At 54.9% G+C, this 56,934-nt stretch carries 55 protein-coding genes and 1 riboswitch (2 of these 56 only partly in view); of the genes, 21 read left to right on the plus strand and 34 right to left on the minus strand.

Annotated features, from left to right (window positions below; genetic code table 11):
- The 14 genes from PCH01S_RS22990 to PCH01S_RS23050 all read right to left on the minus strand — a co-directional run.
- Positions 1-1,023: the 5' portion of a cobyrinate a,c-diamide synthase gene (locus PCH01S_RS22990; protein ID WP_042233512.1), read on the minus strand. Its footprint begins 558 nt before the window's first position; 1,023 of the gene's 1,581 nt are visible here — the first part of the coding sequence; its start codon is at positions 1,021-1,023; the stop codon falls past the left edge of the window.
- Between the two features lie 30 nt (positions 1,024-1,053).
- Positions 1,054-2,295 (minus strand): cobalt-precorrin 5A hydrolase, encoded by a 1,242-nt coding sequence (locus tag PCH01S_RS22995; protein ID WP_042233514.1) that lies wholly within the window; start codon positions 2,293-2,295, stop codon positions 1,054-1,056.
- Positions 2,292-3,068 carry a precorrin-4 C(11)-methyltransferase gene (cobM, locus tag PCH01S_RS23000; RefSeq protein WP_009673080.1) on the minus strand — a complete coding sequence of 259 codons (777 nt, stop codon included), beginning with the start codon at positions 3,066-3,068 and terminating at the stop codon, positions 2,292-2,294. Before cobM ends, PCH01S_RS22995 begins: the two co-directional genes overlap by 4 nt.
- Positions 3,065-3,841: a precorrin-2 C(20)-methyltransferase gene (cobI, locus tag PCH01S_RS23005; protein ID WP_042233516.1), complete on the minus strand. Its 777-nt coding sequence runs from the start codon at positions 3,839-3,841 to the stop codon at positions 3,065-3,067. Before cobI ends, cobM begins: the two co-directional genes overlap by 4 nt.
- Entirely contained in the window at positions 3,838-5,094 is a 1,257-nt protein-coding gene (locus PCH01S_RS23010; RefSeq protein ID WP_042233519.1) for a bifunctional cobalt-precorrin-7 (C(5))-methyltransferase/cobalt-precorrin-6B (C(15))-methyltransferase, read from the minus strand. Before PCH01S_RS23010 ends, cobI begins: the two co-directional genes overlap by 4 nt.
- On the minus strand, positions 5,091-6,227 hold the full coding sequence (locus tag PCH01S_RS23015; RefSeq protein ID WP_042233521.1) for a cobalt-precorrin-5B (C(1))-methyltransferase: 1,137 nt from the start codon (positions 6,225-6,227) through the stop codon (positions 5,091-5,093). The genes PCH01S_RS23010 and PCH01S_RS23015 overlap by 4 nt, the downstream gene beginning before the upstream one ends.
- Positions 6,228-6,237: 10 nt before the next feature.
- Positions 6,238-6,888, minus strand: coding sequence for a precorrin-8X methylmutase (locus PCH01S_RS23020; RefSeq protein WP_042233523.1), 651 nt, complete (start codon positions 6,886-6,888; stop codon positions 6,238-6,240).
- On the minus strand, positions 6,888-7,667 hold the full coding sequence (cobK, locus tag PCH01S_RS23025) for a precorrin-6A reductase (protein WP_042233526.1): 780 nt from the start codon (positions 7,665-7,667) through the stop codon (positions 6,888-6,890). Before cobK ends, PCH01S_RS23020 begins: the two co-directional genes overlap by 1 nt.
- On the minus strand, positions 7,664-8,860 hold the full coding sequence (locus PCH01S_RS23030) for a sirohydrochlorin chelatase (protein ID WP_042233528.1): 1,197 nt from the start codon (positions 8,858-8,860) through the stop codon (positions 7,664-7,666). The genes cobK and PCH01S_RS23030 overlap by 4 nt, the downstream gene beginning before the upstream one ends.
- 73 nt (positions 8,861-8,933) lie before the next feature.
- Positions 8,934-10,850: a precorrin-3B C(17)-methyltransferase gene (cobJ, locus tag PCH01S_RS23035; RefSeq protein WP_042233676.1), complete on the minus strand. Its 1,917-nt coding sequence runs from the start codon at positions 10,848-10,850 to the stop codon at positions 8,934-8,936.
- A gap of 343 nt (positions 10,851-11,193) precedes the next feature.
- A riboswitch (cobalamin riboswitch) is annotated at positions 11,194-11,382 on the minus strand.
- Between the two features lie 106 nt (positions 11,383-11,488).
- On the minus strand, positions 11,489-13,177 hold the full coding sequence (locus PCH01S_RS23040; RefSeq protein WP_042233531.1) for a glycoside hydrolase family 13 protein: 1,689 nt from the start codon (positions 13,175-13,177) through the stop codon (positions 11,489-11,491).
- Between the two features lie 19 nt (positions 13,178-13,196).
- Entirely contained in the window at positions 13,197-13,982 is a 786-nt protein-coding gene (locus PCH01S_RS23045) for a glucose-1-dehydrogenase (RefSeq protein WP_042233533.1), read from the minus strand.
- 174 nt (positions 13,983-14,156) lie between these two features.
- Entirely contained in the window at positions 14,157-14,312 is a 156-nt protein-coding gene (locus PCH01S_RS31060; protein WP_164977156.1) for a hypothetical protein, read from the minus strand.
- Between the two features lie 138 nt (positions 14,313-14,450).
- Positions 14,451-15,314: a metallophosphoesterase gene (locus PCH01S_RS23050; RefSeq protein WP_042233535.1), complete on the minus strand. Its 864-nt coding sequence runs from the start codon at positions 15,312-15,314 to the stop codon at positions 14,451-14,453.
- Between the two features lie 253 nt (positions 15,315-15,567).
- Here PCH01S_RS23050 and PCH01S_RS23055 point away from each other — a divergent pair, with 253 nt between their 5' ends.
- From PCH01S_RS23055 to PCH01S_RS23065, 3 genes are read left to right on the plus strand one after another with little or no spacing between them, the layout of a single operon-like run.
- Positions 15,568-15,945, plus strand: a complete 378-nt coding sequence (locus PCH01S_RS23055; RefSeq protein WP_042233538.1) for a GntR family transcriptional regulator — start codon at positions 15,568-15,570, stop codon at positions 15,943-15,945.
- A gap of 13 nt (positions 15,946-15,958) precedes the next feature.
- Positions 15,959-16,849 carry an ABC transporter ATP-binding protein gene (locus PCH01S_RS23060; RefSeq protein WP_042233539.1) on the plus strand — a complete coding sequence of 297 codons (891 nt, stop codon included), beginning with the start codon at positions 15,959-15,961 and terminating at the stop codon, positions 16,847-16,849.
- Entirely contained in the window at positions 16,809-17,873 is a 1,065-nt protein-coding gene (locus tag PCH01S_RS23065; RefSeq protein ID WP_241688737.1) for a hypothetical protein, read from the plus strand. The genes PCH01S_RS23060 and PCH01S_RS23065 overlap by 41 nt, the downstream gene beginning before the upstream one ends.
- A 678-nt stretch (positions 17,874-18,551) precedes the next feature.
- On the opposite strand, the gene PCH01S_RS23070 is transcribed toward PCH01S_RS23065, so the two are convergent.
- Positions 18,552-19,586, minus strand: a complete 1,035-nt coding sequence (locus PCH01S_RS23070) for an AI-2E family transporter (protein ID WP_042233543.1) — start codon at positions 19,584-19,586, stop codon at positions 18,552-18,554.
- 602 nt (positions 19,587-20,188) lie between these two features.
- On the opposite strand from PCH01S_RS23070, the gene PCH01S_RS23075 reads away from it, so the two are divergent.
- On the plus strand, positions 20,189-20,608 hold the full coding sequence (locus PCH01S_RS23075) for a hypothetical protein (protein ID WP_042233545.1): 420 nt from the start codon (positions 20,189-20,191) through the stop codon (positions 20,606-20,608).
- A 91-nt stretch (positions 20,609-20,699) separates the two neighbouring features.
- On the opposite strand, the gene PCH01S_RS23080 is transcribed toward PCH01S_RS23075, so the two are convergent.
- From PCH01S_RS23080 to rnhA, 4 genes are all read right to left on the minus strand, one after another.
- Positions 20,700-21,686 carry an ABC transporter permease gene (locus PCH01S_RS23080; RefSeq protein ID WP_042233549.1) on the minus strand — a complete coding sequence of 329 codons (987 nt, stop codon included), beginning with the start codon at positions 21,684-21,686 and terminating at the stop codon, positions 20,700-20,702.
- Positions 21,676-23,196, minus strand: a complete 1,521-nt coding sequence (locus tag PCH01S_RS23085) for a sugar ABC transporter ATP-binding protein (RefSeq protein ID WP_042233550.1) — start codon at positions 23,194-23,196, stop codon at positions 21,676-21,678. The genes PCH01S_RS23080 and PCH01S_RS23085 overlap by 11 nt, the downstream gene beginning before the upstream one ends.
- Positions 23,197-23,268: 72 nt before the next feature.
- Positions 23,269-24,381: a sugar ABC transporter substrate-binding protein gene (locus tag PCH01S_RS23090; protein ID WP_042233552.1), complete on the minus strand. Its 1,113-nt coding sequence runs from the start codon at positions 24,379-24,381 to the stop codon at positions 23,269-23,271.
- 206 nt (positions 24,382-24,587) lie between these two features.
- On the minus strand, positions 24,588-25,229 hold the full coding sequence (rnhA, locus tag PCH01S_RS23095) for a ribonuclease H (RefSeq protein WP_042233554.1): 642 nt from the start codon (positions 25,227-25,229) through the stop codon (positions 24,588-24,590).
- A 292-nt stretch (positions 25,230-25,521) separates the two neighbouring features.
- On the opposite strand from rnhA, the gene PCH01S_RS23100 reads away from it, so the two are divergent.
- Positions 25,522-25,749, plus strand: a complete 228-nt coding sequence (locus tag PCH01S_RS23100) for an alpha/beta-type small acid-soluble spore protein (RefSeq protein ID WP_009673104.1) — start codon at positions 25,522-25,524, stop codon at positions 25,747-25,749.
- A 78-nt stretch (positions 25,750-25,827) separates the two neighbouring features.
- On the opposite strand, the gene PCH01S_RS23105 is transcribed toward PCH01S_RS23100, so the two are convergent.
- Complete coding sequence (locus PCH01S_RS23105; protein ID WP_042233556.1) at positions 25,828-26,190, minus strand: hypothetical protein; 363 nt, start codon at positions 26,188-26,190, stop codon at positions 25,828-25,830.
- Between the two features lie 351 nt (positions 26,191-26,541).
- Here PCH01S_RS23105 and PCH01S_RS23110 point away from each other — a divergent pair, with 351 nt between their 5' ends.
- Positions 26,542-27,801 carry a methyl-accepting chemotaxis protein gene (locus PCH01S_RS23110; RefSeq protein ID WP_042233559.1) on the plus strand — a complete coding sequence of 420 codons (1,260 nt, stop codon included), beginning with the start codon at positions 26,542-26,544 and terminating at the stop codon, positions 27,799-27,801.
- A gap of 96 nt (positions 27,802-27,897) precedes the next feature.
- On the opposite strand, the gene PCH01S_RS23115 is transcribed toward PCH01S_RS23110, so the two are convergent.
- Positions 27,898-29,700, minus strand: coding sequence for a M3 family oligoendopeptidase (locus PCH01S_RS23115; protein WP_042233561.1), 1,803 nt, complete (start codon positions 29,698-29,700; stop codon positions 27,898-27,900).
- Between the two features lie 228 nt (positions 29,701-29,928).
- On the opposite strand from PCH01S_RS23115, the gene PCH01S_RS29960 reads away from it, so the two are divergent.
- Genes PCH01S_RS29960 through PCH01S_RS23125 form a run of 3 tightly spaced genes read left to right on the plus strand, consistent with a single transcriptional unit; the run spans position 29,929 to position 31,500 of the window.
- Positions 29,929-30,105 carry a YycC family protein gene (locus PCH01S_RS29960; RefSeq protein WP_084706668.1) on the plus strand — a complete coding sequence of 59 codons (177 nt, stop codon included), beginning with the start codon at positions 29,929-29,931 and terminating at the stop codon, positions 30,103-30,105.
- A gap of 4 nt (positions 30,106-30,109) precedes the next feature.
- Positions 30,110-30,346, plus strand: a complete 237-nt coding sequence (locus PCH01S_RS31495) for a hypothetical protein (protein WP_231392066.1) — start codon at positions 30,110-30,112, stop codon at positions 30,344-30,346.
- Positions 30,347-30,384: 38 nt separating this feature from the next.
- On the plus strand, positions 30,385-31,500 hold the full coding sequence (locus tag PCH01S_RS23125) for a GGDEF domain-containing protein (protein WP_042233563.1): 1,116 nt from the start codon (positions 30,385-30,387) through the stop codon (positions 31,498-31,500).
- Positions 31,501-31,592: 92 nt separating this feature from the next.
- Here the strand turns inward: PCH01S_RS23125 and PCH01S_RS23130 are convergent, their stop codons facing one another.
- Positions 31,593-31,979, minus strand: coding sequence for a globin domain-containing protein (locus PCH01S_RS23130; protein ID WP_042233566.1), 387 nt, complete (start codon positions 31,977-31,979; stop codon positions 31,593-31,595).
- Between the two features lie 343 nt (positions 31,980-32,322).
- On the opposite strand from PCH01S_RS23130, the gene ylbJ reads away from it, so the two are divergent.
- The 5 genes from ylbJ (at position 32,323) to PCH01S_RS23165 (ending at position 37,422) form a co-directional block, all read left to right on the plus strand.
- On the plus strand, positions 32,323-33,549 hold the full coding sequence (gene ylbJ, locus PCH01S_RS23135; RefSeq protein WP_042233568.1) for a sporulation integral membrane protein YlbJ: 1,227 nt from the start codon (positions 32,323-32,325) through the stop codon (positions 33,547-33,549).
- Between the two features lie 288 nt (positions 33,550-33,837).
- Positions 33,838-34,515 (plus strand): PilZ domain-containing protein, encoded by a 678-nt coding sequence (locus tag PCH01S_RS23145; protein ID WP_255246863.1) that lies wholly within the window; start codon positions 33,838-33,840, stop codon positions 34,513-34,515.
- 11 nt (positions 34,516-34,526) lie between these two features.
- Positions 34,527-35,339 (plus strand): NAD kinase, encoded by an 813-nt coding sequence (locus tag PCH01S_RS23150; protein WP_042233573.1) that lies wholly within the window; start codon positions 34,527-34,529, stop codon positions 35,337-35,339.
- A 511-nt stretch (positions 35,340-35,850) separates the two neighbouring features.
- Positions 35,851-36,714 (plus strand): type II CAAX endopeptidase family protein, encoded by an 864-nt coding sequence (locus tag PCH01S_RS23155; protein WP_042233575.1) that lies wholly within the window; start codon positions 35,851-35,853, stop codon positions 36,712-36,714.
- Between the two features lie 354 nt (positions 36,715-37,068).
- The gene (locus PCH01S_RS23165; RefSeq protein WP_042233579.1) at positions 37,069-37,422 is read left to right on the plus strand and encodes a DUF3243 domain-containing protein; all 354 of its coding nucleotides are present in this window, start codon (positions 37,069-37,071) and stop codon (positions 37,420-37,422) included.
- Between the two features lie 110 nt (positions 37,423-37,532).
- Here PCH01S_RS23165 and PCH01S_RS23170 read toward each other — a convergent pair whose 3' ends face one another.
- Together PCH01S_RS23170 and lipA are read right to left on the minus strand one after the other, a co-directional pair.
- Positions 37,533-38,264: a YutD family protein gene (locus tag PCH01S_RS23170; RefSeq protein ID WP_042233582.1), complete on the minus strand. Its 732-nt coding sequence runs from the start codon at positions 38,262-38,264 to the stop codon at positions 37,533-37,535.
- Between the two features lie 32 nt (positions 38,265-38,296).
- Positions 38,297-39,415: a lipoyl synthase gene (gene lipA, locus PCH01S_RS23175; RefSeq protein WP_255246864.1), complete on the minus strand. Its 1,119-nt coding sequence runs from the start codon at positions 39,413-39,415 to the stop codon at positions 38,297-38,299.
- A 23-nt stretch (positions 39,416-39,438) separates the two neighbouring features.
- Here lipA and PCH01S_RS23180 point away from each other — a divergent pair, with 23 nt between their 5' ends.
- On the plus strand, positions 39,439-40,476 hold the full coding sequence (locus PCH01S_RS23180) for a M23 family metallopeptidase (RefSeq protein WP_042233586.1): 1,038 nt from the start codon (positions 39,439-39,441) through the stop codon (positions 40,474-40,476).
- Between the two features lie 149 nt (positions 40,477-40,625).
- Here the strand turns inward: PCH01S_RS23180 and yunB are convergent, their stop codons facing one another.
- On the minus strand, positions 40,626-41,438 hold the full coding sequence (gene yunB / locus PCH01S_RS23185; protein ID WP_042233588.1) for a sporulation protein YunB: 813 nt from the start codon (positions 41,436-41,438) through the stop codon (positions 40,626-40,628).
- A gap of 145 nt (positions 41,439-41,583) precedes the next feature.
- On the opposite strand from yunB, the gene PCH01S_RS23190 reads away from it, so the two are divergent.
- Positions 41,584-42,072 (plus strand): hypothetical protein, encoded by a 489-nt coding sequence (locus tag PCH01S_RS23190; RefSeq protein ID WP_042233590.1) that lies wholly within the window; start codon positions 41,584-41,586, stop codon positions 42,070-42,072.
- Positions 42,073-42,261: 189 nt separating this feature from the next.
- On the opposite strand, the gene PCH01S_RS23195 is transcribed toward PCH01S_RS23190, so the two are convergent.
- Together PCH01S_RS23195 and PCH01S_RS23200 are read right to left on the minus strand one after the other, a co-directional pair.
- Entirely contained in the window at positions 42,262-43,083 is an 822-nt protein-coding gene (locus PCH01S_RS23195) for a TrmH family RNA methyltransferase (RefSeq protein WP_042233592.1), read from the minus strand.
- Between the two features lie 7 nt (positions 43,084-43,090).
- A complete protein-coding gene (locus PCH01S_RS23200; RefSeq protein WP_042233594.1) occupies positions 43,091-43,750 on the minus strand; it encodes a potassium channel family protein in 660 nt (219 codons plus the stop codon).
- Positions 43,751-43,864: 114 nt separating this feature from the next.
- On the opposite strand from PCH01S_RS23200, the gene sspI reads away from it, so the two are divergent.
- Entirely contained in the window at positions 43,865-44,068 is a 204-nt protein-coding gene (sspI, locus tag PCH01S_RS23205; protein WP_042233596.1) for a small acid-soluble spore protein SspI, read from the plus strand.
- Positions 44,069-44,180: 112 nt separating this feature from the next.
- Here sspI and PCH01S_RS23210 read toward each other — a convergent pair whose 3' ends face one another.
- On the minus strand, positions 44,181-44,903 hold the full coding sequence (locus PCH01S_RS23210) for an MtnX-like HAD-IB family phosphatase (protein WP_042233598.1): 723 nt from the start codon (positions 44,901-44,903) through the stop codon (positions 44,181-44,183).
- A gap of 221 nt (positions 44,904-45,124) precedes the next feature.
- The gene (locus PCH01S_RS23215; protein WP_042233600.1) at positions 45,125-46,168 is read right to left on the minus strand and encodes a LacI family DNA-binding transcriptional regulator; all 1,044 of its coding nucleotides are present in this window, start codon (positions 46,166-46,168) and stop codon (positions 45,125-45,127) included.
- 360 nt (positions 46,169-46,528) lie between these two features.
- Here PCH01S_RS23215 and PCH01S_RS23220 point away from each other — a divergent pair, with 360 nt between their 5' ends.
- Together PCH01S_RS23220 and PCH01S_RS23225 are read left to right on the plus strand one after the other, a co-directional pair.
- Positions 46,529-47,254, plus strand: coding sequence for a response regulator transcription factor (locus tag PCH01S_RS23220; RefSeq protein ID WP_042233603.1), 726 nt, complete (start codon positions 46,529-46,531; stop codon positions 47,252-47,254).
- 1 nt (position 47,255) lies between these two features.
- Positions 47,256-48,752, plus strand: coding sequence for a sensor histidine kinase (locus PCH01S_RS23225; protein ID WP_042233605.1), 1,497 nt, complete (start codon positions 47,256-47,258; stop codon positions 48,750-48,752).
- Between the two features lie 113 nt (positions 48,753-48,865).
- On the opposite strand, the gene PCH01S_RS23230 is transcribed toward PCH01S_RS23225, so the two are convergent.
- Positions 48,866-49,615, minus strand: coding sequence for a YheC/YheD family protein (locus PCH01S_RS23230; RefSeq protein ID WP_042233607.1), 750 nt, complete (start codon positions 49,613-49,615; stop codon positions 48,866-48,868).
- A 174-nt stretch (positions 49,616-49,789) separates the two neighbouring features.
- Here PCH01S_RS23230 and PCH01S_RS23235 point away from each other — a divergent pair, with 174 nt between their 5' ends.
- The gene (locus PCH01S_RS23235) at positions 49,790-50,494 is read left to right on the plus strand and encodes a hypothetical protein (RefSeq protein WP_042233609.1); all 705 of its coding nucleotides are present in this window, start codon (positions 49,790-49,792) and stop codon (positions 50,492-50,494) included.
- Positions 50,495-50,583: 89 nt separating this feature from the next.
- On the opposite strand, the gene PCH01S_RS23240 is transcribed toward PCH01S_RS23235, so the two are convergent.
- Both PCH01S_RS23240 and PCH01S_RS23245 read right to left on the minus strand, forming a co-directional pair.
- Entirely contained in the window at positions 50,584-52,173 is a 1,590-nt protein-coding gene (locus PCH01S_RS23240; protein ID WP_042233611.1) for a peptide chain release factor 3, read from the minus strand.
- A 67-nt stretch (positions 52,174-52,240) separates the two neighbouring features.
- The gene (locus PCH01S_RS23245) at positions 52,241-53,323 is read right to left on the minus strand and encodes a metallophosphoesterase family protein (RefSeq protein ID WP_042233613.1); all 1,083 of its coding nucleotides are present in this window, start codon (positions 53,321-53,323) and stop codon (positions 52,241-52,243) included.
- Between the two features lie 192 nt (positions 53,324-53,515).
- On the opposite strand from PCH01S_RS23245, the gene PCH01S_RS23250 reads away from it, so the two are divergent.
- On the plus strand, positions 53,516-54,982 hold the full coding sequence (locus PCH01S_RS23250; RefSeq protein WP_042233617.1) for a methyl-accepting chemotaxis protein: 1,467 nt from the start codon (positions 53,516-53,518) through the stop codon (positions 54,980-54,982).
- Between the two features lie 45 nt (positions 54,983-55,027).
- Here the strand turns inward: PCH01S_RS23250 and PCH01S_RS23255 are convergent, their stop codons facing one another.
- Together PCH01S_RS23255 and PCH01S_RS23260 are read right to left on the minus strand one after the other, a co-directional pair.
- Positions 55,028-55,591 (minus strand): GNAT family N-acetyltransferase, encoded by a 564-nt coding sequence (locus tag PCH01S_RS23255; RefSeq protein ID WP_042233620.1) that lies wholly within the window; start codon positions 55,589-55,591, stop codon positions 55,028-55,030.
- A gap of 173 nt (positions 55,592-55,764) precedes the next feature.
- Positions 55,765-56,934, minus strand: partial view of an ABC transporter permease gene (locus PCH01S_RS23260; RefSeq protein WP_042233622.1) — the 3' portion only. It continues 768 nt past the right edge of the window; only the last 1,170 of its 1,938 coding nucleotides appear in the window; the start codon falls outside the window, past its right edge — the gene reads right to left on this strand; the stop codon is at positions 55,765-55,767.

Below are 56,934 nucleotides of genomic sequence, written 5' to 3' on the forward strand. Positions count from 1 at the left end.
ATAAACGAGCTCCGCCCCGTAAGCTTGAAGCAGCTCCAAATTTTCCGGGTAATAGAAATGAAAAGCCGCGTCCTTGGCGACCGCGATACGCACCCGGGGTTCCGGCGGGCGGACCTTCTCGTGAGCCGCATCCGCGTTCGCGTGCGCGCCTATCAGCGGGCTGCGAGGCGCCTCCGGCGCTGTGCCGCCTCCATCCGCTTCCAGCGGCCGGAAGATCCGGGCAGACGCTTCCAGCGGCTCCGTATCGGCAGCCTGCAAGAGCCGCTCCAAATCCGTGTGAGCGGAAATACGCTCCGCCAGCTGCGAGAAGAAAGGCGACAGCTCGCCCCGCCCGATGGACGGGACCAGCCCCAGATGACGCTCCGGCATCGCCAAATTCTCGTCCCGCAGCATGTAGCCGATTACCGGGACCCCGCACTCCTGCTCGATAGCGTCCCGCACGATCCGGTAATGCCCCTCGCTGCCGACCAGATTGGCGAAAACCCCGGCGATCCTGACGCGCGGGTCCAGAAGCTGGAAGCCTTTCACGATGGCGGCCGCGCTGCGGGCCATGCTTTTGCAGTTCACGACCAGAATGACCGGGCATTGAAGCAGCAGGCTGATTTCGGCCGAGCTGCCTTCGTTCGTTTTCGGGTTTTTGCCGTCATAAAAACCCATGACGCCTTCGATGACGGCGATGTCGGCGTCCCGGGACGCCCGGCAGTAAATCTCGCGTACGGTGTCCGCCGGAAGCATCCAGCTGTCCAGATTGCGGGACAGGCGGCCCGTAACCGCGGTGTGATAGGTCGGATCGATATAATCCGGACCGCACTTGAAGCCTTGTACGGACAAACCTCTCGCTTTCAAAGCGGCCATAACGCCAATCGTGACCGTTGTCTTGCCGACGCCGCTGCCCGTTCCCGCGATGAGGAGCCGCTTAGCCCGGCTGACGATCGGACCGCCCGCTTCCGGGACAAAATCTGCGGCAGACGTTTCCGCCGTTCCGGAAAGGGTTCCCGGTTCTTTTTCCTGCTCAGCAGCCATCTCTGTCCCTCTCTTTCCGTGTGCCGTTATTTACTGGGGAAGCTCTTCGGTGAACGGCTGAATGCCGACTGAAATCGTTACGTTTCCCGATTTTTTCTTCACAAGGGCCAAGGGGACGGAGCCGCCGATGTATCGCTGAACGGCAGGCTCGCTGACCCCGTACGCGCCCGTATATTTGAACACGGTAGGAGACGGCTGTTCCATCGGCATTTCGTTCAGCTCCTCCGGCGTATAAGTGACCAATGGCCAGCCATACTTGCCGCAAACGGCCAGAAGCCCTTCCTCATCCGCCTTCAGGTTGATGGTACACACCGTCTTTACGCTGCGGATCGAAAAATCCAGTTCGGCCAGCGTGGAGGCGATCACTTCCTCGATCTCTTCCGCGGGGGTTCCCCGGTTGCAGCCGATGCCGAGTACGATCACCTTCGGCCGGTAAAGGACGCCGTTGTTCAGAATCGTTTGCTCGGCCGACGACAGCAGCCGGTGCGTGACGACGAGCGCCGCATGCGGTGCCGCTTCCAGCGCCTCTTGCACACTGCCGTAGCTGCAGATATTTGGCGGAACGGGGGTGTCCAGAGTCCACCATCCCGGCTCCCCGGATTCAATGACGACGGCGACCGGCTCTTCGTTGACTACCGAAGCGCTGACCGGGGTCAGTTTGTCGGCGGATTCCCACTCCCAGCCGAACCGTCGGCCGAATAAATCGACAGCGATCGTTTTCTGGACATCCGAAGCGGTCGTGATAACCGCACGGGCCCCCATCGCGGCGGCGACTTCACGGGCCAGCTCGTTCGCGCCGCCCAAATGACCGGACAGCACGCTGATGACATGTTCCCCTTTGTCGTCGATGACGACGATGCCCGGGTCTTTTTTCTTGTCCTGCAGCAGCGGCGCGATCATGCGTACTACGGCTCCGAGCGAGATGATGCAGATAATTCCTTTGTACGCGGGAAATAACGCGGGAAACAGCATCCTGACGCTTCCTTCGAACAATTGGATGCCCCCGTAAGGACTTGCCGTATTGGGAGCGGCCGCCTCGCCTGGCGCGGCCCCTGAAGCGGTTGTACTTGCGGACGTTAACCCCTCAACGCCTCCGTTAAAGACAACGTCCTCATCTCCGCGCGCGAACTTGCTCATGTAATACACGTCCACGCCGCCGAAAGACCGGAGCAAGCTCCGGGCAAGCTCCACCCCGTGCTTCGTGATGGCGATAACCGCGTAATCGGAGCGTACCCGGATTTCCGGCACGATTCCTTCCTGGAGGGAAATCATGGCTTCACCCCGCGGCGGTAGCGGTGCGTAAACGATTTGTCGTACAGCTTGGAGCGGTATTCCTTATCGTGGATATGAGGGTCTAACGCCCATCCCGCAAGAATCATCGCATGGGAGCGAATCCCGTTGCTCCGCATATCCGCTTCCAGATTCTCCACCGTCGTGCGGACGATCAGCTCATCGGGCCAGGTTGCTTTCTGAACGACGGCTACCGGCGTGTCCTTGCTCCAGCCCGCTTCCAGGAGGTCTCCGACGACCTTTTTGACCAGAGTTGCGCTTAAATACAAAGCCAGGGTGCAGTGATGCTTGGCCAGCTCACGGAGCTGCTCGGCTTCCGGTACTGGCGTTCTGCCCTCCGCCCGCGTCAGAATGAGCGTCTGGGTGAGATCCGGGATCGTAAGCTCCGCCTGAAGCGCTGCGGCGGCGCCGAATACCGAGCTTACGCCCGGAATGATTTCTACGGGAACGCCCGCTTTTTTGAGCAGAGTCATCTGTTCCATAATCGCTCCGTACACGGCAGGATCGCCCGTATGAACACGCGCGACCAGCTTTCCTTCCTCCACCCGCTTGATCATAAGGGCGACCATTTCGTCCAGCTCCATGCCCGCGCTTTTGAGCACCTCGGCTTCGGGCTTAGCCCGGGCGATCAGGTCGTCATTAACAAGTGAATCCGTATACAGGACGACATCGGCCTCCTGCAGCAGACGAAGTCCTTTTACCGTGATCAGATCGGGGTCTCCGGGCCCCGCGCCGATAATAACCACTCGGCTCATTTTCTCACCACCATCAAAGTCAGATATTCAAGCTGCCGGCCCTGAAGTTCCCGCACATCCAGCCAGACGGATTCTTCGGCGGACGTCACTTTCGTGAGTACGGCCGCTTTGTCCGTAAGACCGAGATCCCCGAGCACCTGCAGCATAAGATCGATCACTTTCGCCACCTTGATAAACACGACGCAGTCGTGCTCTTCGATCGCTTCCCGGACCGCTCCGTAGTCGTCCGTTGCCGGAACGATGGCGATCCGCTCGTCTCCGTCGGCCAGCGGAATGCCGAGCCGGGATGCGGAAGCGTTGACGGAAGAAATGCCCGGGACCGATACGGTTTTCGCTTCGGGATGGCGCTGTTTCAGAAAACGCATCATATGGATAAACGTGCTGTAAAGCATGGGATCGCCCTCCGTAAGAAACGCGACATCCCGGCCCGCGGCCAGATGTTCCCATACGGCATCCACCGTCTTGTTCCAGCTTTTTTCGAGGGCTTCCCGGTCTTTCGTCATCGGGAAAGTCAGCCCCAGCATTTCCTTCGCCGTCGTATCGACGTAAGTCTCCGCAATCTTCAGCGCGTAGCTCTGGGCACCGCTTTTTTTACGCGGATACGCGATTACCGGGGACTGCTTGAGAATGCGGAACGCTTTAACGGTCAAAAGCTCGGGGTCCCCCGGACCGACTCCAAGCCCGTACAGGGTCCCTGTTGCGCTTGATTCCGCGCGATTCGCGGGTTGTCCGGCACCACCCGAACGGGTGCCGTTTGCTGCATATTCGCTCATGTGGCTGTGTCTCCTTTTTCTACAGGTGTGTCGAATGTATCCGTGTTCTCTTGAGGAGGGTGCACGGCAGTCAAGATATAGACCGGATTCAGCGCGTCAAAACGCGTCAGCTGCAAAATCGGCTTGCTCCTCGAAATCTGGACGAGCTGGATGTCCGTCCGCATCCCTTCTTCGGCAAAAGCGCGCATCGCATCGCTTAAATTCTCGATGGTGACGGCATTGAGCACAATGCGGCCCCCTTGCTTCAGCCGCAAAGCACAAATGCGCAGGAGTTCCCTCATCTCTCCGCCGGTACCGCCGATGAAAATCGCATCGGGATCGGGGAACGCCTCCAGTCCTTCCGGCGCCCTTCCGTGCACGGCCGTCAGATCGACCCGGAAACGCCGCGCGTTTTCATGGCAGTTGGCGAGATCTCCCTCGTTTTTTTCGATGGCAAAAACCGCCCCCTCGCGGGCGATCCTTCCCGCCTCGATGGCAACGGAACCGGTACAGGTTCCGATGTCCCACACCACGCTGTCCGGCCGGAGAGCAAGCTGGGCAAGACTCAGCACGCGCACCTCGCGTTTGGTGATAAGCCCTTTGTCCGGCTTGCGCTGGACGAACTGCTCGTCGGGAATGCCGAGCGGCCAGACCGGTGAAGGACCCGTGCGCTTCAACACGACCAGGTTAAGCGCAGCGCACTCCGTACGTGCAAGCTGCTCCAGCTCGTACCAGCCCGTGCGCTCGGCGGCTCCTCCGGCATTCTCGGCTACGAAAGCGCGGTATTCGGTCATGCCGTACTCGAGCAGATAAGCGGCGATAGCGGCCGGCGTATTATGCTCGTCCGTCAGCAGCGCTACCTTCGACCTGCCGTCGATTCGCTGGGCAAGGCCCTTGATGCTGCGGCCGTGCAGCGATACGACGTGCGCATCCTGCCAGCTCTCGCCCATCCGGGCGAAAGCAAGCTGGAGCGAGCTCAGATTCGGATACAGCTCCACCGTGAGCTTACGCGCGAGCAGGGAGCCGATGCCGTAGAACAGCGGGTCGCCCGACGCCAGCACGACAACCGTCCGTTCCTCTGCCGCAAGCCCATCCGTCATTGCCGACAGGCCGCCTTTCAGCACCTTCTTCTCCCCCCGGTAATCCGGAAAAAAAGCCAGATGCCGCTCTCCTCCGACCAGCACCTCGCTTTCCTCGATCCACTGCCGGTACGCCGGGAGCAGGCTTTCCGCCCCGTTGTCCCCTATCCCGATCACTTTAATGGGTTTGTTCACTTGTCTTTCCCCTTTCCGTATAAAGCAGCCTGACCCAGAAGCTGGGCTTTCATGGAGATCAGGAACGTTTCAATCGTGACAGCTCCGTCGTTCTCCCCGAACGCCTGCTCCATTCCCATTTCCTTCAAACTTTCCCGGCAGCAGCGGCTGCTCATTTCCTCGAAGAAAGCCGTCAGGCCCAGCTCCTGCATCCGATCCCCTACCTGGGAGGCCGTGTTGGCCGAGAGCACCTCGCCGATGAGCTCCGCATCCGCGCCGGCCGATTCCGCGAGCTCGGCCAGAAACCCGAAATCCACCGGGGCGCTTTTGGAATGGACCATCATGACGCCCTGCGCCAGCTTGGAGAACTTGCCCATCATGCCGACGAGCGTAATCTTCTTAACGCCTTGGCCCCGGCACTGCTTCAAAGCGAAGCCGACAAAGTCGCCCATCTCGACAAAAGCTTCTTCCGGCAGCCCGGGATACAGGTCGATGCCGAACTTCTCCGAACGTCCTCCGGTCGAGAGCACGATGTGCTCGCAGCCGCAGCGTACGGCGACCCGGATCGCCTGGGCCACGCTCGCTTTGTAGGCCGACGTGGAAAAAGGGACGACGGTTCCCCGCGTTCCCAGAATAGAAATGCCGCCGATGATCCCCAGACGGCCGTTCAATGTTTTCTTCGCGATTTCCTCGCCGTCCGGAACGGAAACGACTACTTGAACGCCGCGGTCGGAACCGTACACGTTCAGGACGTCTTCTACCGCTTCCCGGATCATTTTGCGCGGAACGGGGTTGATCGCCGCCTCGCCGACCGGAACGGGCAGCCCCGGTTTCGTGACCCGGCCTACTCCGATCCCGCCGTCGATGACGATCCCGGGTTCCGATCGCCACTTCACCTCGGTAATAATCCGGGCGCCGTGAGTCGCATCGGGGTCGTCCCCCCCGTCTTTGACCGTCTCGGCAGAAGCCGATTCCTCTCCGACCGAGCAGGCCGTCATCGTGAACGTGACGATCTCCCCGATCGGCAGCCGGATCGTCGCTTCGTTTTGCAGCTCTTGCTCGATCAGCGCGGTCAAAGCCGCCTTGGCCGTTGCGGCGGCACAGGAGCCTGTCGTGTAGCCGTGGCGGAGCGGTTTGGCTCCCTGCTCTTCCATAGGCGTAAGCTTACCCCCGCTTCTCTGCCATCAGAGACAGCGCATTGACCGCCGCCACCGCGACCGGGCTGCCTCCTTTGCGGCCGATATTCGTAATGAACGGCACATCGAGCTGCAGCAGCTCTTCTTTAGACTCCGCCGCGGAAACGAAACCGACCGGAACGCCTACGATAAGGCCCGGGCGCGCTTCCCCTTCCTTGACCAGACGGATCAGCTCCAGCAAAGCCGTAGGAGCATTCCCGATGGCGAAAATCCCGCCTTCCGCTTCACGGATCGCCTTGCGGACAGATATGATCGCGCGCGTCGTGTTCAGCCTCTTGGCCTCTTCCATCACGTCAGGATCGGAGATGTAAACGTTGACCTTGCCGCCGAATTTCTCGAGGCGGGGCTTGCTGATCCCCACCTGCACCATCTGAACGTCCGCCACGACCGTGCGGCCCGCCCGGATCGCTTCAATTCCGGCTTCTATGGCACGGGGATGAAAAACAAGGCTTCGGCCCAGCTCGAAATCGGCCGATGCGTGAATGACCCGCTGTACAACCGGATACTGCTCCTCGGTAAAGTCATGAGGACCCAGCTCCTCCGTAATCATCTCGAAGCTTTTCGCTTCGATTTCCTGCGGCTGAACCGTCAGCGGTTTAAATTCGGTACGAAAGTCCATTAGGAAGATACCTCCTGCAAAAGATCGGCGGCCGCTTTCAGCACGCCTTCATAGTCGGAAAAATGAATGCCGTATTCTAGGCCCGGACGGCCGATCACGATCGTTTCGATCCCCATCTCCAGAGCCGCTTCCAGCTTCTCGTCCACGGCGCCGATTTTCCCGCTTTCTTTGGTAATCATCAGCGTCACGCCGTAATGCGCATAGAGCGCCTTGTTCAATTCCTTGGAAAAAGGACCCTGCATCGCCACGATATTGCGCTGCTCGATCCCGAGCTCCTCGCACTTCTCCATATTGTCAAGACGCGGGAGCATGCGGGCGACAAGCCTCACGTCCGGCAGCCCGCCAAGGCGCCGGGCAAAAACATGCAGCGTCTTGCTGCCCGTCGTCAGCATGACGACACCGCCGCGAACGGCCGCCAGCTCGGCGGCGTGCGCGTAATCGTCCGCAAACACGATGCCGGGCCGGACCTGCAGGTCCGACCCTTCGCGTTCGTAGCGGACGTACGGCACAGCCGCCGCTTTCGACGCCGCCATGGCGTTGCGCGAAGCTTCCTCCGCGAAGGGATGGCTCGCGTCTACGACGAGCAAGACCTCTTCGCGCCGGATGAGCGCCGCCAGAGCTTCGGCGTCGAGGCGACCGACGGCGGCGGCGATGCCCGCGTCGGCCAGGCTCTTGGCGGCGCTGTCGGTGACGACCGTCGCCAGCACGCGATGCCCGGCCTGCGCCAGCAGCACCGCAAGCTCGCGGGCGTCGCTTGTGCCGGCCAGGAGAAGGATCATCGTCCTCCCTCCCTGCCGTCCGCGCCTGCGGCTACAGGGCCCGGCGCAGACGCCGCCGCTTCGCCGCCGGAGGCACCGGCCTCGTCTCCGGCACGGCGGTTGTCCGCGTGGTTATGCGCGTGCGCCTCATGCTCACCATGGTCATGAACATGACCATGAGTGTGCGGCTGCTCTCCATGCGTATGGTTGTGACCGTGATGCTCCTCTCCATTCGCATGTTCATGATGTTCGTGGCTGTGATCATGATGTGCATGGTCGTGATCGTGCGCATGTCCGTGAACGTGTTCGTGTTCATGCCCGTGATCGTGGTCATGGTCGTGGTGGTGATCATGATCGTGATCGTGATGGTGGTGGTGATCATGATCGTGATCGTGATGATGGTGATGATCGATATGTTTCATTGCTTCCAGACGGAAGGAGCACATGTCGCAGTTCATTTTCACCTCGTCCTGAAGCGCCTCACCCGCGCGGTCGCGGAGAATGCCGCCAAGAATCGGATCAAGGCCGAAATAATCGGTCATCTCAAACGTACAATCGGGATAGCGCAGGGAGAAGTCGAGCAGCATGCCTTCCATCCGTTTGATCAGAATCCCCGTAAAAAGAAAATAAGGCAGCACGATCACTTTCTTCGCGCCCAATCTCAGGCAGCGCTCGATGCCGTTCTCCAGAAGCGGCGCCGTTACGCCGATAAATGCCGTTTCGACCCAGGGAACCTGGAGCTTTTCCCAGAGCAGGCGGGAAATTTTGAAAAGCTCGCTGTTCGCATCGGGATCGCTGCTTCCGCGTCCGACAACCAGCACGGCGGTATCTCCCGGCGTTTCCTCACGGAACCGGTCCGCCCCGCCCAATCTTGCCGTCATGATGTCGACTACACCTTCATGTACGCCGATAGGACGCCCGTAAATGAACTGAACGCCAGGGTAACGCTCTTTCGCTTCGTCAATGGCACCCGGAATATGAATTTTGGCATGACCGGCGGAAAATAAAATGATCGGCACCACGGCAATCCGTGTGGCCCCTCTGTTGACGCAAGTCTGTATCCCTTGCGAAATCGTCGGTTTTTCAAGCTCCAGAAAACAGGTTTCGATAATGCCCTGCTCCATCGTTTCGGCGAGCCGGCTTACAAACGCCCGGACCTCGCTGTTTCCTTCCGCGTCACGGCTTCCGTGACCTACAAACAGTACCGCATCCATCGGCTCTGCCTCCTTTTTTTGTATCCCAGTATTGAAAAGAAATTGAAAAGAAATCCTATAGTTTACGGGTTCGTTAATCTCCGCACAAAGCGTTTTCGATTTGAAAAGCCGGGACTTCCCGGTGCCGGTAGCCCTCCAGCTCTTTTACGCGGGCAAAAAACTTATGGAACCGTTCGTTCGGGTGCCCTTCGTTCCGGTACCGGGCGACGATCCGCTCTATGGTCTCGACCAGCTTGTCCGGCTCGATGCCTTCCGCAACGGGCTGCGCCGCGTGGGCATTGCGGCCGACCGTTTTTCCCCCGAGGAACAGATCAAACTTCTCCCGGCGGTACACGATGCCGATATCTTCCTTCACAGCGCCGTAGCAGGCCATGCCGCAGCCGTTGAAACCGATTTTCATCTCTTTGGGCACGGCCGCTCCGCCCAGAAGATCTTGAAGCTCCTCCGCATACGGCACGGCGTCACCCTTGTCCATATTGCAGAAGTCGCAGGCTTTGATCTGGACCACATCGCCGACCGGAGCCAACAGAAGCCCTTCTCCGCGAAGCCGTTTCGTTACGGAATCGGGATCGTCGGTCCGCAGCTTGACGAGCAGCTGATGATGGGGGGTATACTCCATCGTTCCTGTATCGCCGACAGCGTCCGCGAGGACCATCAGCTGTTTGGCAGTGAGATTTTTGTTCGCAAGTCCGGGGCTGACCGCGAATTCGAGAATAGCCTGCTGGCGGAAAAATCCGCCCGGGGAAGCGGAAGCAGCCGGACCGCCGGGCTCGCCCGTTACGAGACGAAGCGCTTCCTCCGCAAGCTCAAAAGCAGTCGGAGCCGAAGCGGCAGCCTGTGCAGGTGCGGCGGGCGGACGTACGGCGACCGCAACCGCCGAGTCACCGTACTCCCCGGCCCCCGAAGACGCGGGCGTATCGTACGCGGACCGCGTCCCGGCCGCTGGTATGCGGACCGTCGAATCTTCGCGGTCGTAATCGTCGGTAGTGCCGGCCCCTTCGGCCTCGGGGCTGTATGCGCCGTAACCGTCATCCTCGTACTCGTCCTCGTCGAAGAAGGACGGCAGGACGGCGCTGCCGGCTTCCCGCTCTTCCGCGGACCGCATACCGGCACCGGACTGTTCCCCCAAGGCGGGTGCTGCTTCCGCGCCGGTTTCCTCGTCCTGCTCCAGAGCCCACGGCTCGGCTTCCCGGCGGAGACGCTCATGAGGGCGCAGAGGCTGGATATCGCTGTCCAGCGTATACTTGCGCTGATAGCCCCTTGGCGTAATCATGAGTCCCTCGTAGTTGCGGGTCGCGGAGTTGCCGATGATCACCGTCGTGAGCATGCCGATATCATGCTCCAGCATCTCCGCAAGCGTCGTCAGCACGACGTGCTCCCTGTCGCGGTAGGCGCTTTTGACGATACCCACCGGAGTATCGGGAGAGCGGTGTTTCAGCAAAATCTGCTGCGTCTCCACGATCTGGCGCGTTCTTCTCCCGCTCCGCGGGTTGTACAGCGCGATGACGAAATCGGCGGATGCAGCCGCTTCGACTCTGCGCCGGATGAGATCCCACGGTGTCAGGTGATCGCTGAGGCTGATCGTGCATGCGTCGTGCATCACGGGTGCTCCCAGGAGCGAAGCGCATGAGTTGATCGCCGAGATGCCGGGCACGATTTCGACTTCCACGCCATCGCTCGGCTTCCACCCTTTCTCGATCAGCACCTCATAAACAAGACCCGCCATGCCGTAGACGCCCGCATCGCCGCTGGATATAACGGCCACCTTGCGCCCGGCCTCCGCTTGTCTGACGGCTTCCTGCGCACGGCTCACTTCCTCGGTCATGCCCGTACGCACGACCTGTTTGCCGTCGATCAGGCTGCGGATCAGATCCACATAAGTGTTATAGCCAATAATGACTTCGCTTTCCGAAATCGCCTCGCGCGCGCGTTTTGTAATATGGGCTTCGTCTCCGGGGCCAAATCCGATGATAAGCAGTTTACCGGCCATTCCCATTCCTCCTCTTCCCTGTAAAAAAAACTCCAGCACTTCCGCTGAACAACCGTTATCGAGCCGTCCGGCCTTCCCTGTCCGCTTCGTACAGGCGGCCTTATATATGCACGGCGGTCTGCCGTTTGCCTCTTCATCCCGTCCGGACAATAAAAAAAGCATTTCTATCCTCTTCGGATAGAAATGCTTCGAACTTTCGAGCCATTAAGCGGGAATATCCCGCATATGCTCCCAACCCGCACAGTCGCCGGCCCCGGGCAAACTTGTACGCCCACGTTCCGGCAAACCGCCGTTGGCAGCGATTCAGCCGTTCTCAACACCTCCCTAAATCCTCGTAGGTTATCTAGTGTTATTTAAACAGGCAGGTCTCCTGGCTCGGAGCTTTTTTCGGCGCCTTCCCGGATTATCCAGTGACGTTGTTGCCGAAAAAATTTTCCCCTGCGATTGCAGGGGGCTCCTTACAGTGGCGGGTCCGCGTCGGTCTTTCACCGAACTTCCCGTTTTAAGCCGAACCCGGTTCTTATGGACTGTCTGATCCGTTCGAATGGGCTCCGCACCTGTTTTTACCATATTCGATTGTGTTCTGTTCATCATAACATCCGGTCAAAGAACTTGTCTATGCCGATAAAACGCTCCTCTCAACCGAGCAGATAAACTCTGGCTTCATAAGGACGCAGTTTGATAACGCCGGTATCTTCGCCGGGGACGGGATCGTAATTTGAAATGAGAAGCTCCGCGTCCTTCCCTCTTCCCGGCTCTTCCGGCCATGTAAACTCCGGCGTTCCGTCGAAAAAGTTCAGAATCACCAGCAGCTTCTCCCCGTTCAGCGCCCGCGTGTACGCATAAATTTCCGTGTCCAGCGGAAGCAGGAGCTTGTACTCGCCGTAAACGATGACGGGATGCTTTTTGCGAAGCGCGATTAGGCTGCGGTAGTAGTGGTAGATGGACTGCGGATCGGCTGTCGCTGCAGCCGCATTGATCCCGGGATAATTCGGGTTGACCTTAATCCACGGTTCCCCCGTCGTAAATCCGGCGTTCGCCGTATCGTCCCACTGCATGGGGGTGCGGGCGTTGTCCCGGCTTTTTTTCCAAATCGCCTTCATAACTTCGTCCTGGGGCTTGCCGAGCAACTTGGCCTGCTTGTAGTAGTTGATCGTTTCCACATCGCGGTAATCGTCGATGAGATCGAACGCGACGTTGGTCATACCGATTTCTTCCCCCTGAAAAATGTACGGCGTCCCCTCCAGCGTCAGCAAAAACGTGGCGAGCATTTTGGCGGATTCCACCCGAAAGGGGCCGTCGTTTCCGAATCTGGACACGGGACGCGGCTGGTCGTGATTGCCCAGATAGTTGGCGTTCCAGCCTTTATCGTGTAGAACCGTCTGCCAGCGGCTCATCACATTTTTCAACTCCAGCAGGGTCCAAGGCTTGGATACCCACTTCCCCGTACCCGGAGAAGCCGCATCCAGATTCATATGCTCGAACTGGAAAACCATGTTCAGCTCATGGCGCTCGTCCCCCACGTAATCCAGCGCCTGCTCCGGGCCCAGTCCGGATGTTTCGCCGACCGTCATGATGTCGTAGTTAAAGAGCACCCGGTCATTGAGCTTGTGCAGCAGCGTATGTACCTTTTCCAGGTTCGAAAAAAGCTGGTAAGCCTGCACCACGGGCAAATGCTGGGGATTATCGGCATCCGGCAGCCCCTGCGCTTTTACGATATGCGCGATCGCATCGAAGCGGAAACCGTCCACTCCCTTGCCGAGCCACCAATGCACCATCCGAAAGAGTTCTTCGACCATCTCCTCGTTCTCCCAGTTGAGATCGGGCTGGTGCTTCGAATACAGATGCATGTAATACTCATCCGTCTCCGTGTCGTGCTCCCAGACGCTTCCGCTGAAGTAGGACTCCCAGTTGTTCGGAAAAAGCCCCTCTTTCCCCTTCCTCCAGATATAATAATCACGCTTGGGATTGTCCCTGGAAGAACGCGATTCTTTAAACCAGGCATGCCGGTCCGAGGTATGGTTGAGCACAAGATCCATCATGATTTTCAGCCCGCGCTTGCGCGCTTCCAGAAGCAGCTCGTCAAAATCCTCCATCGTGCCGTACTGCGGATCGATCGCGTAATAATCGCTAATATCGTAGCCGTTGTCGGCGCCCGGCGAGAGGTAGACCGGACACAGCCAGATGACGTTGACGCCAAGCTCCGCGAGATAATCCAGCTTGGAAATGATCCCGCGCAGGTCCCCTCGGCCATCCCCGTCCGAATCCTTGAAGCTGGACGGATAAATCTGATACACGACGCTTTCTTTCCACCATGTTTTGTTCATGTGAGTTCTCTCCTTTCTCTCAGCCTCTTCCTCCTTGGAACGACGGATATTTCGTCATCCCCCCATCCGCAAACAGCGTGATGCCGGTGACGTAGCTGGACTCCGACGAAGCCAGCCAGGCGGCTACGGCCGCAATTTCTTCCGGTTTGCCGATATACCCCATCGGAATGAGGGCTTCCACGCCGGCGCGCGCCTGTTCGTCGGCGAATTTGGATTCATTGATGGGCGTGTCGATCGCTCCCGGTCCGATATTGTTCACCCGGATTCCTTTGGGCGCAAACTCCAGCGCAAGCGTTTCGGTCATCATTTTGATGCCGCCTTTGCTCGCCGCATAATGGACGAAATGCGGCCAAGGAATCATTTCGTGCACACTTGAAACGTTGATAACGGCCCCTCTGATTTCATGCTCCAGCATATAGGAAATGGCCTCCCTGCTGCCGAGAAACGCCCCGGTCAGGTTCACGTCCAGCACTTTGCGCCAATCGTCGGCGGACAGCTCCTGAGAAGGGACTTCATTCTCGATTCCCGCGTTGTTGATCATTACGTCCAGAGAACCGAAATGCTCGTGGGCGGTTTCGACCAGCTTCTTCACGTCCTCTTCTTTGGTCACGTCTCCCCGGAGCGCCAGCGCTCTGCCCCCCGCGGCTTCCACTTCAGCGATCAAGGCGGGAATGTTTTCTTCATGGCTCAAGTAATTGATCAGGACATTCGCTTTCTCTTGGCCGAAACGGACCGCAGCCGCTCTTCCTATCCCCGTAGACGCTCCCGTGATGACAACCGTTTTTCCTTCCAAATCCTTATACATGGCGGTACCTCCTTGATTTTGGAATGCGAATCTCGCAGAAGACCTCCACTTTAATTAAACGTTTCAGAAGGAAAAAACGCATAAAAAAACAACAAACCCCGGCTGCAAGCAGCCTGGGGTTTGTTCATGAACGCCTTCGGCCGGTAACCCGGACCGCAGGAACTTATACGAAAATTAGTACAGGAACGTGCGGGAGATGATAACCAGCAGAATGAACAGAACCAGAATCGCACCTACGCTCGTACCTATGCCACCGTATCCGCCTACTCCGCCTACTCCGCCTACTCCACCTACTCCGCCTACTCCTCCTACTCCTCCAACATAACCCATCTTTCGTATCCCCTCTCGGTGAGTTATTGTCTTACCGTACACTATATGTGATTCCGCTAAAATGGAGTGGATGTCAGCCCGTATCGGCTCAAATTGAGCGACACTCCGCCGGAGCCTACTGCGGCGAACTCTACGGTGTTACAGGCGCTTCTTTAACGTGAACACCGTCAGCTCAGGCCGGCACCAGAACCTGACGGGGTGCATCGTCATGCCGATGCCCCGGTTCGTGTACACGTGCAGCTTGCCTCCGCCGAGTTTGTACAAGCCGTCGACATACTTGCGCCCATACATCGGTGTCGTAATCGCGCCGTAGAACGGCAGGCGCACCTGCCCCCCGTGGCTGTGCCCGGACAGCTGCATATCAACCGGCGCTTCAAGCGCGATATCCGCGAAATCCGGGGCATGGGACAACAGGAGTACGAAGTCGTCTCGGCGTACGCTTTTCAGCGCCCGGTCCAGATCGGGGCGCCCTTCCCACATGTCATCGACGCCGGCCACCCGGATCAGCGCCTTATCTTTGCCGACCGCGACGGACCGGTTCGTGAGCAGCTCGAAGCCTCCCGGCTTCAGCACCTTCTCCGTCTCCACGGGCGATCCGTAATAATCGTGATTGCCGAGTACCGCGAATTTACCCAGCGGAGCCTTGAGTGCCGCCAATGCCTGACTGACTAAGGAACCGTCGTACACGCGGTAATCATACAAATCGCCGGTGAAGCACAGCAAATCCGGCTTCAGCGCGTTGATCATGTCCACAAGCTGCGGCAGATCTCCGGGCGCCAGATAGGGTCCGACGTGAACATCGCTGAACTGGACGACACGTACGCCATCGAACGCCTGCGGCAGCCGTTCCAGCTCCAGCCGGACATGCTTGGTGCGGATCCAGTGCGGTTCGGCAAACCGCGCGTATCCGTAGGAAACAAAAGGGGCTGCCAACAAAGCGCCGATCAGAAATTTGCCTTTTGCCAGAAAGGCTCTGCGTGTCATCTTCGGATTAAGGTCCATCGTGTTTCCGTTTCCTTTCTCCGGTTTCGTTTGTACTTGATCTTAACATGTCTCCGGCCGGAAGGCCAAAAACGCCAACTTCTCTTCTTCAACACCGTTAAAGCTCCGGAAAAATCCGGGTTGACAAAACCTCTTCATTTTCATTATTGTACTAAGTGTACTACATTAAGTAGTACACTTTAGAATTTATTTTGCTTAACGACACCACGCGTTCTTCATCCTACTTACCGCCAAGAAAGGGGTGCCTCCTTCGATGATCAAAATCAACGAGCGAAGCGAACTTCCCATATACGAACAAATCATACAAGGAATGAAAGAACTCATACTCAAAGGGGCGCTGCAGCAGGGAGACCGTCTGCCCTCTGTCCGGGAACTCTCCGCCGCGGTCCTCGTCAATCCGAATACGGTCGGCAAGGCTTACCAGGAACTGGAGCGCCAGGGCATCATCGAAACGCTGCGCGGTAAAGGCACCTTTGTTGCCAAGCCGTCTTCACCGGGCATGGAAAAAGAGCGCCTTGAGAAGTTCCGCTCCACTTTCCGCCAGCTTCTTGTCGAAGCCGCTTATCTGGGAATCAAGGCCGATCAGGTTAAAGACTGGACCGAACAATTTTACAAAGAAATCAAGGAGTAAAGGAGTATCCCTTATGCTAAACGTTGAAGCTCTCAGCAAACGCATCGACGGACGTCCGGTTCTGGAAGATGTCCGATTCCGGCTCGGCCAAGGCTCCATCGCCGCGCTCGTCGGCCGCAACGGAGCCGGCAAAACCACCCTGCTCCGAACCCTTGCCGGCATTCTGGAGCCGGACCGTGGAGAAGTCCAATGGGAAGGCCGTTCGATTCACGAGCATCCCGATGCCAAACGGAATATCGTATATGTCCCCGATTCTCTTGATATGTTGGGAGGCTACACGGCCAAGGAATGCGCGGATCTTTATCGTCTTGCCTACCCCGACTTCGATCCGGCTTATTTTGCGGACCAGCTCCGCAGATTTCATCTTCCGGAGCGCAAAAAAATCCGCACCTTCTCCAAAGGCATGAAGGCGCTTATAGGCCTACTTCTCGCTTTTTCATCGAAAGCCAGCCTTATTCTCCTCGATGAACCCACGAACGGTCTGGATTCAATCGTCCGCAAGCAGGTTCTTTCCTTCCTCGTCGAAGAAGTCGCGAGCGGGAACACGTCCGTTCTCATTTCATCCCATCAGCTTCAGGAACTGGAGCGAATCGCGGACACGGTCATCATGATCCGGGAAGGAAAGCTGGAGTCCGCCTCCTCTCTGGAGGAAACCAAAGGAGCCCTGCATAAGCTGCAGGTCGTGTTCAATGGAGAACCGCCCGGGGATTTCCTGAGTCTGCCTCAGGTGAGAGTCGTGAGCCATGTGGGCCGCGTTTATACGCTCCTCCTGCTCCAGGACGATTCCGTGCAAACTCTCCAGCACCTTCAACACCTGAATCCGCTGCTGGTCGACCGGCTTTCCATCCAATTGGAGGATGTATTTGAGTACCGTCTGGGAGAGGGTGACGAACATGCTGTCTAAAGCGCTGTGGAAAAAAGACTACAAGCAAGCCAAGCTGCTGCTGTGGCTTATGCCTGCGGCGGGGTTTCTGTTTCTGGTTTTCAACCGGATAAATGAATTGATCCTATCCCCGGCAAACATGAAATGGAAACTGCAATTTATCAATAAGGACTCGGAAAACGCCACGATATATTCATTTGGTTCTGAATTTACCAACTACCGGATTGCGCTTGCCGTTTTGGCGCTGGGAGTCGCGGTCCTGCTTATCGGAATGGAGCGGCGAGGCCTTCATCAGGATTTCACCTTCTCTCTGCCTTTCAAACGCACTCAAATTTACTTAAACAAATGGCTTCTGGGCATCCTTTTTATCCTCGGAGCGGTTCTCCTGACGAACGCGCTGGATATTGTCGTGATTCTTTTGTCGCCGTACCATGACTATTTCACTCTGTCTGTCCACGTGCGTGAGGTTCTTCGTTCGACCTTTATATTAACCGCTTGGTACACCATTGTCCTGTTTGCAGGAACGTTCACGGGCGGGGCTTTGACGCAAATTCTTCTGTCCCTGGTTGCCGGCGTACTGCCGATGGGCCTAAGAAGCATGCTGGGTTCTTTCCTCTCCGTTTATTGGCCCGGATACAGAGAGCTGTTAAACCCGGTTATTAGACACAACTGGCATTATTTAGACCCTTTGGATCTTGTTACGGGCGGCGGTTATTCACTGACTTCGCTTTATCTGTTCGGGATATGCGCGGTTTACATCTTGATTTTCCTGGGAGCTGGGTTGTACGCTTATTCGAAAAACAAACCGGAAAACAACGGCAAAGCGATTCTTTTTCCCGGTCTGGAACCTTACTTTTTGTGGGGCGCCGTAGTTTGCGGAGCTTGCTTTGCCGGGATGGTTGGCAAAAATTTCACGGCCCCCTACTATCAATACCAGCAAAACGGCGCGTCCTTATATGCCTATGGCCTTGCTTTCCTTCTTGGCGGAACGATCGTTTACTTCGTTCTTCGTTTCCTGCTGAAACGCCGTTTCAAATTCATTTGAGATCGACTGCTGAGATAAAAAAAGAGCACCGCAAAAAACAACCGGAAACCGAAAAAACCCGCCAGCCATGCTGACGGGTTTTTCGTATGTTCGTTTTACTGCCTGTAGCGGTTATGTGTCCATCTGCTTCTTCCTTGTGCCATGGCTACTATGGCGGAAAGAAACCCACTGCCGTTTCTATAGAAAATGTCGTTAGTATACTCATATAGAAGGCTCGAAGAAACGGCCTTGTTTTCTAGTTCCTAATGATCTCTGAATAAAGAAATGACCAATTAGTGTTCCTAAAACAATGAAAGCCCTGCCTCTCTTTCATCCTTGCGGCTCCGATGACCGCGCCAGTGTGAATCAAGTAACACGGTAAACAAATTCTTAGGGTTGTTGGAATTTGATTCGGTGGAGGAATGTTATTCATAAAAGAGGAACTAAAAAAGAGGGTTTAACAATACAATTACATATTGTATCATAGACGGCTTACTTTTTCAATACCCATTTTCGGTCAGCTGCGCTCATCCGGTTCAAAACACGATCAGACGAATCCGGTTCGAGGGTTGAATAAGCCGGAACGAATGGGCCTAACGAGGGCTGAGGAATCACATCGAGTTTGACGGATGACCGGTTGGCAGCAGCATAACTCGAAAGAGCAAGACATCCCTTTAAGGGACGCTTGCTCTTTTGGGTTTAAGCAGCGGGTTCTTTTTCCCGGGTCACATCCAGTACGTCCAGCAGGAACATAAAGATCGGAATCCCGATAATCAGTCCCCATACGCCCATAAAATGCTCGGAGAAGATGAGGACGATAAAGGTGTAAAACACGGGCAGGTTCGTTTTGGCGGACATCAGCTTCGGATTCAGCATATAAGCTTCCAGGGCGTGGAGAATCGCGACCAGGACAAGCACATATACCACCATCATGATCCCGTCTATGCTGTAAGCAATCGTACAGAGCGGAATCAGTGATATGATGACGCCCGCCACGGGGACAAGGCCCAGCAGGAAAATCATCAAGCCAAGGCCGAACAGCTGAGGAAAACCGAGAATCCACAGCGCGATGACGGACAGAATGCCGTTTACGAGCGCGATGAGGAACTGAGCTTCCAGCACTTTACCGAAAGAGTGGACAAAACGGCTGCCGAAATAGGCCACTTCTTCGTAAAACGCCGCGATTTTGCTGTCTTTGAACTTCGCGGTAAAGCGGATGATTCTCGGCTTCTCGAGCAGGAAAAACAGGCTGAGGAGCAGGGCGATGAACACCTGCACAAGCACTTTGCTGATGTCAGTCACCGATTTGAACACAAAGCCGAATCCCTGGTTCATATACTTCGAGAGCTCGGTCTGTTCAATGTAAGGTTTAATCAGGTTGATGATATAGCTGAGCACTTCATTGTCCTGCGGCTGCGTATAAAATTCATACAACTGCCTGACGACCTGCGATACCTGGACGGCCACGACAGGCAAATACCTGTACATCCCGATCCCCAGCAGCGCCAGAATAACCACGTACAGAATCGCTACGATCCAGCGCCGGTCCACTCTCATATACCGGTTCAGCCTGGATGAGACGGACGACTGCATACGGTCCATCAGAAAAGCGAAGATGAACGTAAGCAGAATGAGATTGATCATGCTCTGCATAGCATAAAGAATAAGGGCAAGCAGGGCGAAGATCAAAATTCTCCGGAAACCTTTGCTTTGAAAATATTGTTTGGTAAACATATGGTGTATGCTCCTATCCTCACAAAACTCGGGGCCTTTCCGCCCGCTCTAACTCTCTCTACTATATAACGAATAGACGGGGGGATGGTTCCGGTATTTCAGAACTTTCAGCAAAATTTGCGGACCGCACGGCCCTGCCCTTGCGATGATGATAAAAAGTATGAAAAAGGAGGCGGTTTTATGCGGAAACTTCCTGCATTTTTGCGGCAAATGCTGCACAACGGCTGGTTCTGGGTCGCTGTGGCGGCAGGCGCGGTTGCCGGAAGTTTGAGTTGGCTGCTGTACATGAGGCTCTAGTCGGCTTGTTTGCACCACGACGAGCGGAAAACGGGTATGACGTTCTCTCTCTTTATACATCCTGTCTAACAATCGGTTTTTCTAAACCTCCGGGAAGTGAAAGTTTGATAGAATCCGAAAGTTGTAAAAGCAGCCTGCTCCTTTTGATAAACGGGACTGGCTGTTTTTTTATGCTTGTAGAGCTTAACCTCGAGGCAATGAAGCGGATATTTTACAAATACTAAATTTACAATTTTGCCTATATATGTTATTTTTTAAGATAGGTTGGCCAACCTATCATTTATTATAACCTGGAGGTGTCGTTCATGAAAAAAATTATCGTCCTCACGCTTCTTTTCCTGCTGACCTTAGGAGTCTCTTCCGCTTACGCTAACACCGAAACCGAGCCTAACGATACTTACACAACCGCCAATGTTTTGTCCCAAGGGGACAACTTCGGCAAATTGAGCGGATCGCTCGACAGAGACTGGTGGACCGACCAAGTTCCGGCCGGCAGCGTACACAAAGTCACGCTAACGTCTCCTACCGGCTATCCTTACCTCATTACGTTATATACACTGTCCCCGCTGGGTGTGCCTATTTACCAGTCCTCCGCAAGCGGCAACGGATCGGTTACGCTGAACGGCGGCGCGTCCGGGACTACTTTTTTCGTTAAAGTGACTCCAGCTTTCCTGAATGTCGATACAAGAAAAAATTATACGCTCAATCTGTCCATCGTCAACTAAAATCTTCCTGACGAGGGGTTCGGAAGAGCCGCTTTATTTTCAAAAAAAGACCTTGAAGGATTTCCTTCAAGGTCTCTTGTTCGTGCCTGCCCTATTGACGCCGACGGTTCAAGTGAACGAACGTAACGGCAAGCGCCGCAAGAAGCACGCCCCCCTTGATGATATCGAAGGAATAGTACGGCACGTTCAGCATCGTCAAGCCGTTGAGCAGGATGCCGATCAGCACCGCTCCGAAGAAAGTGCCGATTACATTGGGCTTGCCCGCGCCCAGGACGGAATACCCCACGAACACGGCCGCCACCGCTTCCATAAGCAGCGGAGCCCCCGCGTCGATCTGGCCCGAACCGATCCGGGCCGCATACAGGATTCCCCCTATCGCGGCGAAAAGTCCCGAGAGCACGTAGGCGGCCGTCCGCACCCGGTTTACACCGATCCCGGACAACCGGGCGGCTTCGCGGTTGCCTCCCGTAATATAGAGCTGGCGGCCCCAACGCGTGTACGTCAGGAAAATATGGACGGCCGCTACCGCGATAATCATCAGGATGACGGGAACCGGCAAGCCGATGATTTTTCCTTGGCCCAGCCATTTGAAGCTTTCCGTCACTACACCCTTTGCCGTCGTTCCGTCGGGCATCGGCATGTTGTTGTACACCGAAAACCCTTTGGTGTACGTCTTGTGCACCCCTGCGATGATATACATCACCGTCAGTGTGGCAAGCAGGTCGGGAATGCGCACCTTCACAATAAGGAAGGCGTTGAGCAGGCCGATTCCGATGCCGATCGCCAAGGGCACCAGCAGAACCACGATCAGGGGCTGCTCGTACCAGACCATCAGCGAAGCGGCCACGACGGTCGTAATGGAAACGGTAGAGCCGACAGACAAGTCGAATCCGTCGACAATCTGCGACAGCGTGACGCCGATCGCCACAAACGTAACGATAGAAATGGAACGCAAAATATCAAAAATATTATCATAACTTAAGAAGTTCGGGTTCGTAATGGAAAAAAAGACAAAAACCGCAGCGATGACGACAAGTGTCCCGTAGCGGAACGAAACGTCCAGTGCTTTATCTTTCAACGTGTTCGGCCTCCCCTGCGCTGGCATAAGATAAAATGGCTTCCGCCGTGGCTTCCTCGCGGCTGAGTTCGCCTGTGATCCGGCCGTAGCTCATCACGAGAATCCGGTCGGCGATCCCCAGAATTTCGGCGATTTCGCAGGACAGGTAGATAACGCCCTTGCCTTCCTGCGCCAACTGTCCGATCAGCCGGAAAATGTCGCTCTTCGCGCCGACATCCACGCCCTTCGTCGGCTCGTCGAACATGTACACCGAAGCGTCCGTCGGCAGCCACTTGCCTACGGCCACCTTCTGCTGGTTGCCGCCGCTCAGGTGCTTCACCGGCCGCTCCGGCTGCGGCGGCTTCACCCCGAGCCGGCCGATCAGCCGCTCGGCGTGGCCTCGCTCCTCGCGCCTGCGGATGAATCCGCCGGCGCTCAGTCTCCGGAGAATCGGCAACGACAAGTTGCGCTGGACCGATTCCTCCACAAGCACGCCCTGCTTGCGCCGTTCCTCCGGCACAAGCACCACGCCTGCGCGTACGGCATCCTCCGGCTCATGGAGCCGCAGCCGTTTGCCGCGCAGCAGGACGTCGCCGCCGTCGGCGCGGTCGGCTCCGAAGAGCAGCCGGCTCAGCTCGGTTTTGCCGGCGCCGACCAGGCCCACGATGCCGAGGATTTCGCCCTCGCGGAGCGTGAAATCGACCCCGCGCACCTTCGTCCCGCGGCGCAGCCCCCGGACCTCCAGCACCGTCCCGCCCAGGTCCGCCGGCAGTTTGGGAAACTCCTCGGCGAACGTCTTGCCGAGCATCGTTTCAATGATTTCGCCGTGACTGGTACCCTGGGCGGCCTTCGTCAGCACGCGGCTTCCGTCCCGCATGACCGTGATCCGGTCGCACAGCCGGGTCACTTCCGCAAGCCGGTGCGAAATAAACACACACCCGACGCCGTTCGCTTTCAGCCGTTCCATAATCGCGAATAGCTGCTCCGATTCTTCAAGGCTGAGGGGAGCCGTCGGCTCGTCGAAAATGACACACTTCGCCGCATGAGCCACCGCCCGTGCGATCAGCACGAGCTGCTTCTGCGCGATGGTCAGTTGCGACGCCTTCAGCTTCACCGGGATGTCCGAGCCTATCGAATCGAGGATTCTCGCCGCTTCCCGGTTCAGTGTGCTCCAGCGAAGCCAGGCGCTCCCGTGCGCAACGCTGTCCAGCAGCACGTTCTCCGCCACCGTGAGCTCCGGGACGAGCGCGGTGTCGACTTCCTGATACACGCAGAAGATTCCCTGACGCATCGCATCCTTGGGCGACGAAATCGGCACGGGCTTCCCGTCGATTTCGATCGTTCCCCCGTCCGCGGTATAAGCGCCGGACAAGATCTTCATGAGCGTGCTTTTTCCCGCCCCGTTGGCCCCCAGAAGCCCGTGAACTTCGCCGCCTTTTACTTCAAAATCCACTTCCGACAACGCTTTTACGCCCGGAAATGTTTTCGTTATGCCGTTCATCCGCAGCACGGATAGTGAAGTCGTCGTCATGATGAACCGTACTCCTCCCCGAACTTTCAAAATCCCATCGTCAACAACCCGATGGGATTTCGCGTGTTCTTCTTATTTGCCCGACTGTTTCTCGGCTTCCTTAAGCCAATCGGTGTAACCTTGCTGGCTGTTGCCCCAGCCTTGCACATGCTGGCTGAGTTCCGCCGTCGTAACTTTCTTGTCTTTCGGCAGTTGGTCGCGGGAGACGAATACCGGCTCCAGGACCACTTTCTCCGGAGTCTGATCCCCGTGAAGCTTCTGATACAGGTAGCGGACCTGAATGCGTCCGATATCTTTCGGATCGACAGCGGCCGAAGCTACCCAGGAGCTGTTCGCATCCTGAATGAGCTGAAGATCCTCGTCGCTCATGTCGATGCCGTATACTTTAATTTCCGTGCGGCCCGCCTGCTGAATGGCGCGCGTTGCGCCTTTGGCGAACTCGTCCCAAGCCGCCCATACGGCCGTAATATCGCCTTTGTTCGGATACTTTTTCAAGATCGCTTCCATTTGCGCCTGCGTATCCAAAGCCGGGTTCTGCGCGTTGCCGAACGCCGCGATTTCTTTAATGTCTTTATTCTTATCCAAGAATGCTTTGTAAGCGATCTGGCGGCTCTCCATCGGAGGGAAACCTGCCACCCACACTTTGACGATGTTGCCCTTGCCGCCGGCGTCTTTACCGAGCTGCTCCAGCGTCAGTTCGGCCAGCTTCTGGTCGTTCTGTTCCAGTGCGACGATACCGGGTCCTTTGACGTTGGAATCAAATGCGACAATCGGAATTTTTTTCTCCACGGCTTTATTAATGCCGCTCTGAAGGGCATCCGGTGTTCCGTGGTCGAGCAGAATACCATCGAATTTCTGGTTGACGGCCGCATCGAGGTTGGAAGCCATCTTCGTCAGATCGCCGTCGGCAGGAATCACCGTTACCGTACCGCCAAGCTTGGTAACCTGCTCCTTCACGCCTTCCACGTATTGAGCCGAGAATGTGCCCAGATTCTGACGCATAATCAGCGCGACTTTCTTGCCCGCCAAGGCATTTGCTTTATCACCGCCAGCCGGCGAAGCGCCAGGTGTCTGCGCAGCCGATCCCGTAGTTGTCTCCGTGTTTGCTTTGCCGCATGCCGCCACCAGACCGACGATCAGAATCATCATAGTGAAAACATGGACAACTTTGCGTATCCCTTTCATAGTTCCCTCTCCCCCGTTGTTCATTTTCTGTGTAAAAGTTCTCTTTAATCCAAGTATTCCAGTTGGATTAAGGCATATCATACTGTACGTCCTTCTTTTCGTCAACGAAAATTTTAGGCGCACTTGCGCAGGCCCCGAGGCGTCCTTCTTGCGCACAAACTAAAAAAGCTCTCAGCCCGGAAACCATTCCGGACTAAGAGCTTGGCTTATTTACGGCCGAAATCGGCCTTGATTTCTCCCCACTTCTTAGTATCCCATTTCACGATTTTATTGGTGTATGTGTTGGTGCGTATCCACTCAAGCGCGCGGTCTACCAAGGTCCATATTTCTTTGGTCGAAGCGTCCCTGACCAGATTGGAAGCGACCTCTTTTTTGCGGAGCCAGCTGAGGGCGGTCATCGAATCCGTATAAATGGTTTTGCTGCTTCCCTGCTTTTGCAGATAGGCGAGAGCATGAACAATGGCGAGAAACTCCCCCATATTGTTCGTTCCTTTGGAAATCGGTCCCCTGTAGAAAATCACTTCGCCCGTCTTCGTATCCACGCCTTTGTATTCCACGATTCCGGGATTACCGGAACAGCCCACATCGACGGAAATGCTGTCATAGTCCACTTCGGGAGGCGCCTCGGATTTCCCGGAACTCCCCGCTCCCGCGGACTTTTTCTTCGCTCCGAAATCGAGCGACTTCTGCCAGCCGCGTTCGTAAGCGGCCCGCGCCTCGGCTTCCGTGGGATACGACTTGTATTTGGCCTGCGGGAACGCATCGGTCTGCTCCTTGCACTGGGCCCAAGTCGAATAAATTCCCGGGGTTCTGCCCACCCATACCACATAAAACTTTTTCTCGGCCATACTTCCCTTCCTTTCCATGCAAAGGGGTCGTTCCGGACAAGCTTGCGAATGTCTGTCCAATCCCCGGCCTATAGTTTATCACAAAACGGCGGGATTACGCCCGTTCATAAAGCCCCCTTGCCGCCCTTCGTAAAAGCCTCTTTTCTTTTATTTTTTTCGACGCTTTCGACTTTTTCTACCTATTTATACACCTCTATCCAAACCCTTTTCGACAAGTTAAAATATTTTTTTCAGGCATGAGTATTTTTAACAAAACGGTTCATACTACCCATTACCGAAGGAGGTGATATGAATGGGTGCAGGACAATCCCGCAGCAGCAACACACTGGTTGTTCCACAAGCTAACCAAGCTTTGGACCAGCTGAAATACGAAGTCGCTCAAGAGCTTGGTATTCAAATTCCTCAAGACGGCTACTACGGTTACATGGCTACTCGCGACACAGGCGCGATCGGTGGACACATCACTCGCAGACTGGTTCAAATCGCCGAGCAACAGCTGGCAGGCAAATTGGGACGTTAATCGTCTGATTCAAACATACTTAAGCACGACCAAAAAAGGTGGCCGAAACAGCCACCTTTTTGCTTGTTTTGAACGTCCTTATCCGCGGATGAGGCTGGACATGTTATAGTTCGATTCGAACATGACGCTGGCATACAGCGTTTCTTTCTTTACCGTGAAATCAAACGTAATTTCCCCGTGCGTCCAATTCACTTTGTACTTCAGAGAATCAAGCGCAAGCTTCCGGAAAGCCTGCCACTGGGATTCCGTCAGACCCGTCCCGCTCTTCTGCACAACCCCATCCCTTCCTTCGAGAGGATTATGCCGGACGCCGAACTTTCCGACCGCATTGTTGCGGATCTGCAAAAAGACCGTTCCCGAGTTTAACTCGCTCAATTCCTGCCGAAGCTCGGTAAATACAATTTCAACTTGACGTACCAATGAAATCGGTTCAATAATCATGATTTTCCCCCTAATGTCTCTCTTAAAATTGTATGAATTTGTATATTCTAGGCATGTAGCCACAGTATAATGTGTCTTTAGATCTAATACAACAAAATTTTACATTAATTTTATTTTTTTCAATCTTTTTCTCGCTAAAATCCGCCTTAAAGTCACATTTCATATGATTTTTCCTACAAAAAATTAATCAAAAATTTATTTCAAGACCTATGTACCCCTTTCTTTTTTAGGTCTTTTCACTCACTTTTTTTACACCAAATAAAACTATAGACCCTTATAAAACCCGGTGATATAATGGCCGCAGGAAATATGTTACATTTTGAATTCATTCTGTCTATAGGAGCGTTATGTATGAAGAACTGGTCGTCTCTCTCCTTTAAAAGCAAGCTGCTGGCCGGCTGTTACGGCTTGATCGCCGTTTATTCCGCGGCGCTGCTTCTCCTTCTCCTGCTTCCCGGTTTCAACCGCTTGATCGGCTTTATTTTTCTCGCGGTTATGCTGGCGGCAAGTTTCCCTTTCGTCCGCTGGTTTGAGAGAGCGCTTACGGAACCTGTTGAAGACCTTACCCGCGCGGCTCTCAACATCTCCAAAGGCGATTTCTCCCGCAAGGTGGATGCGACAACAGACGATGCCTTGGGCGATCTCGGACGTTCCTTCAACAGCATGATCGACAAGCTGCGCGGCATTTTGGGCGAAACCGGCTCCATCACGAGACAAGTCGTCGATACGAGCCAAAGCATCTATTCCCAGAACTTGCAGCTCAAGGACGTTCTTCAGCAGGTGACGGTTTCCGCCCAGGAACTCGCCTCGGGAGCCGGACAGATTTCGGAAGAAGTCTCCACCATCTCCGTATCTACAAAAGATATCGAACAGAAGGTTTCGAACTTTGCGGGGTCGACCCAAACGATGAATGCCCGTTCCGAGCAAATGCTGTCGCTCGTCGACAAAGGCCGTGAAGCTGTCGAAATACAGGGGCAAGGCATGAAAAGAAATGTCGAAGCTACCGCGCGCGTTTCCGACACAATCCGCACTCTTGCGGAACAAACGGCAGGAATTTCCAAAATCACCAAGGCAATCTCGGAAATTGCCGAACAAACCAATCTCTTGTCGCTGAACGCGTCCATAGAAGCGGCAAGAGCGGGGGAACAAGGGCGGGGATTTGCCGTAGTTGCGCAGGAGGTGAGGAAACTGGCCGAAGAAGCAACGACCCAGACGAGGGAAGTTTTCGGGCTGGTCACGGCCATCGAATCCGGCATTCGCCAGGCTCTGTCTCATATCGAAGTAAATGAGGAAGCCGTCGGCAGACAGACGGAGCTGATCCAGGATACCGAAGCCGTTTTCTCCGATATTTTTAACGCCGTCCGTTTTATTTCCGACCGGATCGGAGAATTTGCCGAAGAGAGCGACAGTATGCTGGCAGGCGCACGTCAAATTTCCGCAACGATGGAGAACATCTCCGCAATTACCGAGCAGTCCGCTGCGGGAACGGAGGAAGTGTCCGCTTCGATGAACGAGCAGATCAGCGGCGTTCTCGAAATGGTTAGCCGGTGCGAGCAAATGACACGTTCCGTTAAACAGCTGGAGCAGACGATTCAAATTTTTAAATTATGAGAAAATTTAATTCCGGTCCGCCGGGTGTTCATGTAAAAAGAACCTTCGAATCCACAATGGTGGATTCGAAGGTTCTTTGGGCTGCAAGGAACGGTTTTACTTCACTTTGCCTTCCGTCAGGCGCATGAATTCGTTCACGTCTTCGATAACGGTATCGACCGCGCTCTGCCAGAAATCCGGCTGGGTCAGATCGACGCCGAGATGCTTGTGAGCCAGCTCTTCGACCGTCATGCTGCCGGTATCCCGGAGAAGCGCCGCGTATTTGTCCTCGAACGCGGTTCCTTCTTCGAGCGCACGCGCATAAATGCCCGCGCTGAACAGGAAACCGAACGTATACGGGAAATTGTAGAACGGCACATCCGTCGCGTAGAAGTGCAGTTTCGCCGCCCAGAAATGAGGATGATAAGCGCTGAGCGAATCATTAAACGCATCTTTCTGCGCTTGGACCATCAGCTCGCTGAGGCGGTCTGCGCTTACGAGACCTTTGCGGCGCTCGTCGTAGAAGTTGGTCTCGAAAATAAAGCGGGCGTGAATGTTCATGAAGAACGCGACCGCGCGCTGAATTTTGTCTTCCAGCAGGACGATGCGCTCGTCGTCGCTGACGGCCGCTTTTACAGCCGCGTCGGAGACGATCAGCTCCGCGAATGTGGAAGCCGTCTCCGCCACGTTCATGGCGTATTCCTGGGCCAGCGCCGGCATATCATCCATCAGATACTGATGGAAGCCGTGGCCGAGCTCGTGAGCGAGCGTGGACAGGTTGTTCAGCGTTCCGCTGTAGGTCATGAAAATGCGCGTCTGCTTCGCCAGCGGGAACGACGTACAGAAGCCGCCCGGACGCTTGCCTGCGCGATCTTCCGCTTCGATCCAGCGGTTCTCGAACGCCTGCGCGGCATAATCCGCCAGACGCGGGCTGAAGTCGCGGAACTGGTCGACGATCAGCTTGGCGCCTTCGTCGTAGCCGACGGTCTTCGTTCCGCCTTCCAGAGGAGCGTCCACATCCGCCCACGCCAGCTTTTCAAGACCCAGCAGCTGTGCTTTGCGGTTCAGATAATCGACGAGCACGCCCTTATTGCGGGTAATGACGTCCCACATCACATCGAGCGTCTGCTTGCTCATGCGGTTGATTTCAAGCGGTTCTTTATGTACGGAATCCCAGCCGCGCTGTTTGTAAACCTGCAGCCTGAAGCCGGCGATATGGTTAAGAGCTTCCGCCGCAAAGTCGGCTTTCTCGGCCCATGCCTCTTCCCACCGGTTGAAAAGCTCGGTGCGCTTCGCAAGTTCCGGCGTATGCAGGCGGTTAAAAGCCTGGCCCGCCGACAACTCCTGGCGCTCGCCGTTCTCTTCCACCACCATGCGGAACTGGCTCACCGTCGTGTTGTAGAGGTCGTTCCAGCCGTGATAACCGTCAACGGCCAAGTCGCTGATCAGCGCTTCCTGCTCCGGCGGAAGCTTCTCTTTCGCCTGCGTTCTGCGCTCGTTCAGGGAAAACGCGATCTCGCGGAGACCTTCCTGCTCAAGCAAAGCGCTCCAGACGTCATCCGGCGTTCCCGTGATAACGGGGTCCAGACGGGTCAGGGATGCCAGGAAATCGGCATAGAGCGTTTTCACTTTACCGCCAAGCTGGACGGCTTTCTTATCCTTCTGATTATCGGCCGCGAGGCAACCTACGAATGAATCCGCTTCACGAATTCGTTTTAAGATGCCCTGATACTGATCTATTAGAGCCTTAAAGCCAGCCGAATCGCCGGCGGATTGAGGGGACGACGCTTTCTCGAGACTGGCGCGGAATCCGGCGATATCGCCATCCAGATCGTTCAGAAACGAGGCAAACTGGGGAGATTCGCTTCCGCCCGGGAAAAATACGTCCAGATCCCAAGTCTGATTCAACGGTGTATGCATGTGTAATCCACCTTTCCGATTAGAGGGTAAAGACTAAATTGACCTACGGTAACATTAAACCATAAACTTCCTGCAAACAAAAGAAGGGTCTTCCGCCTTGTTGTGAGAGGTCACTCAATAGGATACAGTATGGAGGAGGGACCGTTTATTCACGCAATTGCTTCTTCCTAAGAAATATGCTATCAATAGATAAAAAGAACCATTTTTCCCGAAGAAAGGATAGGTCTAATGAAACCCTTGAACATTTCTCCGGACACGGCGGTGAAGCTTGCCAAGCACCTGGGCGTACCGCTCGAGCACCTGATGCACATGCCCCAGCATATCCTGCTGCAAAAGCTGGCCGAGCTCGCTTCGTCCAAGCCCGATAAGGATCCGGCGCCGGATTCCGAAAGTGAAACGAAGTAAAATGATGCTTCCTTTTAGTCATACATGGCCTTATGAAACCGTTTTGAAAGATATTTATGTAGCCGAGTGCCCGTTCTGCAGCCAATCTAACGTTCTCCTGCCTTTAAGGACTAAAGACTTACTTCCGATCCATGAAGGCAAGAAAAGACTTCTCGTGTTTCCCTGCTGCCGTGAGAAAGTGACGCTGGTGGACACGGACACGGATTATTTGCTTGCGGACCGGCCTTTCAGAAAACGGTAAGACGAGCCATCCATTGCAATAACGAGGAGTGGTTCCGCTTGAGTGAATATCTGGTTGCCCTCACCATTGCTTGTACCCTGGTCACCCTCAGCTATCTGGCGCTTAAAATACAGCGCATGCATTTTTTTGAAAATTATGAAAAAATAGCTTCACCCGTACTGACCGGCCTGGCCTGCATTCTGCTCATGCAACAGCCGCTCTCGCTGGATACGGGCGCCGTAGACCTGCGCTACCTTCCCGTCGTCATGGCGGGGCTCCGCTACGGGCTCGGCAATGCCCTTTTCTCCACCCTGCTCCCCACGATCTATTCCATTGTGACGACGGAAGATTCCATGTGGATGATGCAGACGCTGCAAAGCTTGATTATCCCGGCTGTTCTCAGTTCGGGCTTTCATCGTTCGGAATTCAGGACCGGCAGCAAGCCGATTCCGATCCGGGCCGGTTTGAAAATCAGCGTGCTCCTGTTTCTCACCCAGGTCGTCATTTACGCGGCCGTGCATACGGGAGGACACGCGCTGAGCGAATCGTACCCGCTGCTGTTTATGTCCGTCGTGTCGGCTGTCTCCGTCTGCCTCCTGATCGGGATGAGCAACGACGAAAACGCCAAGTGGCTGAACCAGCGCAAGCTCGAAATGAAGGCAAGCCAGGATCTGCTTACGGGGCTCCCGAATCTGAGGAGCTTTTTTGAAATAGCGGGTCGTACGCTCGGCTTTCGTGCGGTTTCCATTTTTATGATCGACATCGACAATTTCAAGCAGTATAACGACTGCTGGGGCCACCTTCACGGGGATCAGCTTCTCCGGGAAACGGGACGCCTGCTCAAGAATGTGGTCGCGGAGCACGATTATGTCGCCCGTTACGGGGGCGAAGAATTCATCCTGATGAGCACGGAGACCGATCCCGTCAAGCTGCGGGAGTATGCCGAGAAAATCCGGCTTGCCGTTGCAGCTCATCCGTTCGAGCATGCGGAAACGACGCCCGTCACCGTTTCGATCGGCATCTCTTCCGCCGCGGATGCCGCTGCGGATCTGCAGCTGCTGATCGATGAAGCGGACCGTGCCCTGTATATCTCCAAAAATACGGGTAAAAACAGGATTACCCTGTGCAGCGAATCTCCGGAGCCAGCGCTCCTAGAACAACAAAACGCTTATTGAAGTACCATGCGAAAGACAGCATGCGTGTTTCAATAAGCGTTTTGAAATTTTAGGGGACTAGAGAAGCATTCCTGCCGGACGTGTTCTTCCCCTTATTCCTGATTCACGAAATGATAGGCCGGCGCCTGCAATCTTGCAAGCAGAATCCCCGCCAAATCATCGGGAAGACCGATTTCCCGGGCAGCCTCGCGCATGCAGGACAGCCAGGCATCCGCTCTTTCTCGCGTAACGGGAAAAGGCATATGGCGCGCCCGCATCATCGGATGTCCGTGCTCCATCGTATAAAGCATGGGCCCTCCGAAAAATTGGGTAAGAAACTGAATTTGTTTCTCCATCACCGGACGGATATCTTCCGGAAATAGAGGACCGAGCAGCGGATTCTCCTGCACCTTCGGATAGAAGGCTTCTACCAGCCTGCGAAGGACAGGCTCCCCGCCCATGCGTTCGTACAGCGTTGTCGTTGAATCATCGATATTCATGCTGAGGTCATCCTTTGGCAACTAAAATCGTCGGCGCGGAACAACCTGAGGACACCAGCACTAAACAGACCTGACTGCTCGGCTCAATATCCTTCCAGATCGTCTTCCGCCGCATTTATAAGGGCTTCCCTTATCACGTAAACAAAAAAGCATACCAGCAGTCCAGAAATTACTCCAGCCATAAGTTTCACTCCCACGGTTACAGGATGAAAAACCAGGTTTAGTACCATTGTACCACACTTAAGTTCAACTTCCAGTGTTTTCGAAAACTAAGTATACGCTTACAAAAAACATGTTTCTCTCCCTGCGCACATATACGTTAAGGAGGAGGTGTACAAACCCCATGTCGAGGCGTTCCGTCTTTACCCTTATTCCTTTGTGTGTACTGATCATCGGCATCGCTGCGCTTATGGTCGCCTATCCCCGCGAAAGTCTCGCGGCGGCGGTTCACGGCGTCGCCATCTGGTGGGGCGTGCTCTTTCCGGCCTTATTCCCTTTCTTCGTTATTTCCGAGGTGCTTCTCGGATTCGGAATCGTCCACTTTTTCGGCATGATCTTCGATCCCATGATGCGTCCCGTTTTTCGTATACCCGGAATCGGCGGATTCGTGGTGGCCATGGGCTTCGCCTCCGGCTATCCGGTCGGTGCGAAGCTGACTTCGCAGCTCTGGAAGGACAGGCTCGTCAACCGGGAGGAAGGCGAGCGCCTTGTCGCCTTCACGACAAGCTCCGATCCCATCTTCCTCATCGGAGCCGTCTGCGTCGGTTTCTTCCATGACGCTTCCCTCGCCGCCGTGCTCGCGGCCGCCCATTACGGGGGCGCCCTGCTTGTCGGCTTTCTGATGCGGTTTCATGGAAGAGGGGCTCCTTCAACGCCCGCTCCGCGTGCTGCCGCAGGCAATCGTTCGTCCGTCTGGGCCCGCGCCTTCAAAGCGATGCACAAGGCACGGCTGGAAGACGGACGGCCTTTCGGCACTTTGCTGGCCCAAGGGGTTCGGAATTCGCTGAACCTGATTTTTCTGCTGGGCAGCCTCGTAGTCTTTTTCTCCGTTGTGCTTGAAATGCTAACCATGAGCGGTGTCATTCACATGCTCTCCGGCCTGCTGCGCATGTTCCTGAACGTGCTTCAGCTCCCTCCGGCCCTCTCTGATGCGCTGATCGGAGGCACATTCGAAGTTACACTCGGCGCCAAAGCGGCAGGCGGCATGGACGATTCGACCCTGCTCGTATTCAAGACAGCCGCGGCCGCCTTTATTCTTTCCTGGGGAGGGCTATCCGTTCATGCCCAGATCGTGAGCGTCCTGAGCCAGACGAACATGCGTTACGCGCCATTTTTGACGGCCCGCATTCTACATAGTTTACTCGCTTCGGTGCTTGTGTTTGTGCTGTGGAAACCGATGAGGCCAATAGGGTTTCTTCTGGAGAACGCCCTGCCTGCCGGGAAATTCGGAACGGACGGCGCTACCGGATGGCTGACGCTTTTTCCGCTCGCGTTCGTTGTCTTCGCCGGTTCCCTGTTTATTTTATTCTCGCTTTATCTTCTTCACTCCTTCCTGAAACGAACCGTTTGAAAGAATATTCTGTCAATTCATCTTATGAATCGGCCATGCAAAAAGTGAACCGTCAGCCGCGGCTCCGGAAGCCTCGCCGCATCGTAAGAAACCTCAGCCTCGGCGCGGAAACGGCGAATTATGGGCATCCGGGCAAACAAGCTTCCCCGCCGCTGCTCTTTCCTGTAAAGCTTTACAGAGTCTAAGCATTGTGTTATCGGCCGTAATTGATTATTATGAGAAAAGAAGGTTCGTTATGAATGAGTGTACCTAATCTGGATGCCGCCGCATGGAACCATGGTGATAATGATGAATTGGACGTATGCGCTGACCCAACATATTCTCGTACCGAAAACGGAGTGCAAGCTGATCATTGTCGGAGAAAACGCCGATGGTCAGCCCTTTTGCTTGGAAACCCGCGTGTTTTTGCGCGAAGCCGGCTTGGACTTTTTTTCGGTGCATGTATATTTTGATCTCGCCAATCCGCTTGATAAACTGGAGCAGATTTCTTTTATCGAATTCTCCTTCCAGGATCAGGGGATCAACTATTATTCTTTTGTCGATCTTGTACAGCTTGACCCGGAAGTCTCCTCTTGCGTGCTGAAGCTCGTCTCTCCGCAGGAGTTGTACTCCTATCAAAACCGCAGGCACATCAGGAAGCCTCTGCCTCCGCTCACGAACGCCACTTGTCGTGTGATCGGAGCCCGGCAGAATTCCGCCGAGGACACGCCCGCCTTTATAGGGCAGCTTCTGGAAATCAGCCGAAGCGGTACTTCTATGATCACTTCGCACAGAATGATCGAATCCCTAATGTTGGAATTATCCTTCCATTTGCCTGAAGTTGAAGCTCCGCTTCTCCTGACAGGCGAAGTTCGGAGCAGCACGCCCTTCAGCAGCGATTCTTATCGCGTCGGCATTGAATTTCATGACGTTCCCCTTTCGTCATTGAATCTCATTGATACCTATTGCGAACAAACATCTTCTTAGGAGGAAACGTGTTGAAATATTTCTTAGTGCAGCGTCAGGATGATGTATCCGCCGGTCTGGCCCGCCGTTTTCACGAATTGGCCGGACAATACGGCATGGAGCTCGACGAGCAGGAACCCGAGGTTGTTGTATCCATAGGAGGGGACGGCACTATGCTGATCGCCTTCCATCAATTTGCGGATAAACTGGACCGTATTTCTTTTGTGGGCATTCATACCGGGCATCTCGGTTTCTTTGCCGACTGGAAACCCGACCAGCTCGATTACCTGGTAGAGCTTATGCATAACGGAGAAATCAATCAGGACATGCGCATTGTTCAATACCCTATTCTGGAAATTGAAATTCATTCTTCCCAAGGTGTAGAGCAGCGTCTGGCTTTAAATGAATTCACGTTAAAAGGAATCGAGAACACGCTTGTCGCCCAAGTTGACATCAACGATGAAATGTTCGAGATGTTCCGCGGAGACGGCATTTGCGTGTCCACTCCTTCCGGCAGCACCGCTTACAACAAAAGTCTGGGCGGCGCCATCGTGCATCCGTCCCTGGCCGCGATCCAGATTGCCGAGATTGCGTCCATCAACAACCGCGTCTACCGGACGCTCGGCTCGCCGATGCTGCTTCCGATGCATCACCACTGCGACATTTACCCCAAATCGAAGCATCCGGTTTACCTGGCGTTCGATTATCAATATGTGCAGCGCAGCGATGTGGAATCGATCCGGTGCCGGGTGAGCCCGAATCTGAAGGTGAAATTCGCCCGCTACCGCCCGTTCCCGTTCTGGAACCGGGTCCGCGAAGCGTTCATCGGCCACGAATTTCAGTAATGTTTTTCACGGGTGTCCCGGACGGGCTCCCGCAAATAGCGAACGGGACGTTCCCGGCAAGCTTACGCTGCCGGAACGTCCCGTTTTTTTGTGTTGTTGTGTCGGGTTTCGGTGTTGGGTTTCGGTTTCGGTTTCCCTCTTTTACTGCGTCATCTCACGTTTTGCGAATTTGCCGGTCCCCTGTGCCGCTATTTTTCACAATCGTTGTATAAGCCCGGTCGGCTGGCCCGGCTTCTGAGCAATCAGAGAAGCTACGGCTGGCCCCGCCTAAACGGAACCGGTAAAGGCGCTGAAGCATGGACAGATCACTCCATCCGGGCATTCTCGATCGAACCCCTCTGCCGCTCGGCAAAAATGGTTGATTACGTTAACGTGAGTCGTCCAACCTGTATTCTCATTCGTACTAGGCTGCAGGCTAGGAAAAAACTGGACTTGAGCTCGTTATGATCAAGGTGGAGCGATTGCTATACTTCTAAATGGTTATACATACTTTGAAAAGAGGGCTGCAATCATGAAAACTAACTTTGGCAGCACGTCCGTCAGAGGGTCAGAAGGGGAGAAGGAGCGTATTTGTTTTGCTCGGAAGGGACTTCTCGTTTTCTTCGCAATGCTCATCCCTCTTTCCGTACTAGGCTATGTGCTGACTATGAAGTACCCGATCTTTGTCCTGTTCCTGATGTGGACGCCGGGCTTGTCCTCCATTTTCACCCGTTTGCTGCTGCGTGAAGGCATAGCCGATATTTCCCTGCGGGTCGGAGGACGGCGTACGTGGAGGACTTTGCCTTTTATACTGCTGTTTCCTGTAGTCATTGACCTGGTTGCGTACGGAACTGCTTGGATTACGGGACTGGTACAATTCGTCACACCCGATACGTACATAAAAGCTCCACCTGTCGTAATATTTCTGGGACTTTTGCTCACGCAAATGGTTATCGGCACAATCACCGGCCTCATCGGCAGTGTCGGAGAGGAGCTTGGCTGGCGAGGCTATATGCTCCCTAGGCTGATCGACGCCCGCGTTCCCTACCCGATGCTGACCAGCGGGATCATCTGGGGATTATGGCATCTTCCCTTAATGATTGCCGGGAATTATTATTCCGGTCCCTACCTTGCTCTCTCCGCCTTTTTATTTATGATTTCGGTTACCTCCTTCGGTTACATTATCGGGTGTCTGCGGCTAACAACCGGCAGTGTATGGCCTGCGTTCTTCCTGCACGCCTACTGGAATGCCGTGATCCAAGATGTCTTCGATTCATTCTCCAAAGGCGAGAATGTCCTGCTCTGGACGGGAGAATCAGGGATTTTAGTTGCTCTTGCTTTACTGGCAGCGGCATGGTTCATTTCGAGGAGGCCGATGAGCATGAGGCGGTTATAGCGAACGGCATACGAGATTAAAGCTTTGGATTCGGATTCTTGAGTGATCTTGATCTCCTTTTTATGGGTAATAAAAAAAGACGAAGAGTCACATGCTCATTCTCCGCTTTTTCATAAACCGGCATTTACGGGAGCTATCTAAAAAACGTGCTTTTGAGAAAGCACAGGATAATCTCAAAGCCGGGTATGCACCTGAGGCGATGAATGATACCGCTGTTCTTAACCACAGGAATGCCGAACGGCAAGCCAATACGATATGCGCCCGAAAAAAATGTTCGAACCGGTTCAACCTGAAAACCTTAGGGTAAGGATGTCTTGTAACATTATACAGACCTTATACAAGGAGGCGTTAACGATGACAGAACACAATCATATGGTCGACAAAAACGGAACTTTGGATACAGGTAAAGTGAATGATGTCATGAATCGCATGGATACGGGTGAGAAAGAACAGATTCTGAAAAACTTCGAGGAGTTCAAATCATACCTCGGAAGCCGCGTCCACCTGGGTGAAAGCCTCGGTCTGGGTGAAGAGCAGCTCGCCAGAACGGCCGAGAAAGTAGCAGGCTACCTGGCCGCTCACGAGGAACCTCGCAATGCGGAGGAAAATCTGCTGAGAGAGCTCTGGAATGTAGGACGCGACGAAGAGCGTCATATGCTCGCTCACATGCTGGTCCGCCTGGCACAAAAAGCGAACAAAGCAAACTGATTTTGCCAGTCAACCCCTTTGCCGGAAGGGCACACACATAAAAACCCTCTGTTTGTCCTTATGCCTAATAAGGAGGAACAGAGGGTTTTGCTTATGCTTGGTACTCTGAATTATTCGGAAGATTCCGGACCGGTTGGCGGAGCCGGAGTTTCGGCCGCTTGGGAAGGCTTAGGACGGTTGTTGTTCTGGTTGTTGTTCTGGCCCTGGCCGCCGCCCTGACGCTGATTGTGCGGCTTGCCGTCGGTCGAACGCTCACCGCGCTGCTGATCCCCGCGGGGCTGTCTCGGCGGACGCGGTTTGCCCTGCTTCTGGGAGACCTGGGCATCCCCACGGCCGCCGTCCTGCTGGCGCTGGGAGCGGTTCGAAGAACCTCTCTGCTCCTGCCGGGATTCCCTAGCCTCCTGCTTATGGTCGGCGCGCGGCTCCCGGGTTTCGCTTTTGCCTTCACGGGACTCCTGCTTGGCCTCCGCTCTGGAAGCGCCCTGTCCCTGGCCCTGATGTCTGGAAGGCTTGGGAGTTCCCTCCGCCGCCGCAGCTTCTTCCTCCGTCTGTTCGGGCGGAGTATGCTTGCCCGGAAGCTTTTCCAGAATAAAATAAGCGCATCCGAAGTTGCAGTATTCGTTCAAATAATCCTGAAGATAGACAATCGAAGATTCCTTGCCCGCTTTGCTGTGATTCTCACGGAAAAATCCTCTGAGGCGCAGCTGACTATAGCCCCAGTCACCCACTATATAATCGTAGCGTTCGAGCACTTCGCTGTAACGGTCCCGGAAAACTTCCTGATTCCAACCGTTCCGGTGTTCGGTAACCAGCTCGTACGCTCTGCCTCCGATATGAATCATGTCCCAATTCCTCCCCTGTATCCCGGCGTCGGTTACGGAGCGGACGTCTGTGAGGCCGATCGAACCTGCTCATGTGCATGGTACGAGCTGCGGACGAGCGGGCCGGATTCCACATGCTTGAATCCGCGCTTCATTCCTTCTTCCTTCAACAGAGCGAACTGCTCCGGCGTATAATATTTTTCTACGGCCAAATGTTTTCTGGTCGGCTGCAAGTATTGTCCGATCGTCATAATGTCGCAGTCGTGACGGCGCAAATCGTCCATGGTCTGAAGGATTTCGTCCCACTCCTCGCCCACCCCGATCATGATGCTGGACTTCGTCGGAATGTCCAGGTTCATCTTCTTCGCCCGCGCCAGCAGCTCAAGCGAGCGGCTGTATTTGGCTTTGGCCCGGACGTGATCGGACATGCGCTCGACGGTTTCGATGTTGTGGTTCAGAATGTCGGGTTTCGCGTCCATCACGATCTGCAGGGAAGCTTCATCGCCCATAAAATCGGGAATCAGCACTTCCACGCCGCAGAACGGCACTTTACTCCGCACGGCGCGGATCGTCTCGGCGAAAATCGTCGCGCCGCCGTCCTTCAGATCATCGCGCGCAACGGACGTTACGACGCAGTGTTTGAGTCCCATCTGAGCGGCGGCGTCGGCTACGCGTTCCGGCTCTTGAAGATCGAGCTCGGTCGGCAGGCCGGTTTTAACGGCGCAAAAACGGCAGGCACGGGTACAAATGTCGCCGAGGATCATGAAAGTGGCCGTACGGTTCGCCCAGCATTCGTGAATGTTGGGGCATTTCGCTTCTTCACATACCGTGTGGAGCGTTTTGGAACGCATCATGTTTTTCAGATCTTTGAAGTTATCGTCGGTGTTCAGTTTTATTTTCAGCCATTCCGGCTTACGCTGTAACGGTTTAGTTGCCATTGCTTGCTCCACCTTTTGTTCGCAAGGGTTGTAAGGCCTTGCGTTTTTTCTTGTAACGTTCCCGATCCGAATACTCGCCAATTCATTCAAGACGAGAAACCTGACGGAAGCCGGGCTTTTTTTATTATAGCACGAATGTACAAACAATCCACGCCGCTTTTCTTCACTTCCGGCCGGGCATTTAATTGGGCCTCCGCGGGATAAATCCACCAAGCCTGTACATCCTAATGTCATCAGCACCAAGAAGAGGTGATTGCATGAAAGGAATACTGCCGTCCAAAAGGCTGCTTGCGGGCTTATTAACGATGTGCCTCGCGGTAGGCCCCCTGACGGCGACGGCAGCCGAGCCAGTCAAGACGCCTCCTCCGGCCGCCAAACCGCAGCAGCCGCCGGATGCCGAGCGCAAAGAGCTCCTGCAGAAAGTAAGTGAAATTACAGGGATACCGTGGCCCCTGCTCGCAGCTGTGAACCGCTATGAATATACGATGAACAAAATCCGCAAAAAAGACGCTGCCGAAAGGCTTATCGACATCGACTTTCCGGAGCTGACCTGGGTCGGCATGCTTAACCCCGACCATGAAGATACCGATCCGGGGAGCATCTCCTTTTTCGGCGGCGTCGGGGTAGACGGTTCGGGCGACGGTCTGGCCGACCGCGGCAACGACCTCGATCGTCTGGCCTCGATGGCAAGGCTGATGCTGCGCCACGGAAACGATCCGGAAGATATCCGCATTTCCTTGTGGGAGCATTATTCCAATACGCGCAGCGTCGAACGCATTGAACAATTTGCGGATATCTTCGAAAAATTCGGGACACTCAGTCTTCACGAGCATGCTTTCCCCCTTCCGGTCAAAGCGGAGTACTCCTACCGCAGCACGTGGGGAGCGAGCCGGGGCTGGGGCGGTTTCCGCATCCACGAGGGGACGGACCTGTTCGCCGGATACGGAGTTCCCGTGCGCAGTACCAGCTACGGCATCATAGAAGTAAAGGGCTGGAACCCTTACGGGGGCTGGCGGATCGGCATACGCGATCTCGATAATATTTATCATTATTACGCGCACCTTTCCGGATTCGATAAAAAAATCAAGGAAGGCGACGTCGTAGCGCCCGGACAAGTCGTCGGCTGGGTCGGCAGCTCGGGGTACGGAAAACCCGGTACCTCCGGTAAATTTCCGCCTCACCTTCATTTCGGCATGTACCGGGACAGGGGCCTGGCGGATTGGCCTTTCGACCCTTACCCGTCGCTGAAGAAGTGGGAGCGCGAGGAGTTCAAAAAAAGAGCGGCGGGGAAATGACCACCTCCCTCTTCCTCTTCCGCCTCCGCCGGCCCCTATGAATCAACAAACAGGCCTTCTCTGAAGAGAGGGCCTGTTCTGTTCCCCGCAAAAAATAGGCGGGCTTAGGAAACATCGGACAATCTCCTTCCAACGGCTTTCCGCCCGGATTACTCCGCCTTTTTCTCCCCCGCTCCCTCGGGCTTGGTTACTCCTTCCGTATGAGCGCCGGGCTGCTGCTTTTCGCCGCTTCCCGCTGTCGGCTGCCCTTTGAGATTCGGCAGCGAAATGCTCGGGGGCACCGCATCCTTGCTCGACCCGACGGGATTCCCTTTGTTGTCGAAATAATACATAGGCACGTCGCCGACAACAAGCGAATAGGAAATCGGAATTTCGGTTTCGACGATTTCGGGTTCGGAATCGAACGGGATGATAACAGAAACCTCGGCGACGATCCGGATATAGACTTCGACGAGAATCATGTTGATGCCCGCGTTTTCATGACGGGTGCTGAGATCCACTTTAACGGCCCCTGCCGGCGTAATCCGGATCGGGATATTCGGACCGAAAGAAGCGAGAATGGCGCTTCCCATCGCCTGCCCGAGAGGGATATGCTCGGGAATCGCCGTCAACCGGTTCAGCTGGCTTTGAACGGCCCCGCGGGTTTCGGCGGTAATCCGCATATGCTCGGAATAATTCAGCATAAAGCCGGATACTTTGCCGCTGCTGTCCGTTTTCCAATCGATCAACTTCTCGAAATCCGTTCCTCTGGAAATCCTATCGGAAATCGCTTCATTAATGGATTCGGTGGCGATCTGCTTGACCCGCACTTTCGCCAGATTCATCAGCGGGGGCTTCAAATTCCGCTCGATCATAATAAACGACTGCAGCGAGACAAGCATAAAAATGAGCAGCACGATGAACAGCCTTTTTTTCCAGCCTTGCTTGCGGGTCGGCCTGCTCTTCCATCTTTGCCGGATCATCCGTGTTCCTCCCTGTCCTGCGGCATTACTACTACCCTATGCGGGCTCGTTTTAAAAAAGAAGGCTCTTCCCGGTTGTGTGTCCCGTTCCGACAGGATATGATACAATCAGCAATTAAATCATGAAAGCTATAACGGAGGCAGCTATGCTCACTTTTGAACAAAAAATCGCCATTATGGAATCTTTCCCGGAACTCCAGCGGAAAAACGTGTCTCTCGGACGTGTCAATTTTCATTACGAAGACAGCGCTTATGATAAAAAAACGGTCGGCTACCATTTTCATCCGAACGGAAACGGGTACATTTACGCCGGACAAATTGAGGGCGCCGAGACGGACGACAAAGGCCTCGTCAACATCCGCGATTATTCGGAAGAGCAGCTTCGAGATCTCGCCGGCGCTGCGATCCGGTCGTTAACCGCCGGCGCGGGAACGTCCGTTACGGCAGATGACAAAACCGGTTCTTCGTTCCCGGACGAACAAACCTGGGTAAATGCAGACGGAAACGTGCTAACGGTCAAGCTGGACGACGAAATGTGGTTTATTCATGCGGGATTGAACCTGGATTCCGTTTTTGAAAGTTACGAAGAAGCGGTGGAGTATCTGGAAGAGGAAGGCTTTGCGCGCAAGAAGTAGTTAGCACCGTCCGTGAACCGTGTTATGTAGGGAAGGTTTGGCGGGATGAACGGGATGACGTTTATAAAAGCGCCATGCAAGCAGACACGTACTCACTTCGCCGCAGCCGGAAAAAAACAAAAAAGAAGAAGATCTTCCTTCCGCAAGGAAAGACTCTTCTTCTTTTTTTCATGTGTTCGAATGAACGGGCTACACGGACGAGCCGGCAAGCCGCTGCCGCGACGCCTCGAAAAGCAGCACCGTCGTCGCCATCGCCACGTTGAGCGACTCCGCCTGCCCCTGCATCGGGATAATCACCCGATGCGTGGCAAGCTCCCCGGCCGCGTCCGATACGCCGCGGCCTTCGTTGCCCACCACGAGCCAGGTCGGGCGGGTCATATCGAGCGCATAGCAGCTCGAGTCCGCCTGCAGGCTCGTGACGACGATCTGCCGGCCCGCCTCGCGCGCGGCCGGCAGAAGCTCCTGCAGATCCGCCTCCACGATCGGCAGATGGAACAGCGATCCCATCGTCGAGCGGATCGCTTTGGGGTTGTACAGGTCGACGGTCCCCCGTCCGAGCACGACCGCAGAGGCGCCGACCGCGTCGGCGCTGCGGATAATCGTGCCCAGGTTCCCGGGGTCCTGGACCCCGTCGACCACGACCACGAGATCGCTGCCGGTATCCGCCAGCAGCGTCTCGGCCGGCTCCGCCGGCTTGTCTACCACCGCGAATATTCCCTGCGGTGTCTCCGTGTCGGTGCAGCGCTCCATGATCGGGCGCGTCACCGAGACGGTCTCTATGCCGGCCGCTTCAGCATGGTCCGCCAGCGTGCCGGGCAGGCCCTTGTCCGCCTCGTACACGAGGGTGCGGACAGGAGCGCCGGCGCGGACGGCCTCATCGACGAGATGAATCCCCTCGATGAGGAACGCGCCCGCTTTCTGCCGGCCTTTGCGGTCCAGCAGGCCGGCCCATTCTTTCACTCTATTGTTTTGCACGGACGTGATGTCCGGCTGATTGTATGCTTGTGCCATGATTGATTTACTCCGAATATTCGACTTCAAAACGTTTTAAATCTTTGTTGTTGCCAAGCACGATCAGAATTTCCCCGGGCTGGATAGGCGTTTCGACGGGCGGAGGAATGATGAGCTGCTCCTGCCTCTTGACGGCGATCACGTTGCACTGAAATTTGGCGCGAAGATCGAGATCCCGCAAATTTTTACCGACCATCCGGTCGTTGGCCTTCATTTCCAGAATGCTGTGTTCGCTCGACAACTCGATATAATCCAGAATATTGGGCGAAATGAGGTGATGGGCAACCCTTTGCCCCATATCCCGCTCGGGATAAATGATTTTGTCCGCTCCGATCTTGCGCAGCACCTTGCCGTGGAGATCGTTAGCCGCTTTAACGACGATGGTCGGAATCCCGATGTCTTTCAGGAGAAGCGTAGCCAAAATGCTGGCCTGTATATTTTCACCGATTGCCACAACGACAACGTCGAAATTGCGTATACCGAGCGCCCTCAAGGCCTCTTCGTCGGTGCAATCCACTTGTACGGAATGCGTGACAACCGTAGATATTTCCTGGATGCGCTCTTCGCTCTGATCCAACGCCAGAACCTCGAAACCGAGTCCCGTCAAGTTTTTGGCTACCGACGATCCGAAACGGCCCATTCCGATGACCGCAAACTGTTTTTTCATGGCATTCCATCCTTACGCTTTAGGATACCTGATTCTGAAGTTTATTATAGCATGATTGCCCCCGTTTTCGAGCATATTAAAGACGAAACCACACGGAAGCGAGGCGTATAAGGCATGATCCTCAGTTTGCGGCAAGCGATTGTTCAGCGGGTCGAAGGAAAGTCCAATGACGAGCTGAAAGAAATCATCGACGATTCCATTGACGGCCAAGAGCAGGCACTTCCGGGCCTTGGTGTTTTATTCGAAGTGATTTGGAAAAACATCGACTCCGAGAAGCAGTCCGAGCTTGTTACGGCATTGCACGATCATTTGACTTAAAACCCGGCTTATCATCGCCGATCTATTCCCGCCCGGGCGGTCGTCAACCGAAAGGCGGCAGCCGCTGTTCGCCAGCCGGCTGCCGCTTTTACTTTTTTTATACCTACGTGGATCAGAATTTACAAAAACTGTGCCCCGCCGGTTCCCTGCGCTCCGGGCTGCCGGTAAGAAAATTTTCTTCTTGTTCCCGCACAACCTTCAAAATATCATGGAACGTGGCAAACGGATAAAAGGAGATTTCCTCCCGCGTCAAATAACGGGCCAGACTGCTGCGGGCAAAAACCCAGTCGGCATAGGCCGAGCCGTATATATCGCTGCTGCCGTCGCCTATATAAATGACCCGGTTGCCTTCTTCTTTCAGCTTGCGCACAACCCCTGATTTGCAGCAGCCGCACCAGGAACAGGCCGGGTTCGTATTTTGCGTTCCCAGCGTGTAAGCGCCGTCCTCCCCGTACTGAATCGGATTGGAAATAACCGAGTCAACGGTTACGTGATTGGCGGCCATGATGCGGTCGATATAATATTTCATTCCGTCGCTGAGAATGGTCACCGGAATGCTTTTGTTTTTACAATACGCCAGAAATTCCTCGGCTCCGTCCCTCAAATTCATGCGGTCGGCGATGGCGTTCACTTCCTTCTGCCGGTCCCCCAGCAGGCCGTAGGACGTGTGGATCCATTCCCGTGAACCGATTTCCTTGTTCAAAAAACGCTCCAGCTCCCCCCGGACATCCGGGCGGTCTTCCACGCCAAGTTCCTTCATCAGGGTCGCCCCTACATCCTGCTCCATCAAAGTTCCGTCAAAATCGGTCACAACGACCAGTTGTCCCTTCTCCAAACGATATCCGCTCCCTTACAGACCCTCTATCCTCCGTTAATCCTGCCGTGCGGGCAGAAGGTTGTCCCTGCTGCCATCGTTGTTTCCGCTCAGGCAGTTAAAGCTGAGAACGGGTCTTTTTTTCTCTATTATAGCATACCGGGATTTAGAGCAGATGAACCGGAACCGACCGGAACGAACAGGGTCCCGCAAAAAGCAGGCTGCTTCTTCTGCCGGATCTCTTAAGCCCCCGGCCGCGGGTTGGAGGAAGCACGGACGACGAGCTTCGTGGAAAGCCGTTCATGGAACGAAACGGGCGGCTCATCCTCTTCCGGAGAAGCGTTAATCCGCTTCAGCAGGGCATCGGCCGCGAGAAGTCCCATCTCGAAGAACGGGACATAGACGGAGGTCAGCGGCGGATCGCTGAGCTTGGCCGCTTCGGAATCGTCGTATCCGACGATGGCAAGATCTTCTCCGGGGACGATGCCCCGTTCCTTCAGGCCCTGCATGAGGCCGACCGCCATCCGGTCGTTCGATGAGAATACCGCGTCGACACGGCCGCCGAGTTCGGCAATCCGTGCCGCCGCCGCGTAGCCGCTTGTCCGGCTGTAGTTGCCTTCCAGAATCAGCTCGGGCTCCGGCGCCAGACCCGCTTCGTTCAAGGCCCGGTAATAGCCCCGCAGACGGTCCGCGCTGTTCGAATACTGCGGCGACCCGTTCAGAAACGCGATCCGCCGGTATCCGCCTTCCAGCAAGTGCTTGACCGCCTCGTAGCAGCCCTGCTCATGGTCGGCGTCCACAACGCTGTATGTCTCCCCTTCGTAATGCTGATTGATCAGCACGAACGGCATTCCCTGACGATCGAGCTCCCGGAACCCTTCCCGCTGTGCGGGCACGTCCAGCGCGCCTAGAAAAATACACCCGTCCACTTTGCGGGAACGGTAAGGCTCCGTGTAATCCACGGATTCGTGGGGAGAACGGAACATGACCAGCATATCGCAGCCGTGCCTGCGGACCCCTTCACCGATTCCGCTCAATATTTCCGAGAAATAATACGTCGAGAACAGGTGCACCTTCGGCACATACGGCAGAATCAGGCCGATATGACCGCTTTTCCCCAGAGCGAAGCTGCGGGCCACCGCATTGGGATGATAGTTCAGCTCCTTGGCCGCCGCCAGTACTTTCTGCTTCGTGCTTTCCTTCATAGGCCCTACATTGTTAAAAACGCGGGAAACCGTCGCTTCGGATACCCCCGCCATCTTTGCCACATCTTTTCTCGTTACCATGCCGCTACCCCCTAGCCGGCGTTCCTTACCGCCCGGTTTCTATGGATATTTCAATGGAAATAGATTGAGTTGGATCGTAATCGCTCCATTTAATTAAGATCGTTATCGCTTATTGTAAGAAATTTTTCGGATAAAATAAATGAACACGCGTTCATTTTCTCATGTCCATCGGCTTACTGTCAATCGGCGGCAGGTGCTTTCCGCCTGCTCCGGCCCTACTTGCACTCGCCTATCCGACCGACTATGCTAAGATTATGCAAGCGCCCTTAAACAAGCCGCGCGTGCAGCTTCGAACAACAATCACGGTTGCGGCCAAAGCCCGCCAGGACAACCGCTTGTCATATAAGGAGTTGAGCGAAAATGAAACTGCTCGTCGTGGAAGACGACCGGTCGGTGTGCGAAATGCTCCGCCCTTTTCTGGAGCGCGAAGGGACCGTTACGTTCGTGCATACGGGCTCCGAAGCCGAATCCCTGATCCGTGAAGCCTCCTGGAACCTGATTATTCTGGACTGGATGCTTCCGAACCGCAGCGGGATCGAGCTGTGCCGGATGATCCGCAAGACACAGGACACCCCCGTTATTCTGCTGACGGCCCGCGGAGAAGAAGGCGACCGCGTACTCGGACTGGAATCCGGCGCGGACGATTACATCACGAAGCCGTTCAGTCCGCTGGAGCTTCTCGCGCGCATCAAAGCGATTATGCGCCGCTATCACAGCGGGCCCGGCAGTATGGCCGACAACGGTGCCGCGGAGTCCGCGTTCCCGGAGGAGCTTGTCGAAGACAACGGAGAGCGGCTCGTCCACAAAGATATCAAAGTCGATACGAGCACGCGAGAGGTCTACGTCGGCCCGGATAAATTCACGAATCTGACGCCCCGGGAATTCGATTTGATCTCCCTGCTCGTCCGCTATCCCAAACGCGTGTTTACCCGGGAGCAGCTTCTCGAAGCTGTGTGGGGGTACGACTTTTACGGGGATGAACGTACGGTCGACGTTCACATCAAGAGACTCCGCACCAAAATCGGCAGCGCCGAGAGGCCGCTGATCGCCACGGTCTGGGGAGTCGGCTACAAACTGGAGGAATAAGATGAAGTTTAGGCTGATTCCGACCCGGCACCGTTTCACGTTTTTTCAGAGACAGTTTGTCTCGCTGCTCTTCCTGTCTCTGCTTGTTCTGGTGCTCGTGAGTTTTATTTTCGTCTATCTGTTCAAGATCCACATTTACGACGAGAAAACGGAGGAGCTCGAGAGCGCCGGTGACACGATTTCGCGGCTGATCCTCCGGGAGGAAGTCGTGCCCGAATTGACGCTGAGCGCCTACCGCACGGTTCTGAGAGAGCGGGGCATTTCCTTTATCGCCATGAATGCGAAAGGGCAGCTTTATTTTAAAGACCAGCGCACCACTCCTCCGACGTTCCGGTCCAAAACGTTTATGGACAGCCTGCTCGCCCAGATCCCCAAGCTTCAGAGCGGCAAAGCCCTGATCGTGGAAGAAAGCGGACCGGACCCCTATCTGGTATATCCGTACGAGCTTAAATTAAAGCATTCCGACGGCAAAAATTATTTGTTTGTCATGTCTCCGGTCAAAGGCATGACGCAGACGCTCTCCCGCGTTTACGAAATGGTCGTGCTCGCCGGTATCGTGGTTTTTGTGCTCGCCATGATCGTCGCGCTTATCGTTTCGCGCAATATGAGCCAGGCCGTCCTTTCGATCCGGCAGGCCACCCGGCGCATCGCCGACGGACGGTACGATACGCGCAGCGATCTCGCGCGGACGGACGAGCTGGGAGATCTCTCCCGGGATTTTAACCGGATGGCGGAACAGCTGGAGTTCACTTCCCACAAGCTGGAGCGTATCGAAATCAAGCGGCGGCGTTTTATTACCGATGTGACGCACGAACTGAGAACGCCGCTCACCTCGATCCGGGGAATTGTCGAAGGTCTGAAAAGCGAGTACATCACCGGACACGAAGAACAGGTCAAATACTACGGCATCATTGAGCAGGAAACGCTCCGGCTTATCCGTCTCATCAACGAACTGCTGGATATGGAAAAAATACAAAACGGTCTCATCACGCTGCGCCGGGAGTATTATCCGTTGAATGATTTGCTTGAAGTGCTGAAGGAGTCCTTCGAATTCCTGATCGGGGACAAAGACCTTCTTCTGGAAATCGACTGTCCTCCGGACACGATGATTTACGGCGATTATGACCGTTTAACGCAAATTTTGATTAATCTGATTAAAAACAGCATCCAGTTCACCTCTCACGGCACCATCCGTATGACGGCGAGACAGACGGAGACCGCAACCGAGCTGAGCATCTCGGACACAGGGCGGGGAATGACCGCCGAGGAGATGGAGCAGATCTGGGATCGTTTCTACAAGGCCGATCCTTCCCGCTCCAAAGACCGGAGCGAAACCGGCCTTGGGCTTTCGATCGTGAAGCGGCTCATGGAGGCGCACGACGCCGAAATACGCGTGTCGAGCGTGCCCGGCCAAGGCACCATATTCCGCCTGCGTTTTCCCGTCAAGCCGGGAAAAGCGGCTCATACGGGAGAGCTGCCGGGAGAAGGAGAAGTCTAAGAGCGGCGGCTTTCGGCGCTTGGCCTATTCTTCTCCGCTGCTCGTTCTTACCGCTTCTTACGATGCTCTTCCAACCAAGACGGCCCGGCTGACACTGCCCGGCCGTTTCTTTTTCATTTGCGTTTGTTGTACTTGTAGTACCGCAGTACCTTCGCGTAGATCCGCTTATCCTTCAGGACTTTAAAAATATACGGGTCCGGCTTCGTATTCACTTCCAACACCCACGGCTTAAGTTCCTGATCGACAGCGACATCCAACCCGATTTCCCGGATACCCGGATACTTCGAATGGAGAGCGAGAGCAGTACTGTGAGCCAGCCGTTTAAGCCTGGCTTTGAAGCGCTTCAACTCTTTGGCGCCAAAATAGGGGCTGAGTAATGTCTCAACGGAACGCAGCTTTCCTCCGCTATGGTAGTTCGTAACCACCTTGCCGGTTTGGGACACTCTGCCGATCATTCCGCTTACTTCCCACTGCCCCCCCGGCTTGGTCTGCACTATGACCCGTAAATCGAACACGTTCTTGTCATGCTTCAGCATGCGAATGCCCTTTTGAGCCAAATATTTGCGCCCGTCCGTTGCCGTCTTCAGCGATTGATACAGGTCCTCGTAAGTTTGAAAGCTTCGGGTCGTCTTCAGGTGCCGATACCGGTAAGGCTTGGCGTCTTGTTCGTTGTAATCCACCCGCATTACGCCCCTGCCGAACGTCCCGCAGTCGGGTTTTACGTACACCATGCGATATTTGTCCAACATATCACGCAGCGATTCTTCCGACAGGATCCGTGTAGGCGGTATATGAGGACGCACGGCCGTGCTGTGCAGGACAGCCTCCGTTTTTACCCACTTGCTCAGGACATATCTTCTCATCCTGTGCCTCCTCCTATCCATCCGCAGACGTGCCTGCTAGAACAGATTATTCAAACCTGCCAATAGCTTATGAGGCTGGGCCAAGGATCGTCACGGACAAACGCCTGACGGCGGGAAAAGGCAACCTTAAGGGCCAATTTTCCGTTAGTAAGAAAAAGAAGCGAGGTGAACCCCGTGAGAAGAAAGTACGTGTCCGTCTTGATGATCTTGATCGGCCTGATGATAAATCCTTATCACGCGAATGCGCTCGATTATGCGTTTATTCCGCTTAAAGAGCTCGCAGAGGATTCCGACGTTATTGTGACGGGAACGGTGCTCCGGGAAGAGAAATCGGATTCTGACAACCATTACACGCTTCAACCCGATCAAATCCTTAAGGGCGGTATGGATGTCGAGGAGCTCATCCGGATAAAAGTGCTTCAATTCGCCGATGAGGGCAAAATGTTTCCGGGCGAGCGTTACCTGCTTCTCCTCAAAGCCGGAAACCCGTTTATCGTGAACGGAGTGCATCAAGGCCTTATCCAGCTTTCCGGCGGGAAGCCTTTCTCCCGGTTTTACAAACCGGAAGAAGTTACGGCCCTGCTGGACAAACTGGGTGCGAAGATCAAAAAGTCCTCCTCGGCCGTAACTTCTTCGCCCTCGCCGGGAAACGTCTCTCCGCTACCCGAATCCGTTTCGGTCGGGGTGCGGCCGGCCGAAACGGATTCGGGGCCTTGGGAGGAAAGAAAGCCCGCCGATCCGTTTGTCCTCTCGGAATGGTACGGGCCTCTCTTTCTCGCTGCAGGTCTTGCAGCCGGCATCATCACGGCCTTTGCGGCCGAAAAGCGGGCCCGCAAACAAGAAGCCGAGACGGAGAACCAAGACCCCGCCAAACACTGAAACATTCAAAAAAGCCGTCCCGCCCAATCGGCGGAACGGCTTTCATTTAAAGGAGGACCGGAAAATAATCTCCGGGTCCTCCTTGTTTATTAAGGCGCGTTTGTCAGGAACTGCGCAGTCGGATTTTTCTCCATAGCGGACCGCAGGGCGTACTCGCTCTCGAACAGGGCAACATAGTTGCCTTTCTTGTCCGTGACAAGCTGCGAGTTAATGCGGAAGCGGGACGGGTCGATCTTCTCGTCGATAATCCATCTCGCAAACTGGAAGCCCAGGCGCTGAAGCTGGATATCTACCCCGTACTCGGCCTTCATCCGGTGCTCGAACACTTCGAACTGAAGCTGGCCGACTACCCCTAGAATCGTATCGTCGAACGCTCCGGTAGTCCGGAACACCTGGATGGTTCCTTCCTCCGTAAGCTGGTCGATTCCCTTCTGGTACTGTTTGTGCTTCAAGGCGTTCTTGACGGTCACTTTGGCGAAAATTTCCGGCGAGAACGTAGGCAGCTCATCGAACACGATTTCTTCCTTCTGGCTGAGAGAGTCCCCGATTCTGAAAATCCCCGGGTCGAACAACCCGATGATATCTCCCGGATACGCCTCCTCCACAATGTCGCGGTCCTGTGCAAGAAACTGCTGCGGCTGAGAAAGCTTAATTTCCTTCCCGGCACGCACATGCTTCACAGACATGCCTCTCTGGAATTTGCCCGACACGATCCGCAGGAACGCGATACGGTCCCGGTGGGCCGGATTCATGTTGGCCTGGATCTTGAACACATACCCCGAGAAGTTCTCTTTGGTCGGTTCTATCATTTCGCCCTGCGAGTTTTTACGCGGCTCCGGAGCCGGCGCCAGTTCCAGGAAGTTCTCCAGGAACGTCTGGACGCCGAAGTTGTTGACGGCACTGCCGAAGAATACCGGCGTCAGCTCGCCCCTCATCACTTTCTCGTAATCAAACGGGTCGCCGGCAACGTCCAGAAGCTCCATCTCTTGTCCGAGCTGCTCGTACAGATGCTCGCCCGCGATTTCCTTGATAACCTGGTCCTCGTATCCTTCTACCTTGCGGACGGCAACCTGCTTGTGATCGTCGCCCTGGAACAGCTCCAATTGGGTCCGCTGGCGGTCGTATACGCCGCAGAACCGCTTGCCCATGCCGATCGGCCAGTTCATGGGGTACGAACGGATACCGAGAACCTGCTCCAATTCTTCCAGCAGTTCGAACGGATCACGGCCTTCACGGTCGAGTTTGTTGATAAACGTGAAAATCGGAATGCCTCTCATCCGGCATACCTGGAACAGCTTGATCGTCTGAGCCTCGACGCCCTTCGCAACGTCGATCAGCATCACCGCGCTGTCTGCGGCGGTTAAGGTGCGGTACGTATCTTCACTGAAATCCTGGTGACCCGGGGTATCCAGAATGTTGACCTTGTGTCCGAGATAATCGAATTGCATAACGGACGACGTAACGGAGATCCCCCGCTGCTTCTCGATTTCCATCCAGTCGGAAGTCGCGTATTTGCCGACCTTGCGGCCTTTAACCGTTCCGGCGAGGCGGATCGCGCCTCCGAAGAGCAGCAGTTTTTCCGTCAGTGTAGTTTTACCCGCATCGGGGTGGGAAATAATGGCGAACGTGCGGCGCTTAGCCGCCTCGGTTTGAAGCTCTTTTTGTAAAGGTGTACTCATGGTTGGATCCTTCCTGCTTTCTCTATAGTTCATCTTATGCCGCTGCCCGCTTCCGGTGTCTGCGGCGTCACACGCTCTTCTTGTTTAATGCGATCGTCCAGTGCGCTTCCTTCAGCCATCTGCGCTGGGCGTATTCGCGGCCGCGGACCACGACCTTATTCTCGAAAACCTGGACGTAAAGACCTTGCGTCTTCGATTTTCGGGCATCCGGCAGAGCCTTGTTCAATGTCCGGCCGACCGACGAGTTGTGAAAATAGTGAAACGGCTCCTGCAGATAGTGGGCCGATCCGTTCTGGAAATCCTGATGCCGGTGCCCGCAGAAAACGAAAACGTTCTTGTACGGGGCGATCAGCTCCCGGATTTCCTTGCCGCGGACGATCTGATGACTTCCCCCGCTGCGTCCCTGCATCGGCAGAGGCTGGTGGATCATAATGAAGATCCGCGCCGTTTTGTCCAGTCCCGCCAGTTGGGTTTTAAACCACTCCATCTGCGCGTCCGTGTACCAGGCGCCTTCACCCGCCTCGGGTTTCTCCTGCATGTAGCCTTCCTGTGAAAGCAGCAGAATGGTGCAGCCCTCCAGATCCATCCGGTTATACGGCTGTTTGTACCCGAAAAATGTTAAAAATCTTTCCCTGGCCATCGCGTCGGTCTTGCCGTTGGGCATGCCCTCCCGGTTAAACCCGCCGGTTTTGTCCAGCCAAAGATCGTAATATTCGTGATTCCCCATATTGGCGTGCACGGGCGGAAGCTTGTACGCCTTCATAAGCCGGCCCAGCTCCTTGTAATCCCGCTCTCTCCCGTAGTCCGTACAATCGCCGGTCAGAAGGAGAACATCCACCGGCTGCTTCATGGCCGTCATATCGCTCAAAGCGGACTTAAAATGCTCCAAAGTCAGCGGATCGTCGGGCGAAGCGTGGATATCGCTCATGATCGCGAAAGTGGCGAGCGCCTTCCCCGCCTGCGGATCATCCGGAAGCTGAAGATCCTCTCCGGCCGGGAGCTCTTCGGCTTCTTCCGCCTGGACCACGGCAGACTCACGGTCCGAAAGTCCGGATTTTCGCCTTAATCCGCTTAATACGGTTCCTGCACCGGCCCCAAGCAGAATGGCAAAAAATGCGGTCAGCCATTTGAGAAACGAGCGCCTGTCCATCTGCCAGCTCCTTCCGGCTAAGCTTCCCCCTATTATAACCCGTTTTTTGCCGCACTGCACGCGGATTCTTCAAGCGCCTTCCGAAAAAAAATCACAAAAATAAACTAACATTTTTTAGCGAAATCTATAAACTTTTTACGTTAAATAACCGATTAGGTGAAAGTAAACAAATATTAAGAGATGAGGGAAATCATGGAATCGAACCATCTGCTTTTTAAAAGGAACAAACTGCTCAACCGCATTCTGTGGATCATGCTCGCTCTGGGTATCGTGATCGATCTTATGACGGCCAGCTTAGAGGTTGTTCTTGTGCTTGCCGTTGTCGGTATAGTGATTTGCGGAATCAGCACCTTGATGTCGGTTAAACACATAGCGCCTCAGCTCGTTATGTATATTGTTCCGGTGAACGTAACCGTTTTGACCACCCTGCTGATTTATGCCGAACCGCTGACGAGCACGTATTACCTCATTTTTGTCAACATCGCACTGATGACCCTCTACTCCAATTATCGGCCTATCGTATTCTCCGGCATACTTGGAGGGGCATTAACGGCCTTTTTATTCATCCAACCGCGTTTTTACGAAGCCATGTTCCCCAAAGAATCCCTCGCCAACCTGCTGCTCTACGTCGCCATGATTACTGCGGCTTCCGCCGCTTCCGCACGATTCTCGGAGAAACTTCAGACAGAAGTACTGGAAAAGCAGGCGGAAACCCTGGACGCCAAGGCTCAGACGGACTCGCTGCTGGAACAGGTCGGATCTACCGTCCAAGTGTTAAACGAATTCAACGACACACTCAAAACGAATGTGGCTACAGCCGGAAAAATTTCGCAAGAGGTCACCGCCACGTTCGGCGAAGTCTCTACCAGCGTAGAGCATCAGACTCAAATTGTGGTGGATATCAGCGGTTTCGTCCAGGAAGTCGAACGGGTCGTCTCCAGCGTAGCCGATGGCTCCGGTACGCTCCAGCGGCTGTCTACGGAGAATATCGGCCTGACGAGTCAGGGGAGCGAACAGGTTCATGCCCTCAGCGCGGAAATCGAAACCGTCTACAGCATCATTCACCGGACCGTCCATTTGATGAATGATCTGAACGAACAAGGCGTACGCATCGGCAGCATGGTCGGGCTAATCAACGACATCACATCTCAGATCAACCTGCTTGCGCTCAACGCGGCAATCGAGGCCGCCCGGGCCGGAGAGCACGGCAAAGGCTTTGCCGTCGTATCCGACGAAGTCCGCAAGCTCGCCGAGAACTCCCGCCGCTCCACGGAAGAGATCAACGACATTCTCCAGGGCATCCGCCACACGAGCATCGAGGTGACCAAACAGGTGAATCTCGGGAGGCAGGCGATTACGGCGGGACGCGCCGCCAACGAACAGGTCGAGAGCATCATCCAGCGGGTAGCCGACAATACAGGACTCGTCAAAAACCAGTCCGATCACGTGGAAGAATCCGTTGCGCTGCTGCAGGAGGAGTACCGCAAAATTTCTCACGAAATCGTCGCCATCGCCGGAAGCACGGAGCAGAATATGGCTTCCTTCGAAGAGATTATGGCGGGGCTTGAGAATCATGATGCCCGCATTAAAGATATCGTGACGAGCTATCAGCGTCTGGACAGCCTCATCACGAATTTGAAGGCCATGACCCGCGGTTAAAGAAAACAGGAACACCCCGGCACGAGGGTGTTCCTGTTTTCTTTTTCAAGAGCCGACGGCAGGCAGGATGATTTCCGGCTGTTCCGGATTCGGAAGCAGCCAGCCGTAAGCGGGTTTATTCAGGTAGAGGCGGCTTACGTCGCATACGACGGGTACGACCATCCCTCCCTTGTAGTGGAAAGGCTCCGCTATGCGCTCAAGCTTGATCCGGAATGCCATGCGCAGAGCCTTGCACAGTTTGGGTTCCATCAGCGCCACGATATGCGTGCGGCCGCGATTTTCACAGTAATGGACGATGAGCGAAATGAGCTTGTCCAGGTTGCGGCCCCGGTACTCCGGAAGGAGTGCCACCTTGTCCACTTCCACAGCATTGCCCGGCGCAAGTGCGGGATGTTCGGAGAACGGAGCGAGAGCGTCGATCGGATGACGGCCGGGGTCATAGCGTTTGAACTCAACCGTCCCGGCCACTTCACCGTCATCGGAGAGAATCAGGTAGCAATCCGCGTCCCGGCGGGTAAATTCCAGCTCAAAGCCCTGCTGCTGCCAGACCCGGGTCCAAATGCGATCGAATAAAATGAAGTCGTCCAGACTGTCCCCTTTTCTATACATCTCTCTTCTCTCCCATCTTTAAATTCCATAGATTTACAATTTAGTTATACCTCATTTTTTGTCTTTTATCGTCAATATGCATAATATTTTACATATCAAACAATTTACAAATTAAAAATAAAAAGGCTTTTCCGCCCCGCCGACCGACAGCGGGATAGAAAAGCCTTTTGAGCCTAACGAACCGAATGCGCTAAAATTCTCTTCATGTACGAGCGTCTGGCGGCCAGGAAATACAGCGTCTGCATCAGAGCGAAAATCACGAACACCACCGCCGCGTAAGGCCATATGTTCGAGATCAGCATATTACCAAGCGCCTTCATCGCAAAGGATGTATGGACCAGTCCGACCACAAGAGGGATAAAAAAGATCATCCCGACCTGCTTGGAAACCGTCCGCCTGATTTCCTTATCCGTAATCCCTATCCGGGTGAGAGCCCGGAATTGGGCCTGGTCCTCCTCGATCTCGGTAAACAGCTTAAAATAGATCATGCTGCCCGAGGCGATAAAGAATAGAAAACTGACGAAAATTCCGATGAATAGCATCAGCGACATCAATTGTTTCGTTTCCAAGTACTGATTGACACGAGTCCCGAAATTCTGCTTCTCCTGCTCGGGCACCATCTTTTCGATCTGATGTACGGTCGGGGAGGCTTCCTCCCAATTTTTGATCTCGTAGCCGTATAAGACGCTTTTGTCCTCGTTCGGGGTGGCGTCCATCATTTCCTTGAACTCCGATGCATCCGTCACGAGCAAAGTCGAGATATCGAATTGAGTGGGAACAACGGACCCGTTAATTTGTTCGTCCAGCGTAAAGGTACGGGTTCCCGTTTTCAGCTTCGCTTCCAGGTTTTGACCGGGGGTGAAAGACTTGCGCTGCTGCTCCTTATACGGGTAAATGTACGAGGCATGGCCCCGCTCCACCCGCAGCTCCGGCTTGCCCTGCCGTTTGGCCTGAGTGTTGTAGTCCTCCTCCGAGACGATGAACAGCTGCTGCTCCCGGACTCTGCCACCCAGCTCGACGGGGATACGGACCGGAATACCCGCCATGCGTACTTCGTAATCCAGCTCCACCCCGTTTTGTTTCAGGGTGCTTTTCAATACATCCGGATCCAGTACGCGGTGACTGTCCAGCCCTTTTTCCGCAAAGGCGATGGATTGAGGGTAATGCTCCATGAGCTGGTTGCGGGTATCTTTAAGGATCACATACACCGTACCGGATGCGGACAAGATGACGGCGGACAGAATGGAAACCATAAATAACATCCGCGCATTGTCTTTCAGCTTGAACGTCAGCTGCGATATCGTAATCAGATTCGTCTGATTGTAATAAAGCGAAGTCCGTCG

The sequence above is a fragment of the Paenibacillus chitinolyticus NBRC 15660 genome, assembly GCF_000739915.1.
In the GTDB taxonomy this organism is placed as follows: Bacteria; Bacillota; Bacilli; order Paenibacillales; family NBRC-103111; genus Paenibacillus_F; species Paenibacillus_F chitinolyticus.

Coding starts and splice junctions, on each gene's coding strand:
- PCH01S_RS23190 (WP_042233590.1), top strand. CDS start 41,584: ATGCTCACTTTTGAACAAAAAATCGCCATTATGGAATCTTTCCCGGAA.
- PCH01S_RS23225 (WP_042233605.1), top strand. CDS start 47,256: ATGAAGTTTAGGCTGATTCCGACCCGGCACCGTTTCACGTTTTTTCAG.
- lipA (WP_255246864.1), bottom strand. CDS start 39,415: ATGACATTAGGATGTACAGGCTTGGTGGATTTATCCCGCGGAGGCCCA.
- PCH01S_RS23180 (WP_042233586.1), top strand. CDS start 39,439: ATGAAAGGAATACTGCCGTCCAAAAGGCTGCTTGCGGGCTTATTAACG.
- PCH01S_RS23130 (WP_042233566.1), bottom strand. CDS start 31,979: ATGAATATCGATGATTCAACGACAACGCTGTACGAACGCATGGGCGGG.
- PCH01S_RS23145 (WP_255246863.1), top strand. CDS start 33,838: ATGAATTGGACGTATGCGCTGACCCAACATATTCTCGTACCGAAAACG.
- PCH01S_RS23220 (WP_042233603.1), top strand. CDS start 46,529: ATGAAACTGCTCGTCGTGGAAGACGACCGGTCGGTGTGCGAAATGCTC.
- PCH01S_RS23030 (WP_042233528.1), bottom strand. CDS start 8,860: ATGGATGCGGTACTGTTTGTAGGTCACGGAAGCCGTGACGCGGAAGGA.
- cobM (WP_009673080.1), bottom strand. CDS start 3,068: ATGAGCCGAGTGGTTATTATCGGCGCGGGGCCCGGAGACCCCGATCTG.
- PCH01S_RS22995 (WP_042233514.1), bottom strand. CDS start 2,295: ATGATTTCCCTCCAGGAAGGAATCGTGCCGGAAATCCGGGTACGCTCC.
- PCH01S_RS29960 (WP_084706668.1), top strand. CDS start 29,929: ATGAAACCCTTGAACATTTCTCCGGACACGGCGGTGAAGCTTGCCAAG.
- PCH01S_RS23040 (WP_042233531.1), bottom strand. CDS start 13,177: ATGAACAAAACATGGTGGAAAGAAAGCGTCGTGTATCAGATTTATCCG.
- PCH01S_RS23060 (WP_042233539.1), top strand. CDS start 15,959: ATGCTAAACGTTGAAGCTCTCAGCAAACGCATCGACGGACGTCCGGTT.
- PCH01S_RS23200 (WP_042233594.1), bottom strand. CDS start 43,750: ATGAAAAAACAGTTTGCGGTCATCGGAATGGGCCGTTTCGGATCGTCG.
- PCH01S_RS23230 (WP_042233607.1), bottom strand. CDS start 49,615: ATGAGAAGATATGTCCTGAGCAAGTGGGTAAAAACGGAGGCTGTCCTG.
- PCH01S_RS23105 (WP_042233556.1), bottom strand. CDS start 26,190: ATGATTATTGAACCGATTTCATTGGTACGTCAAGTTGAAATTGTATTT.
- rnhA (WP_042233554.1), bottom strand. CDS start 25,229: ATGGCCGAGAAAAAGTTTTATGTGGTATGGGTGGGCAGAACCCCGGGA.
- PCH01S_RS23165 (WP_042233579.1), top strand. CDS start 37,069: ATGACAGAACACAATCATATGGTCGACAAAAACGGAACTTTGGATACA.
- PCH01S_RS23070 (WP_042233543.1), bottom strand. CDS start 19,586: ATGTTTACCAAACAATATTTTCAAAGCAAAGGTTTCCGGAGAATTTTG.
- PCH01S_RS23215 (WP_042233600.1), bottom strand. CDS start 46,168: ATGGTAACGAGAAAAGATGTGGCAAAGATGGCGGGGGTATCCGAAGCG.
- PCH01S_RS23055 (WP_042233538.1), top strand. CDS start 15,568: ATGATCAAAATCAACGAGCGAAGCGAACTTCCCATATACGAACAAATC.
- PCH01S_RS23020 (WP_042233523.1), bottom strand. CDS start 6,888: ATGGACTTTCGTACCGAATTTAAACCGCTGACGGTTCAGCCGCAGGAA.
- PCH01S_RS23085 (WP_042233550.1), bottom strand. CDS start 23,196: ATGACGACGACTTCACTATCCGTGCTGCGGATGAACGGCATAACGAAA.
- cobK (WP_042233526.1), bottom strand. CDS start 7,667: ATGATCCTTCTCCTGGCCGGCACAAGCGACGCCCGCGAGCTTGCGGTG.
- cobJ (WP_042233676.1), bottom strand. CDS start 10,850: ATGGCCGGTAAACTGCTTATCATCGGATTTGGCCCCGGAGACGAAGCC.
- PCH01S_RS23110 (WP_042233559.1), top strand. CDS start 26,542: ATGAAGAACTGGTCGTCTCTCTCCTTTAAAAGCAAGCTGCTGGCCGGC.
- yunB (WP_042233588.1), bottom strand. CDS start 41,438: ATGATCCGGCAAAGATGGAAGAGCAGGCCGACCCGCAAGCAAGGCTGG.
- PCH01S_RS31060 (WP_164977156.1), bottom strand. CDS start 14,312: ATGGGTTATGTTGGAGGAGTAGGAGGAGTAGGCGGAGTAGGTGGAGTA.
- PCH01S_RS23075 (WP_042233545.1), top strand. CDS start 20,189: ATGAAAAAAATTATCGTCCTCACGCTTCTTTTCCTGCTGACCTTAGGA.
- PCH01S_RS23115 (WP_042233561.1), bottom strand. CDS start 29,700: ATGCATACACCGTTGAATCAGACTTGGGATCTGGACGTATTTTTCCCG.
- sspI (WP_042233596.1), top strand. CDS start 43,865: ATGATCCTCAGTTTGCGGCAAGCGATTGTTCAGCGGGTCGAAGGAAAG.
- PCH01S_RS23250 (WP_042233617.1), top strand. CDS start 53,516: ATGGAATCGAACCATCTGCTTTTTAAAAGGAACAAACTGCTCAACCGC.
- PCH01S_RS23100 (WP_009673104.1), top strand. CDS start 25,522: ATGGGTGCAGGACAATCCCGCAGCAGCAACACACTGGTTGTTCCACAA.
- PCH01S_RS23050 (WP_042233535.1), bottom strand. CDS start 15,314: ATGGACCTTAATCCGAAGATGACACGCAGAGCCTTTCTGGCAAAAGGC.
- PCH01S_RS23045 (WP_042233533.1), bottom strand. CDS start 13,982: ATGTATAAGGATTTGGAAGGAAAAACGGTTGTCATCACGGGAGCGTCT.
- ylbJ (WP_042233568.1), top strand. CDS start 32,323: ATGTCGAGGCGTTCCGTCTTTACCCTTATTCCTTTGTGTGTACTGATC.
- PCH01S_RS23170 (WP_042233582.1), bottom strand. CDS start 38,264: ATGATTCATATCGGAGGCAGAGCGTACGAGCTGGTTACCGAACACCGG.
- PCH01S_RS23090 (WP_042233552.1), bottom strand. CDS start 24,381: ATGAAAGGGATACGCAAAGTTGTCCATGTTTTCACTATGATGATTCTG.
- cobI (WP_042233516.1), bottom strand. CDS start 3,841: ATGAGCGAATATGCAGCAAACGGCACCCGTTCGGGTGGTGCCGGACAA.
- PCH01S_RS23255 (WP_042233620.1), bottom strand. CDS start 55,591: ATGTATAGAAAAGGGGACAGTCTGGACGACTTCATTTTATTCGATCGC.
- PCH01S_RS31495 (WP_231392066.1), top strand. CDS start 30,110: ATGCTTCCTTTTAGTCATACATGGCCTTATGAAACCGTTTTGAAAGAT.
- PCH01S_RS23195 (WP_042233592.1), bottom strand. CDS start 43,083: ATGGCACAAGCATACAATCAGCCGGACATCACGTCCGTGCAAAACAAT.
- PCH01S_RS23245 (WP_042233613.1), bottom strand. CDS start 53,323: ATGGACAGGCGCTCGTTTCTCAAATGGCTGACCGCATTTTTTGCCATT.
- PCH01S_RS23155 (WP_042233575.1), top strand. CDS start 35,851: ATGAAAACTAACTTTGGCAGCACGTCCGTCAGAGGGTCAGAAGGGGAG.
- PCH01S_RS23015 (WP_042233521.1), bottom strand. CDS start 6,227: ATGGAAGAGCAGGGAGCCAAACCGCTCCGCCACGGCTACACGACAGGC.
- PCH01S_RS23240 (WP_042233611.1), bottom strand. CDS start 52,173: ATGAGTACACCTTTACAAAAAGAGCTTCAAACCGAGGCGGCTAAGCGC.